Source organism: Peribacillus sp. NPDC076916, from assembly GCF_050269675.1.
GTDB lineage: Bacteria > Bacillota > Bacilli > Bacillales > DSM-1321 > Peribacillus > Peribacillus aracenensis.
Genome location: NZ_JBNNIU010000001.1, coordinates 173,015 through 230,685, shown reverse-complemented (window position 1 = coordinate 230,685; position 57,671 = coordinate 173,015). Strand labels below are relative to the sequence as shown.

Annotated in this window: 57 protein-coding genes (2 of these 57 running past the window's edge); 51 read left to right on the top strand and 6 right to left on the bottom strand. The window is 42.2% G+C overall.

The genetic code is table 11. The features are described from left to right. Positions 1-240 carry the 5' portion of a hypothetical protein gene (locus tag ACQKFG_RS01130; RefSeq protein WP_192203946.1) on the bottom strand. It extends 81 nt beyond the left edge of the window, so only the first 240 of its 321 coding nucleotides appear in the window; the start codon lies at positions 238-240; its stop codon lies beyond the left edge, outside the window. 136 nt (positions 241-376) lie between these two features. Here ACQKFG_RS01130 and ACQKFG_RS01125 point away from each other — a divergent pair, with 136 nt between their 5' ends. Next, on the top strand, positions 377-652 hold the full coding sequence (locus ACQKFG_RS01125) for a YlbG family protein (protein WP_048684554.1): 276 nt from the start codon (positions 377-379) through the stop codon (positions 650-652). A 55-nt stretch (positions 653-707) separates the two neighbouring features. On the opposite strand, the gene ACQKFG_RS01120 is transcribed toward ACQKFG_RS01125, so the two are convergent. Beyond that, positions 708-1,097: a DUF7147 family protein gene (locus ACQKFG_RS01120; RefSeq protein ID WP_192203947.1), complete on the bottom strand. Its 390-nt coding sequence runs from the start codon at positions 1,095-1,097 to the stop codon at positions 708-710. Positions 1,098-1,570: 473 nt separating this feature from the next. Here ACQKFG_RS01120 and rsmD point away from each other — a divergent pair, with 473 nt between their 5' ends. Together rsmD and coaD are read left to right on the top strand one after the other, a co-directional pair. Further along, positions 1,571-2,146, top strand: a complete 576-nt coding sequence (gene rsmD / locus ACQKFG_RS01115; RefSeq protein WP_192203948.1) for a 16S rRNA (guanine(966)-N(2))-methyltransferase RsmD — start codon at positions 1,571-1,573, stop codon at positions 2,144-2,146. Further along, the gene (gene coaD / locus ACQKFG_RS01110) at positions 2,147-2,638 is read left to right on the top strand and encodes a pantetheine-phosphate adenylyltransferase (RefSeq protein ID WP_192203949.1); all 492 of its coding nucleotides are present in this window, start codon (positions 2,147-2,149) and stop codon (positions 2,636-2,638) included. It abuts the gene before it with no gap. A gap of 40 nt (positions 2,639-2,678) precedes the next feature. On the opposite strand, the gene ylbJ is transcribed toward coaD, so the two are convergent. Beyond that, positions 2,679-3,896 (bottom strand): sporulation integral membrane protein YlbJ, encoded by a 1,218-nt coding sequence (gene ylbJ, locus ACQKFG_RS01105; protein ID WP_427555573.1) that lies wholly within the window; start codon positions 3,894-3,896, stop codon positions 2,679-2,681. Positions 3,897-4,203: 307 nt separating this feature from the next. Between ylbJ and ACQKFG_RS01100 the strand changes: the two genes are divergently transcribed. Together ACQKFG_RS01100 and ACQKFG_RS01095 are read left to right on the top strand one after the other, a co-directional pair. Next, positions 4,204-5,001 carry a patatin-like phospholipase family protein gene (locus ACQKFG_RS01100; protein WP_192203951.1) on the top strand — a complete coding sequence of 266 codons (798 nt, stop codon included), beginning with the start codon at positions 4,204-4,206 and terminating at the stop codon, positions 4,999-5,001. After that, positions 4,991-6,016 carry a SepM family pheromone-processing serine protease gene (locus ACQKFG_RS01095; RefSeq protein ID WP_192203952.1) on the top strand — a complete coding sequence of 342 codons (1,026 nt, stop codon included), beginning with the start codon at positions 4,991-4,993 and terminating at the stop codon, positions 6,014-6,016. Before ACQKFG_RS01100 ends, ACQKFG_RS01095 begins: the two co-directional genes overlap by 11 nt. Positions 6,017-6,106: 90 nt before the next feature. Here ACQKFG_RS01095 and ACQKFG_RS01090 read toward each other — a convergent pair whose 3' ends face one another. Further along, entirely contained in the window at positions 6,107-7,312 is a 1,206-nt protein-coding gene (locus ACQKFG_RS01090) for a nucleotidyltransferase (RefSeq protein WP_427555570.1), read from the bottom strand. A 218-nt stretch (positions 7,313-7,530) separates the two neighbouring features. Here ACQKFG_RS01090 and ACQKFG_RS01085 point away from each other — a divergent pair, with 218 nt between their 5' ends. The 4 genes from ACQKFG_RS01085 (at position 7,531) to ACQKFG_RS01070 (ending at position 9,903) form a co-directional block, all read left to right on the top strand. Beyond that, positions 7,531-8,052 carry a YceD family protein gene (locus ACQKFG_RS01085; protein WP_141992222.1) on the top strand — a complete coding sequence of 174 codons (522 nt, stop codon included), beginning with the start codon at positions 7,531-7,533 and terminating at the stop codon, positions 8,050-8,052. A 65-nt stretch (positions 8,053-8,117) separates the two neighbouring features. Then, the gene (gene rpmF, locus ACQKFG_RS01080; RefSeq protein WP_034313929.1) at positions 8,118-8,291 is read left to right on the top strand and encodes a 50S ribosomal protein L32; all 174 of its coding nucleotides are present in this window, start codon (positions 8,118-8,120) and stop codon (positions 8,289-8,291) included. Positions 8,292-8,439: 148 nt separating this feature from the next. After that, positions 8,440-9,204 carry an enoyl-CoA hydratase/isomerase family protein gene (locus ACQKFG_RS01075; RefSeq protein WP_192203954.1) on the top strand — a complete coding sequence of 255 codons (765 nt, stop codon included), beginning with the start codon at positions 8,440-8,442 and terminating at the stop codon, positions 9,202-9,204. Positions 9,205-9,282: 78 nt separating this feature from the next. After that, positions 9,283-9,903, top strand: coding sequence for an RsfA family transcriptional regulator (locus ACQKFG_RS01070; protein WP_192203955.1), 621 nt, complete (start codon positions 9,283-9,285; stop codon positions 9,901-9,903). A 44-nt stretch (positions 9,904-9,947) separates the two neighbouring features. Here ACQKFG_RS01070 and ACQKFG_RS01065 read toward each other — a convergent pair whose 3' ends face one another. Next, positions 9,948-10,436 (bottom strand): N-acetyltransferase, encoded by a 489-nt coding sequence (locus ACQKFG_RS01065; protein ID WP_192203956.1) that lies wholly within the window; start codon positions 10,434-10,436, stop codon positions 9,948-9,950. 465 nt (positions 10,437-10,901) lie between these two features. Between ACQKFG_RS01065 and ACQKFG_RS01060 the strand changes: the two genes are divergently transcribed. The 42 genes from ACQKFG_RS01060 (at position 10,902) to pyrE (ending at position 56,420) form a co-directional block, all read left to right on the top strand. Continuing rightward, complete coding sequence (locus ACQKFG_RS01060) at positions 10,902-11,786, top strand: 2-dehydropantoate 2-reductase (protein ID WP_192203957.1); 885 nt, start codon at positions 10,902-10,904, stop codon at positions 11,784-11,786. Between the two features lie 4 nt (positions 11,787-11,790). Continuing rightward, positions 11,791-12,183, top strand: a complete 393-nt coding sequence (locus ACQKFG_RS01055) for a DUF3397 domain-containing protein (RefSeq protein WP_192203958.1) — start codon at positions 11,791-11,793, stop codon at positions 12,181-12,183. 109 nt (positions 12,184-12,292) lie between these two features. Then, complete coding sequence (gene bshC, locus ACQKFG_RS01050; protein WP_427555564.1) at positions 12,293-13,921, top strand: bacillithiol biosynthesis cysteine-adding enzyme BshC; 1,629 nt, start codon at positions 12,293-12,295, stop codon at positions 13,919-13,921. Between the two features lie 343 nt (positions 13,922-14,264). Beyond that, positions 14,265-14,696, top strand: coding sequence for a division/cell wall cluster transcriptional repressor MraZ (gene mraZ, locus ACQKFG_RS01045; protein ID WP_034313914.1), 432 nt, complete (start codon positions 14,265-14,267; stop codon positions 14,694-14,696). Positions 14,697-14,749: 53 nt separating this feature from the next. Next, positions 14,750-15,682: a 16S rRNA (cytosine(1402)-N(4))-methyltransferase RsmH gene (rsmH, locus tag ACQKFG_RS01040; protein WP_034313911.1), complete on the top strand. Its 933-nt coding sequence runs from the start codon at positions 14,750-14,752 to the stop codon at positions 15,680-15,682. Between the two features lie 33 nt (positions 15,683-15,715). Beyond that, positions 15,716-16,072, top strand: coding sequence for a cell division protein FtsL (gene ftsL / locus ACQKFG_RS01035; RefSeq protein ID WP_427555561.1), 357 nt, complete (start codon positions 15,716-15,718; stop codon positions 16,070-16,072). 2 nt (positions 16,073-16,074) lie between these two features. Beyond that, positions 16,075-18,231, top strand: coding sequence for a penicillin-binding transpeptidase domain-containing protein (locus tag ACQKFG_RS01030; RefSeq protein WP_427555558.1), 2,157 nt, complete (start codon positions 16,075-16,077; stop codon positions 18,229-18,231). A gap of 116 nt (positions 18,232-18,347) precedes the next feature. Further along, positions 18,348-20,270: a stage V sporulation protein D gene (locus ACQKFG_RS01025; RefSeq protein ID WP_427555555.1), complete on the top strand. Its 1,923-nt coding sequence runs from the start codon at positions 18,348-18,350 to the stop codon at positions 20,268-20,270. A 158-nt stretch (positions 20,271-20,428) separates the two neighbouring features. Continuing rightward, positions 20,429-21,901: a UDP-N-acetylmuramoyl-L-alanyl-D-glutamate--2,6-diaminopimelate ligase gene (locus ACQKFG_RS01020; protein ID WP_192203962.1), complete on the top strand. Its 1,473-nt coding sequence runs from the start codon at positions 20,429-20,431 to the stop codon at positions 21,899-21,901. Between the two features lie 90 nt (positions 21,902-21,991). Beyond that, complete coding sequence (gene mraY, locus ACQKFG_RS01015; protein ID WP_192203963.1) at positions 21,992-22,969, top strand: phospho-N-acetylmuramoyl-pentapeptide-transferase; 978 nt, start codon at positions 21,992-21,994, stop codon at positions 22,967-22,969. Beyond that, the gene (gene murD, locus ACQKFG_RS01010) at positions 22,970-24,322 is read left to right on the top strand and encodes a UDP-N-acetylmuramoyl-L-alanine--D-glutamate ligase (RefSeq protein WP_192203964.1); all 1,353 of its coding nucleotides are present in this window, start codon (positions 22,970-22,972) and stop codon (positions 24,320-24,322) included. 160 nt (positions 24,323-24,482) lie between these two features. Further along, positions 24,483-25,583: a stage V sporulation protein E gene (spoVE, locus tag ACQKFG_RS01005; RefSeq protein WP_192203965.1), complete on the top strand. Its 1,101-nt coding sequence runs from the start codon at positions 24,483-24,485 to the stop codon at positions 25,581-25,583. 353 nt (positions 25,584-25,936) lie between these two features. After that, the gene (gene murB, locus ACQKFG_RS01000) at positions 25,937-26,845 is read left to right on the top strand and encodes a UDP-N-acetylmuramate dehydrogenase (protein ID WP_192203966.1); all 909 of its coding nucleotides are present in this window, start codon (positions 25,937-25,939) and stop codon (positions 26,843-26,845) included. A gap of 130 nt (positions 26,846-26,975) precedes the next feature. After that, positions 26,976-27,758: a cell division protein FtsQ/DivIB gene (locus tag ACQKFG_RS00995; RefSeq protein ID WP_349729619.1), complete on the top strand. Its 783-nt coding sequence runs from the start codon at positions 26,976-26,978 to the stop codon at positions 27,756-27,758. Then, positions 27,745-28,437, top strand: coding sequence for a DUF881 domain-containing protein (locus tag ACQKFG_RS00990; RefSeq protein ID WP_427555548.1), 693 nt, complete (start codon positions 27,745-27,747; stop codon positions 28,435-28,437). Before ACQKFG_RS00995 ends, ACQKFG_RS00990 begins: the two co-directional genes overlap by 14 nt. 42 nt (positions 28,438-28,479) lie before the next feature. Next, complete coding sequence (locus ACQKFG_RS00985; RefSeq protein WP_342615346.1) at positions 28,480-29,190, top strand: DUF881 domain-containing protein; 711 nt, start codon at positions 28,480-28,482, stop codon at positions 29,188-29,190. Further along, a complete protein-coding gene (locus ACQKFG_RS00980; protein ID WP_098371078.1) occupies positions 29,190-29,555 on the top strand; it encodes a small basic family protein in 366 nt (121 codons plus the stop codon). Before ACQKFG_RS00985 ends, ACQKFG_RS00980 begins: the two co-directional genes overlap by 1 nt. A 263-nt stretch (positions 29,556-29,818) precedes the next feature. Next, positions 29,819-31,117: a cell division protein FtsA gene (ftsA, locus tag ACQKFG_RS00975; protein ID WP_192203970.1), complete on the top strand. Its 1,299-nt coding sequence runs from the start codon at positions 29,819-29,821 to the stop codon at positions 31,115-31,117. Positions 31,118-31,161: 44 nt separating this feature from the next. After that, complete coding sequence (gene ftsZ / locus ACQKFG_RS00970; RefSeq protein ID WP_034313879.1) at positions 31,162-32,319, top strand: cell division protein FtsZ; 1,158 nt, start codon at positions 31,162-31,164, stop codon at positions 32,317-32,319. A gap of 492 nt (positions 32,320-32,811) precedes the next feature. Next, a complete protein-coding gene (gene spoIIGA / locus ACQKFG_RS00965) occupies positions 32,812-33,738 on the top strand; it encodes a sigma-E processing peptidase SpoIIGA (RefSeq protein WP_427555543.1) in 927 nt (308 codons plus the stop codon). Positions 33,739-33,796: 58 nt separating this feature from the next. Next, a complete protein-coding gene (gene sigE / locus ACQKFG_RS00960; protein ID WP_034313874.1) occupies positions 33,797-34,516 on the top strand; it encodes an RNA polymerase sporulation sigma factor SigE in 720 nt (239 codons plus the stop codon). Between the two features lie 150 nt (positions 34,517-34,666). After that, positions 34,667-35,446: an RNA polymerase sporulation sigma factor SigG gene (gene sigG, locus ACQKFG_RS00955; RefSeq protein ID WP_034313871.1), complete on the top strand. Its 780-nt coding sequence runs from the start codon at positions 34,667-34,669 to the stop codon at positions 35,444-35,446. A gap of 227 nt (positions 35,447-35,673) precedes the next feature. Further along, positions 35,674-35,943: a YlmC/YmxH family sporulation protein gene (locus tag ACQKFG_RS00950; protein ID WP_076366653.1), complete on the top strand. Its 270-nt coding sequence runs from the start codon at positions 35,674-35,676 to the stop codon at positions 35,941-35,943. 55 nt (positions 35,944-35,998) lie between these two features. After that, the gene (pgeF, locus tag ACQKFG_RS00945; protein ID WP_349729621.1) at positions 35,999-36,826 is read left to right on the top strand and encodes a peptidoglycan editing factor PgeF; all 828 of its coding nucleotides are present in this window, start codon (positions 35,999-36,001) and stop codon (positions 36,824-36,826) included. A gap of 2 nt (positions 36,827-36,828) precedes the next feature. Then, complete coding sequence (locus ACQKFG_RS00940; RefSeq protein WP_427555539.1) at positions 36,829-37,500, top strand: YggS family pyridoxal phosphate-dependent enzyme; 672 nt, start codon at positions 36,829-36,831, stop codon at positions 37,498-37,500. 21 nt (positions 37,501-37,521) lie between these two features. After that, on the top strand, positions 37,522-37,986 hold the full coding sequence (locus ACQKFG_RS00935) for a cell division protein SepF (protein ID WP_076366647.1): 465 nt from the start codon (positions 37,522-37,524) through the stop codon (positions 37,984-37,986). A 6-nt stretch (positions 37,987-37,992) separates the two neighbouring features. Then, the gene (locus ACQKFG_RS00930) at positions 37,993-38,259 is read left to right on the top strand and encodes a YggT family protein (protein WP_053345253.1); all 267 of its coding nucleotides are present in this window, start codon (positions 37,993-37,995) and stop codon (positions 38,257-38,259) included. Between the two features lie 132 nt (positions 38,260-38,391). Further along, a complete protein-coding gene (locus tag ACQKFG_RS00925; protein WP_192203973.1) occupies positions 38,392-39,165 on the top strand; it encodes an RNA-binding protein in 774 nt (257 codons plus the stop codon). Between the two features lie 85 nt (positions 39,166-39,250). Next, positions 39,251-39,766 carry a DivIVA domain-containing protein gene (locus ACQKFG_RS00920; RefSeq protein ID WP_034313857.1) on the top strand — a complete coding sequence of 172 codons (516 nt, stop codon included), beginning with the start codon at positions 39,251-39,253 and terminating at the stop codon, positions 39,764-39,766. Positions 39,767-40,159: 393 nt separating this feature from the next. After that, complete coding sequence (gene ileS, locus ACQKFG_RS00915; RefSeq protein ID WP_342615808.1) at positions 40,160-42,928, top strand: isoleucine--tRNA ligase; 2,769 nt, start codon at positions 40,160-40,162, stop codon at positions 42,926-42,928. A 207-nt stretch (positions 42,929-43,135) separates the two neighbouring features. Continuing rightward, a complete protein-coding gene (lspA, locus tag ACQKFG_RS00910; RefSeq protein WP_192203974.1) occupies positions 43,136-43,606 on the top strand; it encodes a signal peptidase II in 471 nt (156 codons plus the stop codon). Continuing rightward, positions 43,599-44,516: an RluA family pseudouridine synthase gene (locus ACQKFG_RS00905; protein ID WP_076366639.1), complete on the top strand. Its 918-nt coding sequence runs from the start codon at positions 43,599-43,601 to the stop codon at positions 44,514-44,516. Before lspA ends, ACQKFG_RS00905 begins: the two co-directional genes overlap by 8 nt. Positions 44,517-44,711: 195 nt before the next feature. Next, positions 44,712-45,254, top strand: a complete 543-nt coding sequence (gene pyrR / locus ACQKFG_RS00900) for a bifunctional pyr operon transcriptional regulator/uracil phosphoribosyltransferase PyrR (RefSeq protein WP_192203975.1) — start codon at positions 44,712-44,714, stop codon at positions 45,252-45,254. Positions 45,255-45,430: 176 nt separating this feature from the next. Then, positions 45,431-46,720: a solute carrier family 23 protein gene (locus ACQKFG_RS00895; RefSeq protein ID WP_192203976.1), complete on the top strand. Its 1,290-nt coding sequence runs from the start codon at positions 45,431-45,433 to the stop codon at positions 46,718-46,720. A 196-nt stretch (positions 46,721-46,916) separates the two neighbouring features. After that, the gene (locus ACQKFG_RS00890) at positions 46,917-47,852 is read left to right on the top strand and encodes an aspartate carbamoyltransferase catalytic subunit (protein ID WP_427555530.1); all 936 of its coding nucleotides are present in this window, start codon (positions 46,917-46,919) and stop codon (positions 47,850-47,852) included. Continuing rightward, the gene (locus ACQKFG_RS00885; protein ID WP_192203978.1) at positions 47,815-49,101 is read left to right on the top strand and encodes a dihydroorotase; all 1,287 of its coding nucleotides are present in this window, start codon (positions 47,815-47,817) and stop codon (positions 49,099-49,101) included. The genes ACQKFG_RS00890 and ACQKFG_RS00885 overlap by 38 nt, the downstream gene beginning before the upstream one ends. Next, entirely contained in the window at positions 49,098-50,204 is a 1,107-nt protein-coding gene (locus tag ACQKFG_RS00880; protein ID WP_192203979.1) for a carbamoyl phosphate synthase small subunit, read from the top strand. The genes ACQKFG_RS00885 and ACQKFG_RS00880 overlap by 4 nt, the downstream gene beginning before the upstream one ends. Then, positions 50,183-53,389, top strand: coding sequence for a carbamoyl-phosphate synthase large subunit (gene carB / locus ACQKFG_RS00875; RefSeq protein ID WP_192203980.1), 3,207 nt, complete (start codon positions 50,183-50,185; stop codon positions 53,387-53,389). Before ACQKFG_RS00880 ends, carB begins: the two co-directional genes overlap by 22 nt. Further along, on the top strand, positions 53,386-54,165 hold the full coding sequence (locus tag ACQKFG_RS00870; RefSeq protein WP_427555525.1) for a dihydroorotate dehydrogenase electron transfer subunit: 780 nt from the start codon (positions 53,386-53,388) through the stop codon (positions 54,163-54,165). Before carB ends, ACQKFG_RS00870 begins: the two co-directional genes overlap by 4 nt. Continuing rightward, positions 54,162-55,103, top strand: coding sequence for a dihydroorotate dehydrogenase (locus tag ACQKFG_RS00865; RefSeq protein ID WP_427555522.1), 942 nt, complete (start codon positions 54,162-54,164; stop codon positions 55,101-55,103). The genes ACQKFG_RS00870 and ACQKFG_RS00865 overlap by 4 nt, the downstream gene beginning before the upstream one ends. Beyond that, entirely contained in the window at positions 55,075-55,791 is a 717-nt protein-coding gene (gene pyrF / locus ACQKFG_RS00860) for an orotidine-5'-phosphate decarboxylase (protein ID WP_192203983.1), read from the top strand. Before ACQKFG_RS00865 ends, pyrF begins: the two co-directional genes overlap by 29 nt. Then, positions 55,785-56,420 (top strand): orotate phosphoribosyltransferase, encoded by a 636-nt coding sequence (pyrE, locus tag ACQKFG_RS00855; RefSeq protein WP_427555518.1) that lies wholly within the window; start codon positions 55,785-55,787, stop codon positions 56,418-56,420. Before pyrF ends, pyrE begins: the two co-directional genes overlap by 7 nt. Before the next feature lie 53 nt (positions 56,421-56,473). Here the strand turns inward: pyrE and ACQKFG_RS00850 are convergent, their stop codons facing one another. Then, positions 56,474-57,671, bottom strand: partial view of an Rqc2 family fibronectin-binding protein gene (locus ACQKFG_RS00850; RefSeq protein ID WP_427555515.1) — the 3' portion only. Its footprint extends 524 nt past the window's final position; 1,198 of the gene's 1,722 nt are visible here — the last part of the coding sequence; the start codon falls outside the window, past its right edge; its stop codon occupies positions 56,474-56,476.

Below are 57,671 nucleotides of genomic sequence, written 5' to 3'. Positions count from 1 at the left end.
GAAGACATATATACGTTCTTCCTGCCGCACGAAAATGGTTTCACAATGAAGCTGCTTGCCACGCATTGAAAGGCTTGCGGCTTTTTTTATTAAGAAAGAAAGCTTATTACCATTTTGTATCGGATGATAATGGATATATATAAATGGTATACCTGTGAACTTTTTTACCGAAGCTTGGGTAATTTCATCATTATCTAATAGATGGTCAATAAATTGACTCCAAATTTGGTTTAAATCCATCGTTGTTTGGCTCCTTTCACTGTGTTTATATTCATAATAGTGAGAGAATTTTGTTTATAATCTTTTTTCTTGGTTGAAAGTAAAGATTCTGCTATGCTACACTTAGTTAAAACCTTTATAAAAGGGAGTTATTGATATGCTTGGAGCGAGACAGGGAATCATCGTCTATTTACATACATTGAAACAAGCCAAAATGCTTAGGAAATTTGGAAATATCCATTATGTTTCAAAAAAACTGAAATATGTAGTGCTTTATACGAATATGGATGAAGTGGAACCACTAGTGGAAAAGCTGAATAATTATTCGTTCGTTAAAAAAGTGGACCTTTCTTACAAGCCTTTTTTGAAGGTTGAGTTCGAAAACTCCAAACCGGATAAAGCGAAAGAATATGATTATAAAATGGGGATTTGAAAAAAGCTGACTCATGCGGAGTCAGCCTTTTTCAATTTCTGGCATCAGTTATCTTTCAACCTAATGGGGGCAGATATCTATTCATTCGCAAAATGCCGATTAAGTGTTGGTAGTACAATTCGATTTCTGCGAAGAGCACCGAAGGTTTCACGTCAATTTCAATAATTGGTCTATCCAGTTCCTCGGCTAAGTTCTCAAAAAGCTCATAGCGTTTGTTTTTGGTGGCATGAGGGTTCGGTATACCTTCACGGCAAATGTAAAGTGGCTGGAATTTCCCAGGATCTGTGGGCTGCATGACGATAACCAATGACGTTACCTTTTTATCATCAATAGTTGTATGCATGGCCAAAAGCCTTGCTACTCGATGTTTCTGATTGCGGCCCACTTCCAGCAACTCATATATATCGGAATATCCTTGTCCAATTTCAATAAAACGTTGAATCAATTAAACCTCTCCTAACTAACTTATTATTCATTACTTTATCATTATCCCTCATAAAAGAGAAGGACAACTTCATTGACGAATCATGACAATGAAAATTAGATATCAGAGGTTTATCAAAAAAAAAAAAAGCCCTGCAAAAATATGCAGGGTCCTTCTAAGCCTAACTATGGACCAGAAGGCAAAGGGAGAGGAGAAACCGGAGGAAGAACTTATGGGGAAACGTAAGCCTTCTCCGCGGTTGGCAACAACACCTAAAAAGGAATGTTGTTATTCACATTATTGCCAAAAACCACTTTATTATTCAAAATGTAAAAGATTTATAAAAAGAATGGATATCTTCCTTTCATGGTCCGAAATGATAAGTCGATTTTCATCTTGGAAATGAAGTCAAATCTGATTAAATATTGGCTAGCTTTTTCTAATATGTTAGGATAGGAAAGTAACAGAAATTTGTCATAAAATGTGGTGAGATTATGAGGGTCGTTTCCGGAATTTGCAAAGGAAGACCACTTAAGGCTGTACCGGGTACAGGAACCCGGCCGACTACTGATAAAGTCAAGGAATCCATTTTCAATATGATTGGTCCTTATTTCGAAGGAGGGCTGGTCCTCGACTTGTTTGCCGGAAGCGGTGGACTGGGAATTGAAGCGTTAAGCAGAGGCATGGATAAAGCCATATTTGTCGACCGTGATTTTAAAGCGAATCAAACGGTTAAGGCCAATTTGGAACTATGCAAGTTTTCAGACCGTGCAGAAGTTTATAAAAATGATTCAGAGCGTGCACTGAAGGCTTTGGTGAAAAGGGAAATGACTTTTGAATTGATTTTTCTTGATCCACCTTATAAGAAACAAAAGCTTGTCGAAATTCTTGAAGAAATACATAAATACCGATTGCTGAACGATATGGGACACATTGTTTGTGAGCATGGCCATGATGTTACATTGCCAGAAAAAGTTGGTGACTTTACCGTTAAGAGAAAAGAAGTTTATGGCGTCATTGCCGTTACGATTTATCAATGGGGAAACGTACACGAACAGGGGGAACTATGAATGTCCAAAATAGCGATTTGTCCGGGGAGTTTTGATCCAATAACATTTGGTCATCTTGATATCATTCAAAGGGGAGCGAATGTTTTTGATGAGGTATATGTGGTCATCGTGAACAATTCAGCGAAAAATTCACTTTTTACTGTGGAGGAGAGACTGGATTTGATTACTGAAGCGACGGCCCATATGCCGAATGTTAAAGTGGATTTCTATCAGGGATTGACGGTCGACTATGCTGAAAGCGTTTCCGCGAATGCCATCATCAGGGGATTGAGGGCGACTTCCGACTTTGAATATGAAATGCAGGGAACTTCGATGAACCGATTCCTAAACAATAAAATAGAGTCATTCTTTATCATGACGAAAAATCAATATTCTTTCTTGAGTTCAAGTATCGTGAAAGAGGTTGCGAAGTATGGCGGGGATATCTCCGAACTAGTGCCGAGCGTCGTCGAGAAGGCTCTGGCCAAAAAATACGAGGGACTGAAAGGATAGAAAAAAGAGCATTGCCAACGAGCAATGCTCTTTTTTCGGTTTACGAAAGGCCTTTGAATAGCCTTTTGGTAAATATGATGATGTATAGGATCAAAAATACGAGTGTTAGAATGGGTCCGAAATCAAGCATGTTCTGATATAGCGAATTCGCGTGTTCACCTGAACCGCTGACTGGAAATGCGTTTATCGGGCTGCCGCTGTACATATTGCCTTTATAGAATGGTTCCCAAAGTAAGATGGTAATAATGGATGCCAGAAGGCCATGTGCTATCCTTGCCAGAAAATAGGGAGTGAAACGAATGTCTGTTACGGCAATGATGCTGGCAACTTGCGCTTGAATGCTGAAACCGTTGAAAGCTAAGATGAAACTTGTCATCGCAGTTTGTTGAAAGAGTGTCGCATCTTCGACCGTACTGGTTAATTTTGAACCAAGAGTCATTTCAAACATGCCTGATATGAAGGGAAGGCTTAAGGAATCGGGGAAACTGAAAATACGTAAAATTCCTCCGACCACGTTAGCTAGCAATCCGGTAATATTCATATGAAATAAAAGCTTGTTCACCACCGAAAAGAGAATGATGAACCCCCCGATCATTAATAGGGTTTGAATGGAGGAGAGTACCGCATCTCCAAGTAAACTGCCAAATGGTCTTGTTTCTTTTATCCTGGTTCGATGCATTTGGCTAAAGGCTTGTCTTATGGAGGGGAGCTTGGCCATTGCATTTGTATGGGATTTTTCTTCTTTCCAACGGTAAAAACGCATGATAATGCCTACACAAAAATTTCCTAGGTAGTGGGAAAGTGCAAGGATGATACCTAAATGAGGATTATGAAAAAACCCAACGGCAACGGCAACGAACAGGAACAATGGATTGGATGAATTAGTAAAACAAACGAGTCTTTCAGCTTCGATGCGGGTCAATTGTTCTTCCTGACGAAGCCTTACAGTGAATTTCGCTCCAGCGGGAAACCCTGATGCAAGTCCCATCGCCCAAACGAAACCGCCCACTCCTGGTACACGGAATAAGGGACGCATAAATGGTTCGAGCATGACGCCAATGAACCTGACAACGCCGAAACTGATTAATAACTCCGAGAGAATCAAGAAAGGTAGAAGCGAAGGGAAAACAATTGTCCACCAAATATTCAGTCCGCCTTTGGAAGCCTCAAAGGATTCTTGGGGGAAGATGATCAAGCCAACTGCCATCATCGTGACGGAGGTAGCTAACAGTACTGTTTTGGATTTTGATTTTAGCAAAATTCAGCCTCCTCTTGAAGGTTTCTAAATAAGGGCAGTTCGTTTTGTATATAATAAAATATGAACTTCCTTTTCTCGAAAAGTAAGCGCATGATGGAATTTGGATTGTACCGACATGTATAAATGAGGATAATCCGCACAATGGGATTTCAATAAGGACCTCACTTTATTGGCTACATGGGTTATATCCGCCATGCTTGTTTCACTGTCAATATAAATAATATGCTTCTATAAATCCGTTTAAGACCATAACTTTGAATGAGTGTAATTTCAATATTTTGAACTAGTTACAGCGGGAGGGATATCTTTGGCGAAACCAAAGGTCGGGCTTGCACTTGGGTCAGGAGGAGCTAGGGGGTTTGCACATATTGGCGTGATAAAGGTATTGCAGCAAGAAGGCATTCCGATAGATATGATTGCCGGAAGCAGCATGGGGGCCATGGTTGCTGCCTTTTATGGAGCGGGTTCGGATATCGAGAGGCTGTATAAGTTGTCCCGTGCATTTAAGCGAAAGTATTATTTAGACTTCACCATACCTAAAATGGGCTTCATTTCGGGAAAACGGACAAAGGATTTAATCAGGGTATTTACATATGGCAAAAAATTTGAAGAACTTGATATTCCTGTGGCAGTGGTCGCCACTGATATAAAAACTGGGGAAAAAGTCATTTTTCAGGAAGGTCCCATCGCACCGGCTGTAAGGGCAAGCATCTCCATTCCTGGCATTTTCATTCCCGAAAAAATCGGAAACAGACTGCTTGTTGATGGAGGAGTGGTTGACAGGGTTCCTGTTTCAGTCGTGAAGGATATGGGAGCAGACATCATAATTGGTGTGGATGTAGCCCACGTAAAACAGGATATGGAGATAAACTCCATTTATGACGTCATCATGCAAAGCCTCGATATTCTGCAAATGGAGCTGGTTAAAAGCAGGGAGTTTGCCTCAGACGTCATGATACGTCCCAGGGTGGAGAAATACAGCTCGAAATCATTTACAAACGTACAGGAAATAATTAGTATTGGAGAAGAAGCTGCAAGAGGAAAGATAGATCAAATTAAGCAGAGTATTGTTACTTGGAAGGAGTCCTTTGAAGATGAGCCGTAAAATGTATGTACGCACTTTCCTGGTGGTGGCTATACTTCTCATAGCATCAGCCCTTTATTCCCTACCTTTTTATGTATCAAAACCAGGAATGGCCAAAGAATTGGAGCCAATCATTGAGGTATCCGGAGGAGATGAAGCAAAAGGAAGCTTTATGTTAACCACGGTAAGGATGGGCCGGGCGAATGTATATTCCTACATGATGGCGAAGTGGAGCAAATATCAGGAACTTTATCCGGAAACCTCCATTCGAAGCGAAGATGAAACAGATGAAGAATATAATATCAGGCAGCTGCACTTAATGGATGGTTCTAAAAACAATGCCATTCAGATCGCATATGAAAAAGCAGGGAAAGAGGTCGAATACGAGTACCTGGGTGTATATGTTTTGGACGTGCTAAAAGGAATGCCGGCAGCTAAAGAGCTGAAAGCGGGCGATCAAATCATTCAGGTCGATGATGTTAAATTCAAGTCTGCGCAGGAATTCATGAACTATATTAACGGAAAGAAGGCTGGAGACAAAGTTAAAATAGTGTATAAGCGGGAAGAGACGGAGAAAACGTCCATTCTTTCTTTGCAGCCTTTTAAAAATGACCCAAATAGGGTAGGGATAGGCATTTCGCTGGATGATAATCGAAAAGTGAACACAAAACCGGCGATTTCCATAGATTCAGAACAAATAGGCGGTCCTTCTGCTGGTTTAATGTTTTCATTGGAAATTTATAATCAATTAACAAAGGGCGATCTTACAAAAGGATATGACATAGCGGGTACAGGAACGATGTCCGACGATGGGACAGTCGGTCCAATTGGCGGAATTCAACAGAAAATAGTTGCAGCCGATAAGTCTGGAGCCGAAATATTCTTTGCCCCGAATGAAAACGGAGCAGCAGGTTCGAATTATGAAGATGCACTTATTGCAGCAAAGGATATCGACACGGACATGAAGATCGTGCCGGTGGACAACTTTGATGATGCAATAGCCTATTTAACGAAGCTAAAAGGAAAAGAAAAATGAAAAAAAGCGCAGGCAGTCATCTACTGTTTGCGCTTTTTTTGATGATTGTTTTTACTTTTAAGGATGGACGGGCCAAGCTTAAACCAATCTTCATTTAAAAATGATGGGAGATTCATATTCCCGTCTCATCAATGCAGCCTGATATGGTTCCGGCAAGCCCAGTGCATACACCTGTGCCGCTCGCAAGTCCGTATCGATGTCCTGTTTCTGATAGGACGAAAGTTTAGAGATGAGCGGGAGGGATAAGCCTTTTTTTACAGTGCGAAGATATTCTTGCCCCCGGCCATTCATGCCAAGAAGTCTGATATAGGCTGGCTGGTCATTGTGAATCATGAGTTCCTTTATTGTATGAGTCAATATATGGACACACATTCGTTGCAGCCGTGTCCATGTGTAGCGTTTTGTCTTCAGGGCTGCCATGAATCCCGAAAAGCTCGAAGATCGTTTGGCCATCTCCTTTATCCTGTGTTCAATCCCTTCCTCAATTTCGTAAATCCCTGCCAATTCGGTTAAAGAGGAAGAAAGGATTCGGTATTTCAACATGGGCCAATACATTTCCCAGTCATGCAAAGCATTGTAGTGCGTTAAATATTGCTCAAGACCATTCAGCGTCGGTTGAGGAATATAACTGGAAACGGAATTTAACTCCTGATGTTCATGGATGGCTTTACGTATCCCCGTTGCACTGGCAATAGGTTCTTTGGACAACTTTGTTTCATGGTATCCGGCAGCGACCCTTTGAATCGTATAAGGGCGAATGGAGTAGCCGTTTGAAAGTGCAGTACTTACATATTCCTTGCCAAGAATATTATTTGGCTTCGTCAAATCCAATCCGGCATCATCATTGATGATCGATCGATAAGCCTGGGCAGCGCTGGCCGGATAACTATTACCGGCATCCATAGCCGATTTAATTGCAGCATCAAATGCAGCGGAATTATCCGATAGGATTCTGTGGGCGGTTATGAATGGTTCAATTCTGCCATCCTCGCTACCAAAGCAAAAGGAGTCACAGCCAAGGGATTCCAAAAGAGAAATAGATCCTTTTGCAAATATTTCCGCCTTCTGTGTCGCGAAAGCATAGGGCAGCTCAATGACAAGATCTATGCCGCCGTTCAAGGCCATTTCGGCACGTGTCCATTTGCTGACGATAGCGGGCTCGCCACGCTGTAAGAAGGGTCCGCTCATAACAGCGACCACAACATCTGCCCCTGTTTTTTCTCTACTTTCTCTTGCATGTAAAACATGTCCATTGTGAAAAGGGTTATATTCGACTACTAAACCGCAAGCTTTCATTCGTTCACCTCAGAGAAAAACTTTGTATTTTATCAACTTAGTGCTAAAATAGTATTTCAAGTAAAATTACTATAAGTAATCGTCCGGATTCTTTGTTTGAAATGATTCTTAAACTTAGACAATCAGTTAGGATGACTACATTATAGTGTAAAGAAAAAATATTGACAAACTTATAATTGAAAGCTATAATTATTTTTGTTGCCTTGAGGTGATTTCATTTGAAATGGACGATTAGTCAACTTCAAAAAATTCGGGACAAAGATTTACGGTTTGATGAACTGGTGGATGTCTTGGACATTAGAGAAAGAGACCCGCAAATTCGCGATGTTTCTCCGATCAGAGTAGCAGGAAGAGCTGATATCAGCTCGACCGAGATTACTTTTCACTTGCATCTTTCAGGTGAATTAACATTACCTTGCTCCCGTACACTGGTAGACGTTAAATATCCGATTGATATTGATACAAAGGAAACCTTTCTTTTAAAGGCAGATGGCGCTGATTTCTACGGAGATGATGTCACTGTTGTGGAAGGTGAAGTTGTAGACCTAATACCGGTAATTAAAGAAAATTTATTGCTAGAAATTCCGATGCAGGTTTTTTGTGAGGATGTCGATTCGAACGAAGCTGCTCCTCAATCCGGGAAAGACTGGGCCGTTATTTCTGAAGAGGAAAATGAGCACAAGGTTGATCCGAGATTTGCAAAGCTTGCCGACTTTTTTGACAACAATAAAGAATCTTGATTGGAACGAAAAATCGTTAATCCGATTTTTCCAGCTTTTTTATATTTTTTAAGGAGGTGGGAATAATGGCTGTACCTTTTAGAAGAACGTCGAAAACTGTAAAAAGAAAACGTCGTACGCACTTCAAGCTTCAAGTACCTGGTATGGTAGAATGCCCGAGCTGTGGTGGAATGACTCTTTCACATCACGTTTGTAAAGAATGTGGAACATATAAAGGAAAAGAAGTTGTCGCAAAATAATTTCTTGACCTACTTGAGAGCTTTGCTTTCTTGATGCAACACGCTAATCAAAGCGCAGGGATTTTTCTCTGTGCTTTTTTTACAAATATATTTGGCAGAATATTTTGAATCATTTGTGTTTGCCGATGATTTTGGAGAAGGTGTTTACATGGATCAGGTGATTGAAGTTGAAAAGGATAAACGCGGTTTCATGAAGCTCTTATTTAATAGACCGGAGAAAAGGAATGCCGTGAATTATCAATTGATGGACGAACTTGAGTCGATATTGTCAGAAGCTGCATTCGATGATGAAGTTAAGTTGCTAGTCCTGACAGGGGCGGGATCTGAGGCATTCTGTTCAGGCGGGGATCTAAGGGAATTTCAGGATTTGCACACAGAAGAAGAGGCCTTTGCTATGTTATCGAAAATGGGTGAAATTCTGTATAAACTAGCAGTTTTCCCAAAACCAACAATAGCGCTCATCAATGGAAGTGCTTTCGGCGGTGGATGCGAAATAGCGACAGCTTGTGATTTCAGATTAGCAAAGAGCGAAGTCAAGCTAGGGTTTGTGCAAGGTACCCTGGGAATAACGACAGGCTGGGGCGGTGCTTCACTTTTACTTGAAAAAATACCAGAGCAAACAGCGCTAAAGCTATTATTGGATGCAAAAATACATAAAGCTGAGGAAGCAAAGGAATTTGGTTTCGTAGATGAGATAGTCGGAGAAGGTACGGAAGGATGGGAAAGGTTCGCAGAAGATTTTCTCAGCCATGAGATAGGGGTATTGATGGCCTATAAACGATTGCTGGTCCGTAAATGGCAGGGTAGCGGGCTTAAAGGAAGAATGGACGCGGAAATCCGGGAATGTGCTAAACTGTGGGCAAGTGATGAGCATCATGCTGCGGTCGATCGCTTTTTAAAAAAGAAAAAATAAATATTACACGCTCTATATATCTTCTATCTTTCCTAGCAGGTGCATATTATGAATTAAAACTTGCTGGGAGGTAGAGAGATGACGATTGCGAGACAAGATGCATGGACTCATGATGAGGATCTGTTGTTGGCTGAAGTGGTACTGAGGCATATACGAGAAGGCAGTACACAATTAAAGGCGTTTGAAGAAGTGGGGAAACAGTTATCGAGGACATCTGCCGCTTGTGGGTTCCGTTGGAATTCATTTGTAAGGAAGCAATATAAGTCAGGGATAGAGCTGGCGAAAAAACAAAGGAAAGAACAGGTAGTCGATAATCCTGAAATGGAAAGGGATTCGGTTGCAGCGGTGGAGAATGTCACGGTTGGAGAAAAAGCGCCCGAGCATGAAGATAAAGAATCTATTACCCTTCAGGAAGTTATATTATATTTAACTAAAATGGATGAATTCTTTCAGCTTGATAATAAGGAAAAAGAACGGATTTCTGAGCGGTCCCTATTTCTTGAACGGGAAAATGTCCGGTTGTTGGAAGAAAATGAATTGCTTAAAGAAAACCTGAGAGCTGTTGAGGAAGATTACCGTGCGTTAATGCAGATTATGGAGCGCGCAAGAAAACTTAGTGTACAAGAGGACGAAAAGACTAATCCGAAGGTGAGTTTTCAAATGGATAAGAATGGTAATCTGGAAAGGGTCAATAAATAAAAAATGCGGGTGGGAAAATCCGCCCGCATTTTCTTGGTGCTTCCTTATTCTTGTGTATCTATTTCTTTATTATCTTGTATGTCAAATGGGCTCCAAATCAGCGGGTTTTCTCCAAGGTCCCTGTCCAAATCATAGGAAACAGCAGAAAAACCCATCTTTTTCCAAAAGTCTTGTGAATGAACTCTTGGATTGGTTTTGATAGGCATGTTCAGGCTTTTGGCGAATTCGACCAAAGCTCTTCCATAACCTTTTTTCTGATAGTTAGGCAGGACTTCAAGTTTCCAAAGAACAAGGAAGTCCCTAGACTTGTCAAAATATTCGTCGAATTTAGCGCTTCTTTTATACAGGCTCATGCGTGCTACAAGTTTGTCGCCATAAAAGATTCCGTAAAAAGGTGATTGGCTGTCATTTTCGATGATGTTACCTTCTAAATCATCTAGCATTGACAGTTCCTGTATCCCGTATTCTTTGAATTTTTTGAATTCCTCAAGCGTTTTAAAATTTACAAGTAATCGTTCCACCTTGTATTCCATAAAAAAGCTCCCCCTTAATTCTGATAAACCTCTTCCGATAGTACCCTTTGAAAGTCATCCCACTGATCCTTACCATGTGGAATTCCAGCTTAGGTCAAATCTAGTATGACAACATCGACTAATCCTAGCTGTCTAAATGCTTATAGCCTTTTATCCCCGTCCTTTTCCCTTAAATTTCCCGTGGGTTGAGTTTGGAGTTATCTTTTGTACCCTAAAAGTATTCAAAATGGCTAAGCTTTTCGTATCTAATATACCATTAAATTAACGCTTAAAGAAGAAAATATATCTTCAATGGCGTATTAATCGTTCTTTCCATTGGTATTTTATGACGAGCCATTGTTAATGGCAGTTCAATTTCAATCAAATAGGTGTGCTGTGTTTTCCGGCGATGGGAAAATTGATGCAGGATAAAAAAGATAATGTGATAAAATAGGGAATATATTTCAAAAAGTAAGGAAGGGTACTATGAGAATTGGAATCATTGGGGGAGGGGCCATAGGGCTGCTTTTTGCGTCTCATTTAAGTGAAAAACATGGTGTGACACTTTATACTCATACTGCGGATCAGGCGTCCATCATCCAACGTGAAGGAATCCGTCTTATTACGGATGGTGAAAGCAGGCTGCTGACAGGCATCATTTCCAAGGGCCTGGATGATGGGATATCGGATGTGGAGCTTCTAATATTGGCCGTCAAGCAATATCACCTGCCGCAAATATTGCCTAGGATCAAAGGTATTCAGGTTCCAATGCTATTCTTGCAGAATGGCTATGGGCATATTTCTTATTTAAAGCAGCTTCAATCCCCGACCATATATGTGGGGGTAGTGGAGCATGGGGCAATGAAACATGACGGGAATACCGTGGAGCATACTGGGCACGGCATTACAAGGGTCGCTTCCTTTAAAGGGGAACTTGAGCAACTATCGTTAGTGAATGAAAGGATCGACCATTTTCCTTTTGCGAAGAGTGAGAATTTTCACTCGATGCTGATCGATAAGCTTGTCGTTAATGCAGTGATAAACCCGTTAACGGCGATACTTGGTGTGGAAAATGGCGGTTTAATCACTAACCCCTACTATTACCAATTATTTCGAGAACTTTTTGGGGAAATCTCCAGTATTTTGGAGGTTCATAATAAGGATGAGTCATTTGAACATGTGAAATCCGTTTGTATGTCAACTGCAGAAAATCGATCTTCAATGCTAAAAGATATAGAAAATGGCCGCAAAACGGAAATTGATGCTATTTTGGGTCATATCCTCTCGGAGGCAAAGAGTAAAGGGAAAAGTGATTGCCTGACATCTTCTCTATATAAGATGGTCAAAGGAAAAGAGTCTCAGGGGGGATGAGAATGTGCCGTACGTAGTTTCGAGCCTTGCCGCGATATTTATTACCTTGCCATTCGTAGGGTATTTACTTTTTTTTATCAGTGCCAAACAATTTACTGGAAACCATAGGCGCTCCGTTCAATTTGCTATGGACATGAGTACGCTGCTGTTCGTATTATCCGTCCATTATTTGATCATTACGATTTGGGATAAGCAAATTCTTTGGGTGATCATGCTGATCATGATCATCAACGCATTCGTGGTGGTCCTTGTCCATTACAAGGTAAAAGAAGAAATCATTTTTCATAAGGTATTAAAGGGTTTTTGGAGAGTGAACTTCGCCTTCTTTTTTGTAGCTTACCTTCTATTATTTTCCATTGGAATAATAACAAGTATTACGAAGATATTTACTACATAACATAGAACATCGCATCAATTTTCTGCTGCTGGGCAACTTCTTTTGTTTTCTTAAACCGGAATGTTATACTCTAAAAAGAATTGTAGTTGCAGAGAAAGGGAGAACAGAAATGGAGATGAAAGATCTCGCGTTACCATCTTTAAACCGTTTTGCATCGGACTATTTACAAAACCGTCTTGAAACGGAGGATTATTTTCACTATGACTTGTCTAAGCCTGACATTTATCTCAATAGATATAATGAATTGATGAACCGCTCTTTTTTACGTGATGAATTGTCGGATTACATACAACAATACATGTCTCGTTTTGCAATCAGTGAGGCAGTTAAGGCGAATATTGAAAGGTTGCGCAAGGATGATTCCGTTGTGGTGATTGGAGGACAGCAGGCTGGGTTATTATCAGGGCCGCTGTATACCATTCATAAAGTGATTTCGATCATTAAGCTTGCGGAAGAACAGGAAAAAGAACTGGGGCAGCCAGTCATTCCAGTTTTTTGGATAGCTGGAGAAGATCATGATTTGGCTGAAGTCAATCATGTTTATGTTATGAAAAACGGTAAACCCGATAAGAAAACCTATCCTTCCTATCAGCCTTATAAAACAATGGTTTCTGATGTAGAGCTGGAAACGGATAAGGCTGAGAAGTGGTTTGAGGAAATCATTGAAACTTATGGAGAAACGGCCTTTACGAATAAACTCCTGATTGATATGAAGGAAACCATTAAGCAATCGAATACTTTCGTCGATTTCTTTGCCAGACTGATTCATGAATGGTTCAAAGAATATGGCCTTTTACTAGTTGATGCCGGAGATCCGGAGTTAAGGCGAATGGAGAAGGCATACTTTGAATCGATGATCAATGAAAGTGGACGGATTGCTGAAGTGGTCGAGGAACAGCAATCATTCATGCATGCGAAAGGGTATGCAAAAATGATTGAAATGGATAATCGGGCAGCTAATTTATTTTATTATGATCCAGAAAAAAAAGATCGATGTTTACTCGAACGTGTAGAAGGCGGTTTCAGCGGTAAAAACGGTGAGGTATCATTTACCGGGGAGGAACTCTTGCAGATTGCCAAAAATCATCCGGAACGATTAAGCAACAATGTCATTACACGCCCGCTCATGCAGGAAATGCTTTTCCCTGTATTGGCTTTCGTTTCTGGACCAGGGGAAATAGCTTATTGGGCAGAATTAAAAAAGGCATTTGAGTTGTTTTCCATGAAGATGCCCCCAATCATTCCTAGGTTAAACATCACGCTGGTAGAGCGCAGTATCCATAGCGACCTTGAAGAAATGGAACTCAGTTTGGAAACTGTTCTGACTGAAGGAACCGCTAATGCTGTGAAAAGTTACCTTGATTCGGTGAAAGATGAGACGATTGACACCCTGTTCGGGACACTGAAATCACAGCTTGAAGAGAACCATGAAAAGCTATTTGCCCACGCTGTCTCTTTAGATAGAGCACTTGAGCCGATGTTGAATAAAAACATTGAATTCATACAAAAGCAATTGAATTTCATGTATGGCAAAATCGGTGACCGTACAAAGGAACGGCATTCGGTCACATTGAAAAAATATGAACGGATCACAAATTCACTGTACCCTCTTGGATCACCCCAGGAGAGGATTTGGAATGTGTTTTATTACTTGAATCAATACGGGCCAGAGTTCGTACGGGATATGATGAAACTGGAATACCGGTTCAATAATCATCATAAATTGATTTTCATTTAGAAAAACCATCCGTTTTGGGTAAAAGTGGCGGACATATCATTTTGAATAAGGTTGCCACAAACCAATCCCGCCGGATGGATTAAAAATGTAAAAAAGACAGGTGCTAAAGCCTGTCTTTTTTTCTGTTTCCTGGGCACTTGTCAGGTAGTATCTTCGACAGGAATTGTGGGGCTGCGTCTTAGTCTGAGTCCATTCGAGGGAAGTGCATGTTTATGTAAATAATTTGGCTAAATAAACTTAAGTAGAAAAGAAGGGAATTTTTACTTGGAAGGAGAAAGTAAAAACAAGTGGAGAAAGGTGGGGGAATGTGGTACATTGAGATTAGAATGTGGGGGTATTGGGTATGTTCATGGGAGAGTACCATCATAACATCGATATAAAGGGCCGTTTGATAGTCCCAGTGAAATTCAGGGAAAATCTCGGGGAGCAATTTGTCCTTACCCGCGGACTCGATCAATGTTTATTTGGTTACCCTATGGAAGAGTGGAAGCTGCTTGAAGAAAAGCTGAAAGCCCTGCCCTTAACAAAAAAAGATGCCCGAGCCTTTACCCGTTTTTTCTTTTCTGCAGCTACAGAATGCGAAATTGATAAACAAGGGCGAATTAATATCCCCACGCCGCTTACTTCATATGGCCAATTGGAAAAAGAATGTGTAATTCTTGGTGTTACCAATCGTATTGAGATTTGGAGCAAATCCCTTTGGGAAAACTATTTTTCAGCTTCTGAGGATTCTTTCGCTGAGATAGCAGAAAATATGATTGGCTTTGATATTTAAGGCTGCCCCCAGAAAATAGGGTCACTCAATAACCGATTGGAAGGATGTCTAACATGTTTCAACATACAACAGTGTTATTAAAAGAGACGGTTGATGGATTGAACATCAAACCTGATGGAATTTATGTGGATTGTACTTTAGGAGGAGCCGGTCACAGCGAATACTTACTTTCACAGCTCTCTGACAAGGGTAGGCTTTATGCTTTTGATCAGGACGAAACGGCGATTCGGAATGCTAAGGAAAAATTGGAAAGCTATGGCGAACGTATTGTTCTTGTTCCTAATAATTTTAAATACTTAAAAGAAGAGTTGAATGCCCGCGGAATCGAGAAAGTGGACGGGATCCTATATGATTTGGGTGTTTCATCCCCACAATTGGATACACCAGAACGTGGTTTCAGCTATAACCATGATGCACCTTTGGATATGAGGATGGACCAAAGTGCTGCCATTTCTGCCTATGATGTCGTGAATACTTGGTCATTCCATGATTTGCTTAGAATTTTCTTCCAATATGGCGAAGAAAAGTTTTCGAAACAAATTGCCAGGAAAATTGAAGCGGCACGTGAAATAAAACCGATTGAAACGACCTTCGAGCTTGTGGAGTTAATTAAGGATGGAATACCAGCTCCGGCAAGACGTAAAGGCGGACATCCTGCGAAACGAGTGTTCCAAGCAATAAGAATCGCTGTGAATGACGAACTTGGTGTCTTTGAAGATTCCTTGGAGCAAGCCATATCGCTTTTGGATAAAGAAGGAAGAATATCTGTCATTACATTCCATTCACTAGAAGATAGAATTTGTAAAACGGTATTTAAAAAAGCCAGCAGCATGCCGGACCTTCCGCCTGGACTTCCAGTTATCCCGGATGAATTCAAACCAACTATGAAAATAATTACGAGAAAACCGATTTTGCCATCAGAAGAAGAATTGGAAGGGAATAATCGTTCCCGGTCGGCTAAGCTAAGAATCGCCGAAAAGCAATAATCACAGAAAAAAATCAGTAGAGGGGGAACATGAATGAGTTCCATAGCCAAAAAAATACAAGAACAGCAATATGAAGACCAACAGCAGCAACAGACGCACCAAACAGTGGTCATCCGTAAAGCGAAGATATCCATTGGTGAAGTTTTCTTACTATGTGCCCTTGCTGTCATGGTTACCTTTATGGGAGTGAAAATAGTCTCTAATCAAGCGGCCATCTATGAAACGAATAAAGAAATCCAGCTAGTGGAAACGTCGATTGAAGAACAGGGTAAAGTGAATGATGATTTGAAAGTGCAGGTTGCTGAACTTAGTACATACGAAAGAATTTGGAAAAAAGCTGCAGCGCTAGGGTTCAAGTTAAATGAGAATAATGTGAAGGGTGTGCAGTGATAATGCAGAAACAAAAAAATATGAAGCATGGGGCAGCCGGATTATTCTTCTTATTCGGCCTGCTCTTTTTTGTGTTAATCTGCCGCTTTTTGTATATACAGGTGACAGGTACAGCAGGCGGGGAGGTACTGGCTTCAAAAATCGACAAGAAATATGAAAAAAAACAGGTCATAGAAGCAAAAAGGGGAAGCATACTCGATACTAAAGGTGAAGTCATCGCCGAGGATACTTCCTCCTATATCTTAAGGGCGGTACTCAGTGAAAAGGAGCCGGAGCATGTCAAGGATCCGGAAATGACTGCGAATAAGCTTGCTAAATATATCGATATGGATGAACAGGACATCTATGAAAGACTTACGAAAAAAAAGGCATACCAGGTGGAGTTTGGCAGTGCCGGCAAGGATTTGACTCAGGTCACAAAGCAGAAAATAGAAAAATTGGAACTGCCGGGAATTACATTCGGAAGGACCAATAAACGTTTTTATCCTAATGGGATTTTCGCTTCCCATCTGATTGGCTATGTAGAAAAGGATGAAAAAACGGGAGAAATGGCTGGTAAATTCGGCATCGAAAGGTACCTCAATAAAGAATTGCAGGAAACGGATGGGAAGCTGACATATGACAGTGACTCATGGGGCTTCCTCTTACCTGATAAGGAAGAAAAGGTTGTTGCTCCGGATAATGGCAATGATGTCATGCTTACCATCGACAAGAAAATACAAACATTCCTGGAAGACTCGATGAGCAAAGTGCAGGAAAAATACGATCCTGAACAAATCATAGCGATTGTCTCTAATCCGAAAACGGGGGAAATCGTGGCGATGGGGCAAAGGCCTACCTTCCATCCGACAACGAAAGTCGGTCTTACGGATACTTGGCGGAACCTGGCTATTGAAGAAACCTTCGAACCGGGATCAACCATGAAAACATTCACCCTTGCCGCGGCTGTTGAGGAAGGGGTCTTTAATCCGAATGAAACCTTTGTCGCTGGAACCTACAAAGCCGGATCAGGGAAAATCGGAGATCATAGCGGAATCGAAAGAGGGAAGAGCATGACCTTTCTTGAAGGGGTTCAACGTTCCTCCAACGTCGCTTTTGCTACTCTTGCAATGGATAAGATAGGAGCGGATACTTTCCGTGAGTATTTGACTAAGTTCGGATTTGATAAAAAAACGGGAATTGACCTGCCAAACGAGATAACTGGAAAAATTCAATACAAGTATAAGCTTGAAAAAGTTACCACTGCATTTGGACAGGGTTCGACCGTTACACCGATTCAACAAATCCAAGCTGCATCCGCAATAGCCAATGACGGGAAAATGATGCGGCCGTATGTGATAAAAAGCATTTCCGATCAGGATACGGGGAAAATTCTGAAAACAACTAAGCCGAAAGTTACAGGGCAACCGATTTCGGCAGAAACTGCAAAACAAGTACGTGATTATTTGGAAACGGTAATTTCCGCGAAAAAAGGAACAGGGAAAAAATATGCCATTGAAGGATATGAAGTAGCGGGGAAAACCGGTACAGCACAAATTGCGGGTCCGACAGGTAGATATTTAGAAGGGAAAAATAACTATGTGTTCTCCTTTCTAGGCATGGCTCCAAAAGATGATCCGCAGTTGGTCATGTATGTGGCGGTCAAGCAGCCGAAGTTAGGTGTATCTTATGTTGGGGCTGATCCATTGTCAGAGATATTTAATCCTGTCATGCAAAATAGCCTGCAATATCTAAACATAAAACCTTCTGAGGTGAAAAAACAAAAAGCAAATAAAATCGTGGACTATGCGAATCAAACCGAGAGTTCAGCTGTCAAAGAACTGAAGGAACTTGGCTATGATGTAAGTACGATAGGTAGTGGACGTAAAGTGCTCGATCAATCCCCAAAAGCGGGGAGCGTACTCTTACAGGGTGAAAAGGTAATCCTCAGGACGGAAGGCGAAATGAAAGTTCCTGATATGAAGGGATGGTCCCTGCGCGATGTTATGAAATTGGCTAAGGTCGCAAAACTGGATCTAAAAACTGAAGGTACTGGATATGTGAGTAAACAAAGTCTTGAGCCTGGGAAAGAAGTAAAGGAAGGAGAGACATTCAATATTGAATTATCCCAGCCTGAGGGGGCTGGTGAAGATATACCGACAAAAGGGAAAACAGAGTGAAGATAAAGAGGGGATCCAAATGGATCCCCTCTTTAATTCTTTCAAACAAAGTTTGTAGTCTAGCATCGAGTAGACAAGCATATATTGAAGCATGTATGAAATGGAGGTGCCTGTTTTTGCGTGTTTCGAATGTTACTGTCCGAAAACGGCTGGCAATCGCATTGGCGATCGGGATCGTTGTTTTTTTTATCATTGATATCCGATTGGGAATTGTACAGTTTTATCTAGGGGATAAGTTGACGGGGCTGGCTAAAGATTCCTGGAGCAGGAATATTCCTTTTGAAGCCAAACGAGGAGAAATTCTGGATCGGAACGGTGTTGAGCTGGCAACGAATATATCTGCACCAACAGTCTATGTCATCCCAAGACAGATTGAGAATCCTGGGGAGACGGCGGAACAGCTTGCTTCAATATTGGATATGACAAAGGAAAAGGCTTATCAATGGTTAACGAAACAGGCGATGAGCGTCAGAATTCCGGAAGGCAGAAAGATATCTCATGAAAAAGCGAAGGAAATTAAAGCATTAGGGATAAAGGGCGTTTACATCGCTGAGGATTCAAAGCGCCATTATCCATTTGGTGAATACCTTTCGCATGTTCTTGGCTTTACTGGCTCTGACAATCAAGGGTTGATGGGTATTGAATTGTCATATGATAAGGAGCTAAGCGGGGAAAAGGGATTCGTAAAATTTTACTCCGATGCTAAAGGGAAAAGACTTGAAAATATGGCCGATGACTATAAGCCCCCTGTTGATGGTGATAACTTGAAGCTAACCATCGATAGTAAAATCCAGACAATTGTGGAGAGGGAGCTCGATAATGCGGAGGCGACATATGATCCCGATGGTATAATTGCCATTGCGATGGACCCGAATACAGGGGAAATATTGGCAATGTCAAGCAGGCCAACCTTCGATCCGGCCAACTTCCAAAATGTACCTTCAGAAGTATATAACCGTAATTTACCCGTTTGGAGTGTATATGAACCAGGTTCGACTTTTAAGATCATCACGCTTGCTGCGGCGCTTGAGGAAGGGAAGGTCGACTTACAAAAGGAACATTTTTACGATTCCGGACATGTGGAAGTGTCAGGGTCTACACTGCATTGCTGGAAAAGAGGAGGTCATGGGGACCAGACTTTTCTTGAAGTCGTCGAGAACTCATGTAACCCTGGTTTTGTAGAATTAGGAAACCGGCTTGGTAAAGACAAGCTGTTTAAATATATAAATGATTTCGGGTTTGGGCAAAAGACAGGGATTGATTTAACCGGAGAAGGAAAAGGAATCATGTTCAACATGAATCAAGTGGGTCCGGTTGAGCAGGCAACGACAGCGTTTGGACAAGGTGTAGCCGTAACGCCCATTCAGCAGGTGACAGCGGTATCGGCGGCTGTGAATGGCGGAACTTTGTATACACCTTATATCGCGAAGGAACTTGTTAATCCAAAAAATGGGGAAGTACTGATGCGAAAGACCCCACAGGCGAAGAAAAAAGTGATTTCAGAAGCGACCTCTAAGAAAGTCCGTGAAGCACTTGAATCCGTTGTCGCCCAAGGTAGCGGTAAAGGAGCATTCGTGGAGTCGTACCGAGTCGGCGGGAAAACGGGTACAGCCCAAAAAGCTGAAAATGGCAGATACCTTGAAAATAATTATATTCTCTCATTCATTGGGGTCGCTCCAGCGGATGATCCGCAAATCGTCGTTTATATAGCTGTGGACAATCCTAAAGGAACGGTACAGTTCGGCGGGGTCGTTGCCGCACCGATCGTTGGGAATATCATGGAGGATTCACTTAGGGCCATGGGCGTCAAGCCAAGGAAAAACCAGATTGAGAAGGAAACGGTCTGGACAGATCCGGTCATGGTCGAGGTACCTGACGTTGTGGGTATCAGCAAAAAAGAGTTGCAAACCCAGCTCATCGATCTTAAGCTGGATATTGCCGGAAATGGGGATAAAGTCATAAATCAAGCCCCCGATCCAGGTGTTAAAGTAAAACAAGGCTCCACAATAAGAATTTATCTTGGCGAAAATACAGAATAAGTATAATATAATATATGAATAGTTAAAGCGGCTGAAGAATCATCAGCCGCTTTGTTTACGGAGTCGGGATAACCCCGTATAATTGAAATTGGTTTCTCGACAAGCCAAGGCTAATCACATATAATGAATCCTCAAATTAAGTTGAGAGGGATGGAAAAATGAAGCTTCACAAATTACTATCTTATTTACACTCCTTATTTACGTATGAAGGAGAAAATCCTGAAATCACCTCCATTGAAAATGATAACCGTAAAGTCATAGACGGAAGTTTATTTGTTTGTATAAAAGGTTATACAGTCGATGGTCATGATTTTGCCCGACTTGCTGTAGAACATGGAGCTGCAGCAGTCATTGCCGAAAGGCCGCTTGACCTCGATGTTCCCGTGATCGTAGTCAGGGATTCGAGCAGGGCGATGGCGGTGCTTGCCGATGCATTCTATGGCCATCCAACTCAAAAGATGCGCTTGATCGGAATTACAGGTACGAATGGAAAGACGACGACCAGTCACTTATTGGAAAAGATTTTCGAGGATCGGCAAGAAAAAACAGGCTTGATTGGCACGATGTATACAAAAATTGCCGATACGGTATATGAAACTAAGAATACGACGCCAGATAGCGTTACGCTGCAGAAGGCTTTTCATGAAATGGCCGAAGCATCCGTTACCACTGCGATTATGGAAGTCTCATCGCATGCACTTGAGCTTGGACGCGTCCATGGCTGTGATTATGATATTGCCGTCTTTACGAATCTCACACAGGATCATTTGGATTTTCATAAAACCATGGACAGATACAGGCAGGCAAAATCCTTATTTTTCTCACAGCTAGGCAATGCTTACATAGAAAATCGTCCTAAATATGCTGTGCTTAATGCCGATGATGAGGCAACAGCTGATTTCATTAAAGCGACTGCTGCTACAGTCGTAACATACGGCATAGACAAAGAAGCAGATATCAGGGCCAAGGATATACAAATTGATGCAAATGGCACATCGTTCACCTTGACAGCAGGTAAAGAAGAGCGTTACATTCAGCTGAAGCTAATTGGTAAATTCAGTGTTTATAATGTGCTCTCAGCAATCTCAGCTGCTTTGTGCGCCGGTAACGATCTAGATGAGACAATTAGATCCATCGAGGATATAAAAGGTGTTGCAGGCCGTTTTGAGCTCATTACAGCGAATCAGGACTTCGCTGTCATTGTTGACTATGCCCATACTCCGGACAGTTTAGAAAATGTTCTAAAGACTGTTGGCGAGTTTGCCAGAAAGAAAATTTTCGTGATAGTGGGCTGCGGCGGGGACCGCGACAAGACAAAGCGTCCCATCATGGCCGAAATTGCATGCAGCTTGGCGACTGACCCGATCTTCACTTCGGATAATCCGCGCAGTGAAGATGCTGCCCAGATCCTCCGGGATATGGAAGCTGGTGTAGCAGGCAAAGAATATACCGTTATTGAAGATCGCAGGCAGGCGATAGCTTACGCTGTTACCAAGGCGGAAGAGGGCGACGTTATATTAATAGCCGGAAAAGGTCATGAAACCTATCAATTGGTCGGTGACGAAGTGCTTCACTTCGATGACCGTGAAGAAGCGGAAAAGGCGATTCAAAGTCGTCTGGGTTCAGTTTGAACCAAAGCTGAAATTGCCTTTGCGAAAAATAAGAAAAGACATCAAGCAGATTTTTATATTTGAATTGTGTTAGGAATGAGGGAGTAAGGAATGTTGGAACAAGTGATTTTTTATACGATTTTGGTGGCGTTTTTAGTAACCGTTCTTCTTTCGCCGATTTTCATCCCGTTTTTAAGAAGATTGAAATTCGGGCAAAGTATTAGGGAAGAAGGCCCACAATCGCATCTGAAGAAAACTGGCACACCCACCATGGGCGGTTTGGTCATATTATTATCTGTAACCATCGCTACACTAGTCATGACTTTGAAATTTTCGTCACCTTCAACTGAAACGTATTTATTATTATTCGTTACTTTAGGTTTTGGTTTATTAGGTTTCCTGGATGATTTCATCAAAGTGGTCATGAAGCGAAACCTGGGATTGACTTCCAAGCAAAAACTGCTTGGACAAATTGTGATTTCTGTCATCTTTTACTTTGTCTTTAAGCAGACAGACCGTTTTAATCCAGAATTGACTATTCCAGGTACTGACTTTGCTTTTGATTTTGGCTGGTTTTATCTGTTTATCGTTATTTTCTGGCTCGTAGGTTTTTCGAATGCCGTCAATTTGACGGATGGGCTTGATGGACTTGTCTCAGGAACATCTGCCATTGCCTTTGGTGCTTTTGCCATTTTGGCCTGGAGTCAGTCACAATATGATGTCGCTATTTTTTCAGTGGCGGTTGTTGGTGCAGTACTCGGGTTCTTGGTATTCAATGCACATCCAGCAAAGGTTTTCATGGGGGATACGGGTTCCTTGGCCCTTGGGGGGGCGATCGCAACCATCGCCTTGTTAACGAAGCTTGAAATCCTCCTGGTGATCATCGGCGGAGTCTTCGTGATTGAGACGCTCTCGGTCATCTTGCAGGTAGGATCTTTTAAGACGACTGGTAAACGTATTTTTAAAATGAGTCCGCTTCATCACCATTATGAGCTTTCCGGCTGGTCGGAATGGCGCGTCGTCGTTACTTTCTGGACAGTGGGGCTGCTGTGTGCGGTACTCGGAATCTATTTAGAGGTGTGGATATAATTGAAAGAGACTGCAAAGTATTCAGAGAAAAAGATATTAGTATTGGGTTTGGCAAAAAGCGGAGTGATTGCAGCTTCGCTTCTACATAAATTAGGTGCTTTCGTGACGGTTAATGACATGAAGCCATTATCGGAAAATCCTGAGGCTCAAGGACTTCTTGAACAGGGAATCAAAGTCATCTGCGGCAGTCATCCGATCGAGCTTCTTGATGAGGGTTTCGAGCTGATCGTGAAAAACCCGGGAATCCCCTATCGGAACCCTATCGTAAAAGGGGCATTGGAAAAAGGGATCCCTGTTATCACGGAAGTTGAACTGGCCTATCAGATAAGTGAGGCGCCTTTCATAGGAATCACTGGTACAAATGGGAAAACGACCACTACAACATTGATATACGAAATGTTGAAGACCGGTGAAAAATCCCCGCTGGTTGCAGGTAATATCGGGACAGTGGCTTCTGGTGTTGCTGAAAATGCAAAACCCGATGATTCGATCGTCATTGAATTATCATCGTTTCAGTTAATGGGAATAGACGAATTCCGTCCTGAAATTTCAATCGTGACAAATTTGTATGATGCACATTTGGATTATCACAGTTCCAAACAGGAATATGTCGAAGCAAAAGCTGCGATTACGAAAAATCAAATAGCCTCAGATTTCATGATTTTTAATGCAGATCAAGATCTTGTTTTGTCCATGGCGAAAAAGACCAAGGCTGAACTTGTTCCTTTTTCAGCTGAAGTGAAACATGAGAATGGAGCCTATGTGGAAGATGGTGCCGTCAGTTTCCGAGGAGAAAAAATCATTGAAGTTTCAGAAATAGCCCTTCCTGGTAAGCACAATTTGGAAAATGTGCTTGCGGCCATCTCAGCGGCCAAACTGAAGGGTGTAGCTAACGAAGCCATTCAGACTGTACTGAAAACATTTTATGGTGTGGAGCACCGTCTGCAGTTTGTGGCAACGATCGATCACCGTAAATTTTATAATGATTCGAAAGCGACGAACATTCTAGCAGCATCCAAAGCGCTAACTTCCTTTACTGAACCTGTCATCTTATTGGCGGGCGGTTTGGATCGCGGAAATGAATTTGATGAGTTGAAACCGGCGATGGAAAATGTCAAAGCCGTGATAACTTTTGGTGAAACGGCAGAAAAAATTGAACGGGTAGCAAAAGAATTAGGAATAGCGAATATAAAACGTGTCGATAATGTAGAAAAGGCCGTGCCGGCTGCATTTGAATTATCAAATGAAGGCGACTGCATTCTTCTCTCCCCGGCTTGTGCAAGCTGGGATCAATATAAAACTTTTGAGCAAAGAGGAGACATGTTTATGGAGGCCGTGCATAAACTTAAGTAAGAGCTTTCGCAGAGAGAAGTTAACTTGCTTCTACGTTGACACCATGGAAAAAAGCGATAATGAGCCGTTATCGCTTTTTTTTTGACTAAAGTGCTGACAAGCAATCAGCATTGATGTTTTATATTCGCAGGCTCGAAAAACTTCCTAGAGGTGGATGTCCGTGCCATTAAAAAAATCGAATCCTGATCTCATTCTCATTATCGTCACCTTAAGTCTTTTGACTGTTGGATTAATCATGGTTTACAGCGCGAGTGCCATTTGGGCAACATATAAATTTGATGATTCGTTTTATTTTGCTAAAAGGCAGTTGCTATTTGCCTGCGTTGGTGTCATAGCCATGTTTTTCATCATGAATGTGGATTACTGGACGTGGCGGACATGGGCCAAAATCCTTATCATCATTTGTTTCATTATGTTACTGGCTGTGCTTGTACCAGGTATAGGAATGGCGAGAAATGGTTCGAGAAGCTGGATTGGTGTAGGTGCCTTTTCGGTGCAGCCCTCTGAGTTCATGAAGCTGGCGATGATCGCTTTTTTAGCTAAGTTTTTATCAGAACGGCAAAAGTTGATCACCTCCTTTAAAAAAGGGATGCTTCCATCCTTGGGTTTAGTGTTTTTGGCATTTGGATTGATCATGTTACAGCCGGACCTTGGAACGGGAACGGTGATGGTTGGAACGTGCATCGTTATGATTTTTATATCCGGGGCAAAAATCAGTCATTTTGTCGGCTTGGGGCTAATCGGGGTAGCAGGTTTTGTTGGTCTGATTTTATCAGCGCCCTACCGGATAAAAAGGATCACGTCTTTTCTGGATCCTTGGGAAGACCCTTTGGGCAGTGGATTTCAAATGATTCAATCGTTTTATGCAATCGGACCCGGGGGATTGTTCGGATTGGGACTCGGGCAAAGCCGCCAAAAGTTTTTCTATTTACCAGAACCGCAGACTGATTTCATCTTTGCCATACTTTCCGAGGAACTTGGCTTCATCGGGGGTTCTCTGGTCATTTTATTATTTGCGCTCATGCTTTGGCGGGGCATTCGGATCGCACTTGGCGCCCCTGATTTATATGGGAGCCTTGTAGCGGTGGGGATCATTGCAATGGTCGCCATTCAAGTTATGATCAATATAGGTGTGGTAACGGGTTTGATGCCAGTTACGGGTATCACCTTGCCCCTCTTAAGTTATGGCGGTTCATCATTGACGCTCATGTTGATGGCGATTGGGGTGCTCCTGAATATTAGCCGTTATTCAAGGTTCTGAAAATAAGTGAAATATAGGGTTTGGCTAAAGGGAAGTTCTGTTAAACGCAGGGCTTCCTTTTTTACGTTGAAAACCTTTGCAGGAAAACGATTTTGGATTGTGCTTTGCCGAAATTTAGAAATAAATGAAATGCCGCTTAAATATTACCATGTATGAATGTTGAGGAATCCACAATAAATATTGGCAATACGTCTTTGTTTAGACTATAGTATAAGAGGGTTAGGCCGTACTGGGGCTTGCTTCTGCTCATTTTCTGCTAAAAAGGCGTAATTAATCTTGTCATTTAAGTGACCTCATGGAAGAGGAAATGAAAATTATAACTTGGAATTTTTGGAACAACAAGGAGGTTTATCATGGATAATGTGATAAAGCAATTAACTGAAATGAAAATCGGCAAAGTTCTTGAACAGGAACCGCTTGCAAATCATACAACTATGAAAATTGGGGGGCCGGCTGATTTATTCATCGTGCCGTCATCCATTGAAAATATAGAAAAAACAATGAAGGTCATCAAAGAAAATGAGATTCCATGGACGGTGATCGGCAGGGGCTCGAACCTACTTGTCAGTGATGGCGGAATTGAAGGTGCCGTGCTTAAATTGGGTAAAGGACTTGATCATCTCGAGATAAATGGGCCGGAGATCAAAGCAGGAGCTGGGGTATCGCTTGTCAGCCTGTCCGTACAAATCAGTAAAAAAGGATATGCAGGATTGGAATTTGCCAGTGGGATTCCCGGTTCCGTCGGCGGAGCAGTCTATATGAACGCTGGTGCACACGGTTCCGATATGAGTGAAATTCTCAAGGAGGCACATGTTCTATTTGAAGATGGAACCTTAGCTTGGCTTTCGAAAGAAGAAATGGAGTTTTCTTATCGAACTTCTCTGCTTCAGAAGAAAAGACCTGGTATTGTACTGGAAGCGATTTTTCAATTGACAGAGGGTGATAGAACCGAAATCGTTGAAAGAATGCAGAATAACAAGAATTATCGTAAAGATACCCAGCCGTATAATCTTCCGTGTGCCGGGAGCATATTTAGAAACCCACTTCCACACCATGCTGGTAAATTGGTCGAAAATGCAGGCCTGAAGGGACATTCTATTGGCGGAGCTCAGATTTCACCAATGCATGGGAACTTTATCGTTAACACAGGTAATGGAAGCGCAGCGGATGTTCAAGCGTTGATACAGCATGTGAAGGATACTGTGTTTGATAAATTTGAAGTCGAAATGGAAACAGAAGTGGAAATTATCGGCAGAAAATAATAGATTCATTATATCCAAATATTGTGATATAATGTGTTACCTTTTAAAGTTTGTTAATGACCAAATATAGAATTTGTCTTGATTTCGCACTGTCAAGAACCATCCATTTTTTCAGGAAGAGGTGAAGGGGATGGAAAAGGGGAAAATCGTTTCCATTGAGGACCGCATCCCGAAATTAAAACAATTAAGAAAAAGCAAAGCAAACAGGCGGCTTGTTCTTTTGCTTTCCCTTTTCTTCATTCTGGTTGCTTGTGTGCTATATTTCTTATCTCCGTTAAGCTATGTGAAATCCGTGCAGGTAGAGGGAAATCGTTATATTACTTCCAAACAGATCATTAAACTGAGTAAGGTGAAGAAAGATCGAAGCATCTGGAAGGTTGATACAGGGGAAGCTGCAGCCAATATCAAAAAAAATCAAGAAATAAAAAGCGTTAAGGTGACTCCGATATTTCCTAATTCCATAAAAATTACGGTGTCGGAACATAATAGGATGGCATATCTGTCCAATAATGGGAAGTTTGCTCCCATTTTGGAGAACGGGTCCGTTTTAGAGGAGTTGGCAACAGGCGAAATTCCAGTATTTGCCCCTGTTTTAATTGGTTTCAAAGAGGGTAAAGCATTAAAGTTGCTTTTAGAAGAGCTGGACAAGCTTCCTGTCGAGATTCAGAATGCCATTTCAGAAATTCATTACGCTCCAACCAAAACTGATGTCTACCATATCGTCATGTATATGAACGATGGGTTTGAAGTAAGTGCGACAAGCCGGACTTTATACGAGAAAATGATTCACTATCCATCAATTGTCAGCCAGTTGGATCCGAATGTAAAGGGAGTCATCGATCTGGAAGTGGGTTCTTATTTTAAGGCATATGAAGACGCTGAACAAAAGGAAGACACTAATGAGGAAAATTAATGGCAAACGGGTGGTTTTACCCCTGGTTTGCGTAGTTCTCGGATTCATGATTGCCTTCTCTTACAATCTGACCAAAGAAGGTGAGGGTGCAGGGGAGGACAAGGCCTGGGATCAGGAATATGAACTCAGGCAGCAGCTGATTGAACAAGAGAAGCAGAACCGGGAACTTCAGAAGGAACTCCTTCAGAAGCAAGAAAATGTATCCCAAATAGAAAAAGACCTAGCGCAGGAAAAGCAGCTTTTTTTCAATTTGGCAAAGGATACGGAAAAATACCGTATGTTTCTCGGGAAAGTGAAAGTAAAAGGCTCAGGCCTGCAGGTGACTCTTGAAGATGGTACGGATATGGATTCAAAAGCCAATGTTAATAATTACCTCGTCCATGAACAGCATGTCTTCAAGGTCGTCAATGAACTATACATATCAGGTGCAGAGGCTGTTGCGATTAACGGTCAAAGGTTAAATCATGATTCATACATAATCTGTAATGGGCCTGTGATTACAATCGATGGTCATCAACATCCTGCTCCCTTCATCATATCTGCGATTGGGGACCCGGATGTCCTGGGTGCTTCACTGGACTTACCCGGTGGCATCAAGGAACAGCTGGTTAATGAGAATATTATCTTTACAGTGGAAAAGCAAAAGAATATCATTTTTGATCCAATTATTGGAGGGTGATCAGACCGCCGGATTCGATGAAAGATTGGTGAGAAACTGGAAATGAAAAAAAAGCTTTCTTTTAGTTTGGTTACGTTGATTGCTGGCTTCATGCTCGCTATTCAATTCAATTTGGTGAATCAGCCTGTCGTTTCCGATACAAGGGATATGTGGGAGCTGAAAAATGATTTATTGAAAGAACAGCAGACCCAGGCGGATTTAATAGAGGGTATCAGAAAGCTTGAGGGAAAAATAGCATCCTATGAAACAAAGAAAAATGAGAGTAAGGAAGAAGTATTGCGTGACACCCTGACCGAATTAAAGACAGACGCAGGTTTGACCGAAATTAAAGGTAATGGGGTAATCGTATCTATACAGCCCATCAAAGCAGATATCCTACTTGGTGAGAAGGTCGAGTATATTTCACCTGTTTTGATCATTCGGCTCATTAATGAAATGTATAGATATGGCGCTGACGAAATTTCCATTTCAGGACAAAGGTATATATCAACATCGGTTATTCGTGATATTAATGGGCAGCCGAAAATGGACGGTTATCCTCTTGTTCATTACCCGGTCGAAATAAAGGCGATAACCGTTAATCCAAAGAAACTGAAGCAACGCATTGAAGGTTCCGAACTTATGGATGATTTCTTTATAGATAATTTTGAAGTGCAGATCGATGTACCTTCCGGTGAGTTGACTTTGCCGGCCTACCAAAATGCTATTAATGTGGAACATATGGAACCCATTATGGATGGGGGGGAATCGTAATGTGGCTTCCGGTTTTTGGGTTATTAATTGGAATCACCCTTGGCTTTTTGGTGGATTTTGATATTCCCCATGAATATTCAAATTATCTTTCCATTGCCGTGCTTGCTGCTTTTGATACCTTATTTGGGGGCATACGGGCTCATTTGCAAAATCTTTATGATGAAGTTGTATTTGTAACAGGATTCTTCTTTAATATTGTTTTAGCCGCAGGTTTGGCTTTTCTAGGTGTACATCTTGGTGTAGACTTATATTTAGCCGCAATCTTTGTGTTCGGTGTTAGGCTCTTTCAAAATATAGCCCTGATTAGAAGGATCCTAATTGAAAAATGGTCCATTTCCCGGAAAAAGCAGAAAAAAAATCTATAATTTTAAAGGGAATTAAGTTATAAATGACGAATAGTTTATGGCAGTATCTAGTTTATTAAGTGTATCAGTCTCGTTGAGAAGCGAACAATAAGCACCATAAAGTGGGAAATCTACGAGTTTCGTTCGGGAAATACAAAATGAACCGAATATCCATGAAATTCGCGAGTTGTTGTAATCAGTTCTGTTATTCTATAATGTATAAGACTTCGATATAAAAATGTTAATCTACAATACATGTATAAAACTGAAGGAGGTGCCATGGAATGAACAGCAACGAAATATACGTAAGTCTTGACATCGGTACATCCAGTGTAAAAGTTATCATTGGGGAAATGGTCAATGACACATTAAATATAATCGGCGTAGGAAATGTTAAATCAGAAGGGCTCAAAAAGGGTTCGATCGTCGGTATAGATGAAACCGTCCAATCCATTCAAAAGGCTATAGAGCAAGCAGAACGGATGATAGGGATGGAGATTAAGAAGGTAATCGTCGGCATAAGCGGAAATCACGTGACGCTTCAGCCGTGTCATGGGGTAGTAGCGGTATCCAGTGACAATAAAGAGATTACCGAGCATGACGTTTTCCGTGTTAGGGAAGCAGCGGAGTTAATAACGATACCATCCGACAGGGAAATCATCGACGTGGTGCCGATTCACTACAAAGTTGATGAACTTGATGAAATCAGTGATCCAAGGGGCATGATAGGTGTCCGGTTGGAAATGAGGGGGATTTTAATCACAGGTCTTCGGACAATTTTACATAACACACTGCGCTGTGTGGAAAGGGCAGGGTTGGAAATAACCGATATTGCCCTTCAGCCGTTAGCCGCAGGTTCCCTTGTTTTATCCAAGGATGAAAAAGAACTTGGTGTGGCACTTGTCGATATTGGCGGTGGTTCCACGACTCTGGCAATTTTCGAACAAGGCTATTTACAATATACGTCTGTGATACCTATAGGCGGGGAAACACTTACGAAGGACCTTTCCATCGTTCTAAGGACAACGATGGATGAAGCTGAGAAAATAAAAGTAAAGCATGGACATGCCTTTTATGATGATGCGTCTGAAGATGAAGTATTCCAAATACCGATCATCGGCAGCGATCAGCAGCAGACCTGCAACCAGTTAATGCTTTCGGATATCATTGAAGCGCGGGTGACCGAAATATTCGAGTTGATTCAAGATGATTTGAAGAGACTTGGATTCCAGGATATACCAGGTGGTTTCGTGTTGACCGGGGGCGTCGTCAAGATGCCGGGAGTTCTGGAGCTAGCTCAATATGTGTTCCAAAACCGGGTAAGGACAGCTGAACCGAATTACATTGGTGTCAGGGAACCCCAATACACGACAGCTGTTGGTTTGATTAAACACGCATGCAAGAAAGAGAGAATGCAAAAAAACACCGCTAATAAAACTCCTGTAGCAGCTGGACAAGCTCAAGAAGATAACGACCAGCGCAGCCAGAAGGTTTCTCAGAAAAACAAAGAGAACACGGCTAAAAAACAAGGTGAAAAAGGTGAATCTAAATTCAAAAAAATCCTGGGTTACTTTTTTGAATAACAATCATTAAGAATCGGGAATTTCGTCAAAATAGGAGGATTGTCATGTTGGAGTTTGATTCTAATCTAGAACAATTAGCAACGATAAAAGTAATAGGTGTTGGCGGCGGCGGAAACAATGCAGTAAACAGAATGATCGAGCATGGTGTACAGGGTGTTGAGTTTATTTCTGTCAATACTGACGCACAGGCTCTTAATCTATCTAAAGCAGAAATCAAAATGCAAATCGGTGGGAAACTTACTCGTGGTTTGGGAGCAGGTGCCAATCCCGAAGTAGGAAAAAAAGCTGCCGAAGAAAGCAAAGAGCAGATTGAAGAAGCGCTTAAAGGGGCAGATATGGTTTTCGTAACGGCTGGAATGGGCGGCGGTACGGGAACAGGGGCTGCTCCTGTCATAGCGGGCATCGCTAAAGATCTAGGGGCTCTTACAGTGGGTGTAGTTACACGTCCATTTACTTTCGAAGGCCGAAAACGTGCAACACAGGCACAAGGCGGGATTTCATCCATGAAGGAATCGGTTGACACACTGATCGTCATTCCGAACGACCGCCTCCTTGAAATCGTCGATAAAAGCACGCCGATGCTTGAAGCATTCCGTGAAGCCGATAATGTACTTCGCCAAGGTGTACAAGGGATTTCAGATTTAATTGCTGTTCCAGGTCTTATTAACTTGGACTTTGCCGATGTGAAGACGATCATGTCCAACAAAGGTTCCGCACTTATGGGAATCGGGATTTCCTCAGGGGAAAACCGTGCGGCGGAAGCGGCGAAAAAAGCCATTTCCAGTCCGTTGCTTGAAACATCGATTGATGGTGCCCAAGGCGTACTGATGAATATTACAGGTGGCACGAACCTAAGTCTTTTTGAAGTCCAGGAAGCGGCCGATATCGTGGCTACTGCATCCGATCAAGACGTAAACATGATTTTTGGTTCGGTTATCAATGAAAACCTTAAAGATGAAATCGTCGTTACGGTAATTGCAACAGGTTTTAACGAGGTTGAAGCTTCAATTAGGCCTACTGGACGTCCAACACTCGGACAACAGCAGCAATCAAGACCTCAGACACAACAAACGCCACAGTCAAACGTGAAGCGTGAAGTGAAGAGAGAAGAAGTCAATGAACAGCCTGCACGTAATGCCAATCAAGGTGATGAGGCCTTGGATATTCCAACCTTCCTCCGTAACCGTAATAGACGCCGTTAATACCGACGTCATTTGCCGTTCCCATTTGGGGACGGTTTTTTGTCGTTAATAATGTGAACTCTTAAAAGCAATTGGTGTCAATTGACCTTATAATGGGGCGTTTCACTCGGACCGAAGTGATGAATGAATTCTGCATTATTGGATCCATGATCTTTTCTGGCTATCCTGTGAGCTGGAAGACGGAATTGTACTGGGGGGAATGACTTGGCAGAAGGGAGTCCACATCATTTGTTCACTTTCATTCATAAATGTAAAAAGATGAAAGAGCAATAAATTATTAAACTTTTATAACATAAATCGACAGAAGTAAAAGGGAGCAGGATAGTCTCTAAGACGGTATTGAAAATATCAATGGCTGTTTTTCTACAAAAAGGGTAAAAATGACTGAAAAACTCTTAAGTTTTCAGTACAAAAAGTGACACACTTTCTAACGGCAGGTACGCTATACTTTTTGCTAGTGGAAGGTTTGTTAATAAAAGGAGGGGAGGGTGTTTGACTTTATATTTAGATGTGATCTGGTTGTTGAATTGGTTATTTGACTGCCTCCTTTTATATTGGACCGCAATCATTCTTAAACGAAGGGTAGCTCTTTGGCGGGTATGCATCGGCGGATTGATTGGTTCCTTCATTATCGTATTGGCATTCACTCCTTTTTATGCAATTGCCGACCGAGTGTACATGAAGATTTTAGTATCCCTTGTCATGGTGCTGGCAACCTTTGGGTTTAATAGTTTGAAACTTTTCATGAAATCGGTGGCCACTTTATATTTCGTGACGTTTTTATCGGGAGGTATCCTTCTGGGACTTCACTACTTATTTGAATTCCAAATCGTGTCCAAGGACCCTGGTCAATATGCAGGAATCAACCGTTTTGGCGACCCTGTCAGCTGGATATTCGTAATGATCGGGTTCCCGCTCGCATGGCAATTTTCCAAGCGAACACTAGAAGGGATGGAGATGACCAAGCTTACACATGAACAAATGGTTTCGGTTTCGGTAAAAATCTCTGACTTTGAAGGGAAATTTCATGGATTGGTGGATAGCGGCAATCAACTATATGATCCGATTACACGCTCCCCGGTCATGATCATCTCTCTTTCAGGAAGGGAAGCAGGAATTCCGGACGATATGCTAGAGCTCTTTAAAAATCCTGATAACCTGATAAGTCAGGAAACGCAGCCAGAATATTCATGGACAGGAAGAATGCGTGTCATCCCTTATAAAGTCGTGGGCCATGAACATCAGCTGTTAACCGCAATCAAACCGGATTACATTAAAATCATTCAAGGAGAAAAAGAATTTCATGTCAAGCAGGGTCTCGTTTCGTTTACCTTTCAGCAACTCTCTCCCGACAATAGCTATCAATCTATCGTTCACCCGAAAATGTTAACCGGGATACCGGTGCAAAATGCCTCCTGAACCATCAATTCACTCTTTAATTTGACCCATAATCCGTTTATTAGAAGGGAGAATTATTTTGAAGAAATTCATTCTTCGGCTCACTTATTTTTGGTACAAACTATTGTTCAAGCTCGGATTGAAAACGGACGAAATATTTTATATAGGAGGGAGTGAGGCACTGCCCCCGCCCCTTTCGAAGGAAGAAGAGGCAATACTGATCAATAAATTACCCAATGGCGATGAAGCTGCACGTTCGATCTTGATTGAACGTAATTTAAGGCTGGTGGTTTATATTGCCAGGAAATTCGAAAATACTGGGATCAATATTGAGGATTTAATCAGCATTGGAACCATAGGTTTGATCAAAGCTGTGAATACATTCAATCCTGAGAAGAAAATAAAACTCGCTACATATGCTTCGAGATGCATCGAGAATGAAATATTAATGTATTTACGCAGAAATAACAAAATCCGTTCTGAAGTTTCTTTTGATGAACCCCTGAATATTGATTGGGATGGAAATGAACTTCTGTTATCCGATGTACTTGGAACGGACGATGACATTATCACGAAAGACCTTGAGGCAAATGTTGACCGTAAGCTGCTGACAAAAGCACTTACACAGTTATCCGAACGTGAAAAACAGATAATGGAACTCCGTTTTGGGCTTGCAGGCGGAGAAGAAAAAACCCAAAAGGATGTTGCCGACATGCTGGGGATATCCCAATCTTACATTTCACGTTTGGAAAAAAGGATTATTAAGAGGCTTCGTAAAGAATTTAATAAAATGGTGTAAAAAAATAAAGTGCTTAAATGTCAATCAAATCAATACTTTGATACCTATATTGAAAAATAATGGGGATTTTCTGTTCTAGCCATGTGCATATTTTTTCCTCCCGCGGAAATACTGTTTTTTGTACAGCGCTCCTGTGAGGAGGGAATAATTTTGTCTCGTAATAAGGTTGAAATCTGCGGTGTGGATACATCAAAATTACCGGTTTTAAAGAATGAAGAAATGCGAAAACTCTTTAAAGAACTGCAAGATGGCGATATTTCAGCAAGAGAGAAACTGGTAAACGGGAATCTTCGACTCGTTCTAAGCGTCATTCAACGCTTCAACAATCGGGGAGAGTATGTAGATGATCTATTTCAGGTAGGCTGTATAGGGTTGATGAAGTCGATAGATAACTTTGACCTAGGTCAAAATGTTAAGTTTTCAACGTATGCTGTTCCGATGATTATTGGAGAAATCAGAAGATATCTTCGTGACAATAATCCGATTCGGGTATCCCGTTCTTTAAGAGACATCGCTTACAAAGCTTTGCAGGTAAAAGAAAAGCTCATAAGCCAGACCCTTCGTGAGCCGACAGCTGAAGAAATCGCCAAGGTGTTGGAAGTGCCTCATGAAGAAATTGTTTTTGCACTAGATGCTATACAAGATCCAGTTTCACTTTTTGAACCGATTTATAATGATGGCGGGGATCCGATTTATGTACTCGACCAACTGAGTGATGAAAAAAATAAAGATAGTACCTGGATTGATGAAATAGCTATAAATGAAGGCATGAGACGGTTGAATGACCGGGAAAAAATGATCCTTCGCAAACGGTTTTTCCAAGGAAAGACGCAAATGGAGGTAGCCGAGGAAATCGGCATTTCACAAGCACAGGTCTCCCGATTGGAAAAAGCGGCAATCAAACAAATGAATAAAAATATCCAACAGTAGAAGCTGGGCATGAGAAAAGTTAGCTGAAGCGGGTAGGGCAAAAATGTCAATACCCGCTTAACGCTACTTATCCATAGCGGCTTTTTTATTTTGTTGAAAATCCCTTCCGGAAGGGATCGTGATCGAATGGACGTTTATTTATCGTATTCTTCATCCTTGAGAGCATCATGTCATATACATAGGAATAGGACCTTCATCTATGATGAAATTTTGAGGAGCTGAGTGATGTGACCAGGATTTCCGAATTTCAAATTAAGGATATCGTCAATATAGCGGATGGCAAGAAATTAGGTAATATGTCAGATCTTGAAATCAATACGGCCACGGGGAAAATAGAGGCCATCATCGTTTCTAATGGAACTAGATTAATGGGTTTTTTTGGCAGGGAACAAGATATTGTGATCCCATGGCGTAAAATAAAAAAAATCGGTGCAGATGTCATCCTTGTTGAGCATCAGACTGTTTTTCAAGCAGAAGTGAAAGATGAACGGTTTTAAAGGTGCGTGGCCCAAATATATGATACACTAGACTAAAAATAAAGAGGTTTATAGCATGAAAGAGCCATTTGTTTTAATCAAAGATCAATATATGCTCATTGACAGCTGGAGACAAAAAAATCTCCAGCTCGTAGCGGGCTTCACCACAAAAAATGGGGGAGTCAGTACAGGTGAATTTCAATCATTGAATACCGGTTTTCATGTAGGTGATAAACTTGAAGATGTCCAGGGAAACCGCAGGATTATAGCTGATAAGCTGACGTTCCCGCTTAATGAATGGATAGGCGCCGAGCAGACACATGAAACGAAAATCCATCAAGTTACCAGCCGCGATGGCGGGAGAGGTGCTACGGATTATGATTCAGCCTTTAAAGCGACTGACGGATTCTATACGAAGGACCAAAATGCTCTATTGACCCTTTGCTATGCAGACTGCGTGCCCTTATACTTTCTTGCTCCTGCACATGGTATGATTGGGGTGGCACATGCCGGCTGGAAGGGTACGGTTAATGGAATTGCACGAAAAATGGTTGAGGCATGGCTGAGTGAGGGTATAAAAGCTAGTGAGATATTTGCTGTTATTGGACCGTCGATTTGTTCGAAGTGCTATGTAGTTGATGATTATGTCATGGATTTAGTGCAGAATATGCTGGTAGATATTGACGAAAAGCCCTATAATTTAATCAGTGAAGGACAATATCAGTTAGACCTTAAGCAACTTAATGCATTGATTCTTCAAAAATCAGGAATTCCAAAAAGTCAGATCGACGTTACATCATACTGTACCAGCTGTGATCATGAGTTGTTTTTTTCACATCGCCGTGATAACGGGAAGACAGGCAGGTTGATGAGTTTTATCGGTTGGAAGGAGGATTTAGAGTAACAGTGAAAGTAGTGGACAATTTAAAAAACATCGAAGAAAAGATAAATAGAGCATGTGAGAAAAGCGGAAGGGACCGTGAAGCGATAAAGTTGATCGCGGTGACGAAATATGTTTCGGTCGAGAGAGCGAATGAAGCATTGGAAGCGGGAATACTTGATTTGGGTGAAAACCGTGACGAAGGGCTTTTGACTAAATATGAAGTACTGAAGGACAAGCCAAACTGGCATTATATCGGTTCCATGCAAACACGCAAAGTAAAGAATGTCATCGATAAAATTTCGTATATCCATTCATTGGATCGCATTTCTTTGGCAGAAGAAATTCAAAAACGTGCAAATGAGCCGATAAACTGTTTAGTGCAGGTGAATGTTTCTGGTGAGGAATCAAAACATGGCCTGGGTCCTGAGGAGACGATGGATTTCATCAAAGGATTATCCAAGTTTGATAAGGTGAATGTTGCAGGATTGATGACAATGGCTCCACTGACCGATGATGAACAGGTTTTGCGGGAATGCTTCCGAAAACTGAAAGGCATCCAGGTTGAAATACAAAATTTAGAGTTGAAGCATGCCCCCTGTACTGAATTGTCCATGGGGATGTCCAATGATTTCATGATTGCCATCGAGGAAGGCGCTACAATGATCAGGATTGGTACAGCACTTGTAGGCGAATAATTTTAAGGAGGTACCCTATAGATGTCGTTCGTATCAAAATTTAAATCTTATTTCGCGCTGGATGATGAGTATGAGTACAAGGATGAAGTGATGGAAGAAGAGGAGGCTGAACCAAAAGTGGTGAAGTCAGCTAAACAGCATCAGTCCGCTTCTGCAGGGAATCATGCCAATCAGAATATCGTAAGTTTGCAAAGCGTACAGAAATCTTCTAAAGTAGTATTATTGGAGCCCCGAGCTTATGCAGAAGCCCAGGAGGTAGCCGACCATTTAAAAAACAGGCGTGCTGTAGTCGTTAACCTTCAACGGATCCAGCATGACCAAGGAAAGCGAATCATTGATTTTCTAAGTGGGACTGTTTATGCAATCAGCGGGGATATCCAAAAAATCGGAACAGATATATTCTTATGTACCCCGGACAACGTCGATGTTTCCGGTAATATTACCGGCTTCGCCGCCGAAGAGGAGTACGAAGAAGCGAGGTGGTAATGGTTAATGGGTTTAGTGCTTCAGGGTTTATATTATTTAATTGAAATTTATTCAATGGCATTAATCGGTTACATATTGATGTCATGGTTCCCTAATGCTAGGGAGACATCGATTGGTCAATTTCTGGAAAAGATTTGCGAACCGTATTTAGAACCGTTCAGAAAGTTCATCCCGCCACTTGGCATGATCGATCTTTCACCTCTTGTGGCTTTGCTGGTACTTAATTTTGCCAGCGGTTATGGAATCTATTACTTACAGACTTTAATAGGATGATCAACAACTAACCTGACATGATCTTACTACACAGTCGGAAGATTCTCCGCTGTGTAGTAGCAACGCAGAGCCGTTTAATCAATTCCTTATGATCGTCCATTAATTTGATAACTAAGGAGCATTTATTCAATCATGAGTATTTATCAGCATTTCAGGCCGGAGGAAAAAGATTTTATTGACCAGGCTATGAATTGGATCGATCAGGTTAAAAATTCCTACGCTCCGAAACTATCTGATTTTCTTGATCCGCGTCAGCAGGAAATCCTTACTTCCTTATTGGGGAATGATCCCGATGCGAAACTGCAATTCAATGGCGGGGGCGATTTCGTAGAGCGAAAACGTGCGCTCATTTACCCTGATTATTATTCTCCTGAACCATCGGATTTCAATATCTCCTTATACGATATCTCCTATCCAAAAAAGTTTGTTACGCTTGAACATAGGCAAATACTTGGAACCTTAATGTCACTAGGGGTAAAACGTGAAAAATTTGGTGATATAATAGTGACGGAGGAGCACACTCAGTTTATAGCTGCCGAGGAGATGGATTCGTATCTCACAGGGAATCTGGAGAAAATAGGTAATGCTTCTGTTTCCATCAGACGGCTTCCAATCGAGGATATCGTCCAAATTAAAGAAAAATGGGAAGAGCAAGTAACCACCGTCAGTTCTCTTAGGATTGACAGTGTGCTTTCGTCCGTCCTGAACATGTCCCGTCAAAAAACGCAGGCCTTGATAGCGTCAGGTAAAGTAAAGGTGAATTTCAAGCAAACGGAAAACGTCTCGGAAGAATGCCGTGAAGGTGATACACTTTCCATCAGAGGTTTTGGCAGATGTAAAATAGCTTCAATCGATGGAAAAACCAAGAAGGATAAGTGGAGAATCTCGTTAGGCAGACAAAAATAATTCAATAAAAAGCAGGATTTATAAATTTATTGTCGAATATAGAGTTTTAACATACTAGAGTAGAAACCGTTCTGGAGGTGCCGTAATGCCCTTAACCCCGATAGATATACATAACAAGGAATTTAACAAAGTATTTCGTGGGTATGATGAAGATGAAGTTAATGAATTTCTCGACCAGGTCATTAAAGATTATGAACTGATTTTGAGGGAGAAGAAAGAACTTGAAGATAAACTGAACGAGACTTTTGATCGTTTGGGACATTTTACGACAATTGAGGGTACACTTAACAAGTCGATTATTGTCGCTCAGGAAGCAGCCGAAGAATTAAGGCGCAATGCCCAAAAAGAAGCGAAACTGATCATAAAGGAAGCAGAGAAAAACGCGGACAGGATCGTCAATGAGTCACTCGTGAAAGCAAGGAAAATAGCGATGGATATAGAGGATTTGAAAAAGCAATCCAAAGTATTCCGGACGCGTTTCAAAATGCTTGTCGGTGCACAGCTCGATTTGCTGGACAATGACGATTGGGATCATCTTCTGGATTATGAAGTGGATGCGACTGAAATAGAATTAAATGAGAGAGTGGAAGAGGAAATTTAAACGATTCCTTGACTTTGAACACTTTTTTCGCATATAATTTTTTAACAATACTATTCATTATGAAATTAGACGATGACAGGGAAAGTAAATTCTTCACACACTTATTTTTAGCGAACCGGGGATGGTGAAAGCCCGGAATAAGCGAAGATATTGAAGATCACCCTTGAGTTCTGAGTTGAACCTGCTTTTGCAGTAAGTAAATGAAGCGTTTCATTCACGTTACGAATGCTCGAGAGGTTGGATTCACTTTGTGAATCTTTCTAGCCAGGGTGGTACCGCGGGAAGCTAAGCTTTCTCGTCCCTTTTTTAGGGATGAGAGGGCTTTTTATTTTGGCCGGATATCAAGTCATCGGTTCGAATGAATTTATGTAAAGACGGATGGAGGATTTTATGATGGAATACAAAGATACCTTATTGATGCCTAAAACTGAATTTCCAATGCGGGGGAATTTGCCGAAGCGTGAACCGGAAATCCAAGAAAAATGGAATGAAATGAACATCTATAAAAAAGTGCAAGAACAAACGGAAGGGCGTCCTTTATTCATTTTGCATGATGGACCTCCGTATGCAAACGGCGATATCCATATGGGCCATGCAATGAACAAGGTTTTAAAGGATTTCATTGTTCGATTTAAATCAATGAGCGGTTTTCAAGCTCCGTATGTACCTGGCTGGGATACGCATGGGCTTCCGATTGAAACGGCATTGACAAAAAAAGGCGTGAAACGGAAAGAAATGAGCGTTGCCGAATTCAGAAAGCTTTGTGAAGAGTATGCTTATGGTCAGATTAACAATCAACGTGAGCAGTTTAAGAGAATAGGGGTCCGTGGTGATTGGGATAATCCTTATATCACATTAAAGCCTGAATATGAAGCACAGCAAATCAAGGTATTCGGTGAAATGGCGAAAAAAGGCTATATTTATAAAGGGAAAAAACCTGTTTATTGGTCCCCGTCAAGTGAATCAGCTCTTGCCGAAGCAGAAATTGAATATCAAGACAAACGTTCTGCATCCATCTATGTTGCTTTTGAAGTAACAGATGGCAAAGGTGTAATTGAAGAGGGCGTCAAAATCATCATTTGGACGACAACTCCATGGACGATTCCGGCGAATCTTGGTATTTCATTGCATCCGCAATTAAATTACGTAGTAGTGGCTGTCGAAAATGAAAAATTCTTACTTGCTGAGGCACTGCTTGAGTCGGTTACGGAAACATTAGGCTGGGAAAACCCGTCTATCCTGAAAACAGTAAAAGGAAGCGAGTTGGACCGTGCAGTTGCCAAACATCCTCTTTATGACCGTGAATCTTTAGTGATGTTAGGTGAACACGTAACGACTGAGGCTGGAACGGGTTGTGTTCATACTGCGCCTGGCCATGGTGAAGATGACTTTATCGTTGGGCAAAAATACGGCTTGGACGTACTTTGTCCTGTAGATGAAAAAGGAGTCATGACTGAAGAGGCAGGGGAATTTGCCGGATTATTTTATGATCAAGCAAATAAACCTATTACCGAAAAATTAACTGAAGCAGGCGCGTTATTGAATTTGACGTTCATTACACACTCTTACCCACATGACTGGCGGACGAAGAAGCCAACGATCTTCCGTGCAACAGCACAATGGTTTGCGTCAATCAAAGACTTCCGCAATGAACTACTGGAAGCGATTGAAGAAACCAAATGGGTACCGGCTTGGGGCGAAACGCGCCTATTTAATATGGTCCGTGACCGCGGGGATTGGTGCATTTCCCGCCAGCGCGCTTGGGGAGTGCCAATCCCAGTGTTTTATGCAGAAAATGGCGAGCCGATCATTACGGATGAAACAATCAACCATATTTCAAAGCTATTCCGCGAACACGGTTCAAACATCTGGTTTGAGCGTGATGCGAAAGATCTTCTGCCTGATGGCTATACACATGAAGGCAGCCCGAATGGTATCTTCACGAAAGAAACGGATATCATGGACGTTTGGTTCGATTCCGGTTCTTCTCATCAAGCGGTTCTTGAAGAGAGAGACGACTTGCGACGGCCTGCTGACCTTTATTTAGAAGGGTCCGATCAATATCGCGGCTGGTTTAACTCATCACTTTCAACAAGTGTTGCAGTTACAGGCAAAGCACCATATAAAGGTGTACTTAGCCACGGTTTCGCATTGGATGGCGAAGGCCGTAAAATGAGTAAGTCGATCGGGAACGTTGTACTGCCATCCAAGGTCATGAACCAACTTGGTGCTGATATCTTACGCCTTTGGGTAGCTTCGGTGGATTATCAATCGGATGTCAGGGTTTCCGATCCTATTTTAAAACAAGTTTCGGAAGTTTACCGTAAAATCCGTAATACATTCCGCTTCCTGTTAGGGAACTTGGATGGATTCAATCCAAAAACCGATAAAGTGGCAGTCCAAGAATTGCCTGAAGTCGATCGATACATGCTCGTTAAATTGAATAAACTGATCAAACAGTCGAAGCTAAGTTATGAAAATTATGAGTTTGCTACAATTTATAATATGGTCAATAATTTCTGTACACAGGATTTAAGTTCGTTCTACCTTGATTATGCAAAAGACATTCTTTATTGTGAGGCTCCGGATGGTAAAGAGCGCTTGGCCATTCAAACGGTCCTTTACGAATCATTGGTCAGCTTAACCAAATTGGTGTCACCGATCCTCTCTCATACAGCTGATGAAGTATGGGCGTTCATTCCGGGTGTAACGGAAGAAAGTGTACAGTTGACATTGATGCCTGAAGAAATTAACGTTGACGATGCTGAAGTTATTGAAGAAAAATGGACGGCGTTCATGGATGTCCGTGATAATGTTCTGAAAGCATTAGAAGAAGCCCGTAACAAGAAGGTCATCGGAAAATCACTGAACGCTAAAGTGATGGTATATGTTAATGAAGAAACGAAGAATCTGCTTGATGGCATCAAGGAAAGCTTTGAACAGCTATTCATCGTATCCGAATTCGAAGTCGCTGGCGATGTGGCAAATGCCCCAGCAGAGGCGGTTAAACTTGAGGATATAGCGATCCTTGTTACAAAAGCAGAAGGTGAAACGTGTGAACGTTGCTGGAATGTTTCGAAGGAAGTAGGTCAAGTGGAAGAACATCCAACACTTTGCCCGCGTTGTGCTACAGTCGTGAAAGAGCATTACGTGAATCAATAATACCCGCAAAAAAACCGGTCCTTTTATAAAGGGCCGGCTTTTTTTGTGGGAATGAAGCTAAAACCACAATAGGGAATTTTACCTTTATCCAATCTTCCCGATATTCTTCAGGTACAGTTAGCAGACTAATGCTTTTCGGATTAGTCATTATTTCTAGTTTATGCTACAATTCAAAAGTGAAGATTTGATTAGTTTGGGGGAAAAAATGTGTTTTATTATTTGATTGCCCTTTTGGTCATAGCTCTCGATCAGCTGACAAAATGGATGATTGTGAAAAAAATGGAGTACGGAGAAAGCATTGAAATTATTGAAAACCTTCTATATATCACCTCGCATCGTAATCGTGGGGCAGCATGGGGAATTCTACAAGGTCAAATGTGGTTTTTCTACATCATCACCATCGCTGTCATTATTGGACTTGTCTATTATATTCAGAAAATGGCGAAGGGAAGCATTTTGCTTGGAGTTGCACTTGCTCTCATGCTAGGCGGTGCGATTGGTAATTTCATCGATCGTGTTGCTCGTCAGGAAGTAGTGGATTTCGTTCATGCCTATATTTTCAGCTACAGTTTCCCGGTATTTAATGTTGCTGATGCTGCGCTTTCAATTGGTGTCGGACTGCTCGTGATTCATATGTTTTTAGAAGAAAAAAACGCTAAGGAGAAAGATAATGGATAAAAGGTTATACAGCATCGATGAAACACTAAAAGGAGTTAGGATTGATAAGGCTCTTTCCACTTTGAATGAGGAATGGTCACGTACTCAGGTCCAGCAATGGATTAAGGATGATCATGTTTTGGTAAATGGCACGGCGATAAAGACGAATTACAAAGCTATTCCTGGCGATACAATCGAAGTGACGATTCCTGATCTTGAGGAATTGGATGCGGTAGCAGAGGAAATGGATTTGGATATCTATTATGAAGATAAAGATGTACTCGTTGTTAATAAACCTAGCGGCATGGTCGTCCATCCGGCACCGGGACATGTATCTGGCACGCTTGTAAATGGATTGATGGCTCACTGCAAGGACCTTTCTGGAATTAACGGAGTCATGCGGCCTGGAATCGTCCATCGGATCGACAAAGATACATCAGGTTTATTGATGGTTGCCAAAAATGATATGGCACATGAGAAACTGGTACAGCAGCTTGTTGACAAAACGGTTACCCGTAAGTATCAAGCTGTAGTTCATGGTGTGATCCCTCATGACTTCGGGACGATCGATGCACCGATTGGCCGCGATAAAAAAGATCGCCAAAGCATGACTGTCACAGATTCTAATTCCAAAAATGCTGTCACGCATTTCCGTGTCATCGAACGCTTCAAAGCTTTCACTTTGGTGGAATGCCAGCTTGAAACAGGAAGAACACATCAAATCCGTGTTCACATGAAATACATTGGCTTCCCGCTGGCGGGAGATCCGAAATATGGTCCGAAAAAGACACTGAAATTAGATGGACAAGCGTTGCACGCGGGTCTTCTAGGTTTCATCCATCCTCGTACAAATGAGTATATGGAATTCGAAGCTCCGATTCCGGAAGAGTTTGAAAATCTAATTAATCAATTACGTAGAAGTAAGGATTGACAAATTCTTTTTTTTGATATATTATAATAACAACTTAATAAGAACCTTTAACACAGTTCAGAGAGACTGAGAAGGAAACGGATACGCAAAGTGGGATAACCATGCCCATGGCGAGTAAATCCTCATGCCTTCTTGGCATGAGGATTTTTTGTTGAAATTGACTATCAGAAAAAAGGAATCGGGGTGGCCGACGTGTTGAATGAGAAAGCCATAGTACTTGATGAGCAGGCCATTAGCAGAGCCTTGACGAGAATTGCCCATGAAATTATTGAGAAAAATAAGGGTATTGAGGATTGCGTCTTAATCGGGATACGCACTCGCGGGATTTTCCTCGCTGACCGTCTTGCAAAGCGCATCAATCAAATAGAAGGCAAGGAAATAGAACTTGGTGAACTGGATATTACACTTTATCGTGATGATCTTTCGAAAAAGACCAATGATGGGGAACCCATCGTAAAAGGCTCAGACATTCCGGTCAACATCACTGACAAGAAAGTGATTTTAGTGGATGATGTTCTTTTCACAGGCAGAACCGTAAGAGCGGCAATGGATGCTCTGGTGGATTTGGGAAGACCTTCGCAAATCCAGCTCGCCGTATTAGTAGACAGGGGACATAGGGAATTGCCGATTCGCGCGGATTTTGTCGGTAAAAACGTTCCGACTTCCCAATCTGAAAAAATCACGGTTACTTTAACAGAAGTAGATGAAGTAGACCAAGTTACTATATTAGAAAACTAAACAACATGAAAATTTCATATTACCCTTTTAAAGACAGTCCAGAGAGGCTGGCAAAGGGGAGTCAATCGGGAGAGTTGTGTCTACGCATGGACATTTGCCTTCCGAGAAACCCTCTTTGTATATTGCAAAGAGGGTTTTTGCAGTTTTGATGGGATTTTCATGAGGGGGATACAGAAATGGAAGAAACTAAAAGGGACATCGTACTGGATGTCGAGGACGTGCCAAAGGCTGGCCAGTGGATAACGTTAAGCATCCAGCATTTGTTCGCCATGTTCGGTGCAACGGTGCTGGTGCCATTCTTGGTAGGATTAAGCCCGGCGGTAGCACTGGTTTCAAGCGGATTGGGCACACTTTCATACTTATTGATAACCAAAGGTAAGATACCAGCTTATCTCGGTTCATCTTTCGCTTTCATTACGCCAATCATAGCAGCTAAGGCTCTAGGAGGTCCGGAAGCGGCCATGATCGGCTGTTTTGCAGCAGGGTTCATATATGGGATAGTAGCTTTGATTATTCAAAAAGTCGGATTGCGCTGGTTAATGAATATACTTCCTCCGGTTGTGGTGGGTCCGGTGATTATCGTAATCGGATTAAGCCTTGCAGGAACGGCCGTGGACATGGCAATGTATGATCCACAAGATAAATACAGCGTCACATATATAGTGATAGCGCTGATCACCTTAGCGGTAACCATCATCTGTAACGTGTTCTTTAAGGGATTCATTAACTTGATCCCCATATTAATGGGAATCATAGTCGGCTACGGCTGTTCGGCTGTTGCAGGAATAATAGATTATGAACCGATCAAGTCAGCACAATGGTGGGAAATGCCTGAATTCATGTTTCCATATGTAACCTATACTCCGTCCTTCTCATGGGAAGTCATTGCCATCATGGTACCGGTTGCCATCGTAACTTTATCAGAACATATCGGGCACCAGATGGTACTGAGCAAAGTAGTCGGCAGGAATTTTTTAGAAAATCCTGGTTTGCATCGCTCGATTTTAGGAGATGGAGCAGGAATCATGATCGGTTCCTTTATCGGTGGGCCGCCGCTGACTTCATATGGCGAGAATATTGGGGTCCTGACTATGACAAAGGCGTACAGTGTGTATATCATCGGTGGGGCAGCATTGACTGCAATCATCTTTGGCTTTAACGGTAAGATTTCAGCAGTCATCAGCTCGATACCTACAGCTGTGATGGGGGGTATTTCCATCTTGCTCTTCGGAATCATCGCATCAAGTGGATTGAGGATGCTGATTGATAATAAGGTCGATTTTGACAAGAAAAGGAACCTGATGATAGCTTCAGTCATCCTGGTGTTAGGAATAGGAGGGGCGTTCGTACAACTATCGGAAACGGTATCGCTTTCCGGAATGGCACTTTCAGCCATCGTCGGAATCCTTCTTAACTTGATTCTTCCGGACCGTGAAAAAATATCCGGAGATATATTTGAAAAATAAGATATTGCATCAAAACAATAAATCACCTTTTAAAAGAAGTCCAGAGAGGCTTAAAAGGGTGTTGCTGTAAAGAGAATGAGAACGGGATAAAGTGTAAACCATTCCGTGTCCTCACACTCTTTATGACCTACACCCTGTCCTTAATGGCGGGGTATTTTTTATGCCCCGCATCACAAATGTGAAAGGAGCAGGATCGATGAAAAAATTATTGACCATGAATGAATTAGCTTTAACTGATATTGAAAGAATTTTACATGAGGCAGAGGGTTTTGCCAACGGATCTAGCTGGAATCCAAAGCAGCAGACCACAGTTGCCAATCTCTTCTTTGAACCAAGTACACGTACAAAATCAAGCTTTGAAATGGCTGAAAGAAAATTGGGGCTTGAGGTCATTCCTTTTGATGTAGGTACATCATCCGTGTTAAAAGGTGAAACCTTATATGACACTGTTAAAACGTTAGAAGCAATAGGTGTGAATGCCTTGATCATCCGTCATGAACAGGATAATTATTTTGATGAATTGAATGAGAAGATCGGGATTCCAATAATCAACGCAGGGGATGGCTGCGGAAATCATCCAACCCAATCATTACTGGACTTATTGACGATAAAACAAGAGTTTAAAAGTTTCAAAGGTCTGAAGATTGCCATAATAGGTGATGTGAGGCATAGTCGGGTTGCGAAATCGAATGCAGAAGCATTAACCCGTTTAGGAGCGAATGTCGTATTTTCGGGTCCGCCTGAATGGTTTGACAGAACAAACAGTTTGGGAAGGTATGAAGACATCGACCATGCGGTAGCTACCTCTGATGTGGTCATGCTGCTCAGAATACAGCATGAAAGGCATATTGAAAAATACGATCAGGCAAATGGAAATTATCTGGAAAGTTTCGGCCTGACCAAACAACGTGAAAAAAATATGAAACCGGGTGCGATCATCATGCATCCTGCACCAATAAACCGCGGTGTTGAAATAGACAGTGATTTAGTCGAATGCAGCCGCTCAAGAATTTTCAAACAAATGGAAAATGGCGTGTTCATTAGAATGGCCGTATTAAAAAATGTGCTTGAACAATCCGAAGGGGGAAACATTCATGAAAACAATAATCAAAAATGGAGTATTGCTAGATAATCAAAACTCATTCAAAAAAGCGGACATTGAAATGGAAGGCAAGGTCATCACAAAAATCGGCGAGAACTTGGCAACGGAAAATTGTAAAGTAGTTGATGCTGAAGGGTTACTTATTACATCAGGATTCGTTGATCTGCATGTCCATTTACGCGAACCGGGCGGTGAACATAAAGAAACAATCGCAAGTGGAACGCTTGCAGCGGCAAGAGGCGGTTTCACTACGGTAGCGGCAATGCCCAATACAAGGCCAGTTCCCGATACAGTGGAAAACCTTGAAGCGCTAAACAGGAAAATTGAAGAAACGGCTCATGTAAGGGTACTCCCATATGCATCCATTACAATCAGGGAAGCTGGCAAGGAGTTGACCGACTTTTCTTCATTAAAACAAACGGGTGCTTTCGCCTTTACGGACGATGGCGTGGGAATTCAAGAAGCTGGGATGATGCTAGAAGCGATGAAACGGGCAGCCGCTCAAGATATGGCCATAGTTGCTCATTGTGAAGACAATAGCTTAATCAACAAAGGCTCCGTCCATGAAGGAAGATTCTCAAAAGAACAGGGAATCAATGGAATTCCGTCCGTATGTGAGGCTGTACATATTGCCCGGGATATCCTCCTTGCTGAAGCTGCGGATTGCCATTATCACGTTTGCCATATATCCACGAAGGAATCGGTAAGGACTGTAAGGGATGCCAAACGCGCCGGTATCCGCGTCACAGCCGAAGTTACACCGCATCACTTATTATTGTGTGAGGATGATATACCTGGACTTGATACGAATTATAAAATGAACCCGCCATTAAGGGGCCGTGAAGATCGGGATGCATTGATAGAAGGACTGCTTGACGGAACCATCGATTTTATAGCAACAGACCATGCCCCGCATGCGGCAGAGGAAAAAGCGCAGGGAATGCAGCTGGCTCCTTTCGGAATAGTGGGATTGGAAACGGCCTTCCCGCTGCTTTACACCGAATTGGTTAAAAAGGGCGTCATTACATTAAAGCAATTGATTGATTTCATGACAATTAAACCCTCTGAAAGTTTCTCCCTTCCTTATGGAGAGCTAAAGGAAGGTGCTATTGCGGATATCGCGCTCATCGATTTGGAAACAGAAAAAGAAATTAATGCTGAAGAGTTTGCTTCAAAAGGAAAAAATACACCTTTTAATGAAAAGAAATGTTATGGCTGGCCAGTCATGACGATTGCGGAAGGAAAAATAGCTTGGGAAAAAGGACGTGTTCAAGGATGAAAAGACAGCTAATTTTAGAAGACGGGACAGTATTCCTTGGGGAAGCATTCGGAGGGGAAGTAGAAAAAATTGGTGAAGTCGTTTTTAACACAGGAATGACAGGGTACCAGGAGATTCTATCCGATCCATCCTATTGCGGTCAGATCGTTACACTTACGTATCCATTAATCGGGAACTACGGAATAAACCGGGATGACTTTGAATCCATCAATCCAGCTATATCGGGATTCGTCGTTAAGGAAACAGCAGAACTTCCTTCCAACTGGAGAAACCAATTATCACTTGATGAATATCTGAAAATGAAGAACATACCTGGAATAAGCGGAATCGATACGAGAAAGCTGACAAGGATCATCAGGAAATCAGGTGCACTTAAAGGGGCGCTCTGCAATATCAATAAAGATGCAAAAGAAGTGGTTTCCCAGTTGAAAGCAACGGTGATTCCTTCTAATCAAGTGAAACAGGTTTCAACAAAAGCACCATATTCCAGCCCGGGCAGAGGCCCGCGGGTAGTTCTTGTAGACTATGGCATGAAGCACGGGATTTTACGTGAGTTGACGAAGCGCGGCTGTGATGTCGTGGTTGTGCCTTATAACGTCACGGCCGAAGAAGTGATGCAATATCATCCGGATGGCGTGATGCTATCAAACGGTCCTGGAGATCCGAAAAGTGTTCATGAGACGCTTGAAATGATCCGTACAATCCAAACGCAAGTGCCATTATTCGGAATCTGTTTAGGACATCAATTATTCGCACTTGCAAACGGGGCGGATACGGAAAAATTAAAATTCGGCCATCGAGGATCTAATCATCCGGTTAGGGACCTTCGTACCGGAAAGGTATCCATCACATCTCAAAATCATGGGTATACAGTAGAAGAGCTTTCCATTGAAAATACAGATCTTATTGTGACACATACAGCATTGAATGATGATACGATTGAAGGCCTGCGCCATAAAAAGTATCCGGCTTTCACCGTACAATATCATCCGGAAGCATCACCAGGGCCGGAAGATGCCAACTACTTATTCAATGAATTCTTACAAATGATTGAAGCTGCAACCAACAAGGGGGAAAAAACATGCCAAAACGCACTGATATAAAAAGCATCCTAGTAATTGGTTCCGGTCCGATCGTCATCGGACAGGCCGCCGAGTTCGATTATGCAGGAACTCAAGCGTGTATAGCCTTAAAAGAAGAAGGTTATCGAGTGATCCTGATTAACTCTAACCCTGCTACAATCATGACAGACAGTGAAATGGCTGATGCGGTTTATATCGAACCGATCACATTGGAATTTGTCAGCAAAATCATTCGTAAAGAGCGCCCGGATGCACTGTTACCTACCTTGGGCGGACAGACCGGCTTGAACATGGCAGTCGAGCTTGCTGAAGCAGGAATCCTGGAAGAATGCAATGTACAGATTCTTGGGACCAAACTTTCAGCTATCCAACAAGCGGAAGACCGTGACCTTTTCCGTACGCTGATGAACGATCTAGGGGAACCGGTACCTGATAGCGACATTATTCATAACTTGAAAGAGGCATATACATTCGTTGAACGGGTCGGCTACCCAGTCATTGTTCGTCCTGCCTTCACGCTTGGTGGAACAGGCGGTGGGATTTGTGATAACGAAGAGCAGCTGATCGAGATTGTTGAGGGTGGCCTGAAAAGCAGCCCGGTACACCAATGTCTGCTTGAGAAGAGCATTGCCGGTTTCAAAGAAGTGGAATATGAAGTGATGCGCGATTCGAATGATAATGCGATAGTCGTTTGTAATATGGAAAACTTCGATCCTGTCGGTGTCCATACAGGCGATTCAATTGTTGCCGCACCAAGCCAAACATTAAGTGACAGAGAGTACCAAATGCTTCGAAATACGTCTTTGAAGATTATCCGTGCCTTGAAGATTGAAGGTGGATGTAATGTTCAGCTGGCGCTAGATCCAAACAGCTATCAATATTATGTCATCGAAGTAAACCCAAGGGTCAGCCGTTCGTCGGCACTTGCCTCAAAAGCAACAGGATATCCAATTGCAAAGCTTGCAGCAAAGATAGCCGTTGGTTTGACGCTTGATGAAATGATGAACCCTGTCACTGGCAAAACCTATGCCAGCTTCGAACCGGCACTGGACTATGTCGTTACGAAAATTCCGCGCTGGCCTTTCGATAAGTTCGAAAGCGCCAACCGTAGACTCGGGACCCAAATGAAGGCGACCGGAGAAGTCATGGCAATCGGCCGTACATTCGAGGAATCAATCTTAAAAGCTGTCCGTTCCCTTGAAGCGGGTATATACCATCTTAATTTGAATGACGAGTTTGAAGATGGAAAAATAGAGAAACGGATCAGGAAAGCGGGAGATGAACGGTTATTCTATATCGGTGAAGCGTTAAGAAGGGGAGTAACGATCGAAACAATACACGAATGGAGCCAGATCGATTTATTCTTCTTGCATAAGTTGAAAAAAATAATCGACTTTGAAAAGCAGCTTAAAGAACATTCTTTCGATTGTGAAGTATTGCAAAAGGCTAAAGAACTAGGGTTTTCTGACAAAACGATTGCAGAAATATGGGGAGTTCCCGAAATTGACGTCTATGAGTACCGGAAACAGCAAGGAATCATCCCTGTTTACAAAATGGTTGATACATGTGCTGCGGAATTCGAATCGGAAACACCGTATTTTTATGGGACATACGAAGATGAGAATGAATCCATCGTTACTGACAAGAAAAGTGTCATTGTTCTGGGATCAGGCCCAATTAGGATCGGGCAAGGAGTAGAGTTTGATTATGCGACCGTACATTCGGTATGGGCCATTAAAGAAGCGGGATATGAAGCGATCATCATCAACAACAATCCAGAAACAGTTTCGACGGATTTCAGTATCTCCGACAAACTTTATTTCGAACCATTGACTATTGAAGATGTCATGCATGTCATCGATTTGGAAAAACCAGAAGGGGTCATCGTCCAGTTTGGTGGACAGACAGCAATCAACCTTGCAGATGGTCTTGTTGAAAGAGGAGTGAAGATCCTTGGTACTTCACTTGAAGACCTGGATAGGGCGGAAAATCGCAATAAATTCGAAAGAGCACTTAAGGATTTAGGCATTCCGCAGCCAAAGGGTAAAACTGCAACATCGGTTGATGAAGCAATCGTCATCGCTGAAGATATTGGTTATCCGGTTTTAGTAAGGCCATCGTATGTTCTCGGAGGAAGAGCGATGGAAATCGTCTATAAACAAGATGAATTGCTGCATTACATGAAAAATGCCGTGAAAATAAATCCGGATCATCCTGTCCTGATCGACCGCTACTTAACGGGTAAGGAAATTGAAGTTGATGGAATTTCCGATGGCAAAACCGTCGTTATCCCTGGAATCATGGAGCATATCGAACGTGCCGGCGTCCATTCAGGTGATTCGATTGCAGTCTATCCGCCTCAAAATTTAACGGAAAAACAAAAAGAAGTAATCATCGATTATACGACCCGGTTGGCAAAAGGTTTGAATATAATTGGTCTCTTGAACATTCAATATGTCATCAGCAATGAAGAAGTGTATGTGATTGAAGTAAATCCACGTTCAAGCCGGACCGTTCCATTCTTAAGTAAAATTACGAACGTGCCGATGGCCAACTTAGCCACGAAGGTCATCTTGGGCCACACACTTGAAAGCCAAGGTTACAAATCGGGGTTAGTGCCAGAACAAACTGGAGTCTATGTGAAAGTGCCGGTCTTCTCTTTTGCAAAATTAAGAGGTGTGGACATCTCACTCGGACCTGAAATGAAATCGACTGGTGAAGTAATGGGGAAAGATAGCACCCTTGAAAAGGCTTTATACAAAGGGCTGGTCGCTTCCGGTTTCAAAATTAAGGGGCATGGTTCGGTGTTATTGACGATATCTGATAAAGATAAGCAAGAAGCGCTACTTTTAGCAAAACGTTTCCATAATATCGGTTTCAAGCTGATAGCCACCAGCGGAACTGCTGCCTTATTGAAGCAATCCGGCATCCCGACTGCGATTGTCGGTAAAATTGGCGAAGAAGGTACAAACCTGCTGGATGTTATCCGGAACGGGGAAGCACAATTTGTCATAAATACTTTGACAAAAGGTAAGCAGCCTGCCCGAGATGGTTTCAGAATCCGACGTGAATCGGTTGAAAATGGGGTGACATGCCTAACATCACTTGATACGGCAGAAGCTATTTTAAGAGTGATAGAATCGATGACTTTCTCGGCAGAAGCAATGGGAAAAACGGAAAAAAGTCGTGAGGTGAGCTATATATGATCAAGAAGGAAAGAATGAAGGTGTTAAATCATAAGGAACTGGCCCCATCCATTTTTGAACTTACTCTGCAAGGTGAATTGGTTTCAGAGATGAATCAGCCAGGCCAGTTTGTCCAAGTCAAGACAACAGATGGCACCGAGCCATTGCTAAGACGCCCGATTTCAATTTCTTCTTACGACAACAGTGAAAAACAGTTCACGATGATATACCGGGCTGAGGGTAAAGGAACGGCGCTGTTATCACAGCGTAAAGAGGCGGAATCGGTCGATATCCTTGGACCCCTTGGCAACGGATTTCCCGTTCATGAGGCTAAAAAGGGCGAAACGGCATTATTGGTTGGTGGCGGGATTGGGGTCCCGCCCCTGTATCAATTATCACGGATGTTGGTTGCAAAAGGTGTTAAGGTAATCCATGTATTGGGCTTCCAGACAAAGTCAGCCATCTTTTACGAAAAGGAATTCAGTGAATTAGGTGATACCTATATTGCTACGGTTGATGGTTCATATGGGACAAAAGGATTTGTTACGACTGTAATAGATAACCTCGATCAAGAGTTTGCAACGATCTTTTCATGCGGGCCTACACCAATGTTAAGAGCGTTGGAAGCGGGCTATCGTGAGAAAAAGCTTTACCTGTCCCTTGAGGAAAGGATGGGATGCGGCATCGGTGCATGCTTTGCCTGCGTGTGTCATACAGGGGATGATCCAACTGGTTTCAGTTATAAAAAGGTATGCAGTGATGGACCCGTATTCCGGGCAGGAGAGGTGGTATTATGAGCAGGCTTTCAGTGGAATTACCAGGATTAAACTTGAAAAACCCAGTCATGCCAGCATCTGGATGCTTTGGATTCGGCCGTGAATACAGTCAATTTTTCGACTTGGATATTCTTGGGGCGATCATGATCAAAGCGACCACTCCTGAGCCGAGGTTCGGTAACCCGACTCCGCGTGTTGCGGAAACCTCTTCGGGAATGCTGAACGCCATCGGTCTGCAGAATCCAGGTTTAGAAAAGGTCATCAGTGAAGAATTGGCCTGGCTAGGCGGGTATGATGTACCCATCATCGCCAATGTTGCCGGTTCGCAAATAGGTGACTATGTAAAGGTTGCCAGTGATATAAGTAAGGTGGGGAATGTAAAAGCACTTGAATTGAATATCTCTTGTCCGAATGTAAAAGAAGGTGGCATTGCTTTCGGTACGGTGCCGGAAGTTGCCAAAGAGGTGACCAAGGCGGTCAAGGAAGTGTCTTCCGTCCCTGTGTATGTGAAGCTTTCACCGAATGTCAGTAATATTGTGGAAATGGCCAAAGCCGTAGAAGAGGGCGGTGCCGACGGTTTGACAATGATTAATACATTAGTCGGCATGCGATTGGATTTAAAAACTGGCAGACCGATCCTTTCTAACAGGACGGGTGGGTTATCTGGTCCTGCAATAAAACCTGTTGCGCTCCGGATGATTTATGAGGTAAGCCAGCAAGTGTCTATTCCGATCATCGGAATGGGCGGCATCGCTACAGCGGAAGACGTCATTGAATTTTTCTATGCGGGTGCAAGTGCTGTTGCGGTGGGAACCGCTAACTTCGTGGATCCCTTTGTATGCCCGACCATCATCGAAGAATTGCCGAAATTGTTGGATGAGCTCGGATTTGACCATATTTCACAGTGTACCGGAAGGAGCTGGAAGCAGAATGAAGCAGTCACTAATTATCGCTCTTGATTTTCCTGACCTCATTCAAACAGAAGAATTCCTAAAACAGTTCCATTCGGAAAAATTAGCTGTAAAAGTGGGGATGGAATTATTTTATCAGAATGGACCATCAATAATTTCTTTCGTAAAAGAGCAAGGCCACGATGTGTTTTTGGACTTGAAGCTTCATGATATTCCGAATACGGTCAAAATGGCCATGACAGGATTGGCAACTTTAGGGGCTGACATGGTCAATGTCCATGCGGCGGGTGGACAAAAGATGATGGAAGCAGCCATTGAAGGTTTGGATAAGGGAACGTCCGCTGGTAAAAAACGTCCATTATGCATAGGGGTTACCCAACTGACGAGCACATCACAGGAACAAATGAATGTTGAACAAAACATTGCCGGATCTCTGGAGGATTCGGTCCTCCATTATGCAAAACTTACTAGACAGGCAGGATTGGATGGCGTCGTCTGTTCCACCCATGAAGTAAAGAACATACATGAACGCATCAGTCATGAATTTTTAACGGTCACACCTGGAATCAGAAGTGCAGGTGGACAGGCGCATGATCAAAAGAGAATTGCAACGCCTGAACAGGCTAGGGATTTTGGAGCGGATGCCATCGTTGTAGGGAGAGCCATAACGGGGGCGGCAGATCCATTAAAGGCGTATTTGGATATGAAAGCAGCTTGGGAGGGAATATCATGTTAAATAATAAGATAGCTGAACATCTATTGGAAATAAAAGCAGTGTACCTACAACCGAATGACCCCTTTACTTGGGCATCTGGAATTCAATCACCCATTTATTGTGACAACCGCTTAACCCTTTCATACCCAGAGGTTCGCAATGAAATAGCGGAAGGATTGCAAGGATTGATTGAACAGAATTTCCCTGAGGCTGAACTGATTGCAGGCACAGCAACTGCCGGCATTCCGCATGCAGCTTGGGTGAGTGAAAAATTAAATGCACCGATGTGCTATGTTCGATCCAAAGCCAAGGAGCACGGAAAGGGCAATCAAATTGAAGGCCGTGCTGTTCCAGGACAAAAAGTGGTTGTTGTGGAAGACTTGATTTCAACCGGCGGAAGTGTGATTACTGCTGTTAACGCGCTGAAAGAAGCTGGCTGTGATGTTCTAGGAGTCGTTTCAATCTTCACTTACGAATTGGAAAAAGGAAAAGAAAAATTCGATGCTGAGGGCATTATTAACCATTCATTGAGTGACTACTCGACTTTGATAAAAGTCGCTAATGAAAAAGGCTACATCACAGCAGAAGAATTGGAAAAGCTAAAAAAATGGCGTGAGAATCCGGCTGATACGGCTTGGATTTCTGCATGAAAATAGAGGTGACCCAATCACAAAGGATTGGGTCACCTCTATTTTTTTACCTTTCAATCCTTTACCGCTTCCTTTAAGCGTATGACAGTATCGGCATCAGGTGTAATATATACGGTCTGCTGCTGGTCGTAGATCACGAACCCGGGTTTGGAACCATTCGGTTTCTTAACATGGCGAACTTGTGTGAAATCAACGGGCACTGAGCTCGATTGCTGTGCTTTACTGAAGAAAGCTGCTAATACGGCTGCCTCTTTTATCGTTTTTTCACTTGGCGATTCATTTCGAATCACAACATGTGAGCCAGGTATATCTTTGGTATGAAGCCATATTTCATCACGGCGTGCAAACTTATTCGTTAGATAATCATTTTGTTTATTATTTTTCCCGACAAAAATGAGATCTCCATCTGTAGCATAATATGTTTCAAGCTGCGGTTTTGCATTTGCAGGCTTTTTCATGCCTTTTTTCTTTTTTTGCCTAATGTATCCTTCTTCCTGAAGTTCTTCGCGAATCTCCTCTATATCTCTGGGTGAAGCTGATTGGAGCTGCTGATGCAAGGCTTCAAAGTAGGCCAATTCCAATTTTGTTTTTTCGATTTGTTCTTGGACGACTCCGACTGCATTTTTGGACTTTTGGTATCTGGAGAAGTACTTCTGTGCATTATCTGATGGATTTTTTAACGGGTCAAGCGGGATGGTGACCATACTTTGTTCTTCATCATAATAATTGACGACTTCGATTTCCTTCATGCCTTTTTTCATTTGATATAGATTAGCTGTAAGCAGCTCACCGAATAACTGATACTGTTCTCCGCGTTCCGTATCTTTTAATGTACGTTCGAGCTTCCCGATTTTTTTGGAGTTCTTTTCTATTTCATTAGTAATGAAACGTTCTACATCCTGGCTCTTTTGCTTAACCCGATCTCTTTCTGCCTTTCCGAAGTAATAGCGGTCGAGCATCTTGCTCAATGAAGGAAACGTACGTTGATTCCCAGTCAGATGATCGAGTGAAAGCATATAAAAAACTTCTTTATTTCCATCTTGCCTGATCATCGCGGTATAGTTTTGCTCCGAGATTTCTTGGATGATTTTTAAAAAAGCTGCTGGAAGGGTCGTGCTGTTGGCAAGTCCAGCCCGGTAAACGGCTTCCTTTGCAACTAATGGTGAAACCCCAGAAAAATGGGAAACAAGCTGTCGATCCAGCTTTCCTGCATTGAAGTCAATATTCTTCCTTATATCATCCTCGGTAGCC

Coding starts and splice junctions, on each gene's coding strand:
- ACQKFG_RS01125 (WP_048684554.1), top strand. CDS start 377: ATGCTTGGAGCGAGACAGGGAATCATCGTCTATTTACATACATTGAAA.
- rsmD (WP_192203948.1), top strand. CDS start 1,571: ATGAGGGTCGTTTCCGGAATTTGCAAAGGAAGACCACTTAAGGCTGTA.
- coaD (WP_192203949.1), top strand. CDS start 2,147: ATGTCCAAAATAGCGATTTGTCCGGGGAGTTTTGATCCAATAACATTT.
- ACQKFG_RS01095 (WP_192203952.1), top strand. CDS start 4,991: ATGAGCCGTAAAATGTATGTACGCACTTTCCTGGTGGTGGCTATACTT.
- ACQKFG_RS01090 (WP_427555570.1), bottom strand. CDS start 7,312: ATGAAAGCTTGCGGTTTAGTAGTCGAATATAACCCTTTTCACAATGGA.
- rpmF (WP_034313929.1), top strand. CDS start 8,118: ATGGCTGTACCTTTTAGAAGAACGTCGAAAACTGTAAAAAGAAAACGT.
- ACQKFG_RS01075 (WP_192203954.1), top strand. CDS start 8,440: ATGGATCAGGTGATTGAAGTTGAAAAGGATAAACGCGGTTTCATGAAG.
- ACQKFG_RS01070 (WP_192203955.1), top strand. CDS start 9,283: ATGACGATTGCGAGACAAGATGCATGGACTCATGATGAGGATCTGTTG.
- ACQKFG_RS01065 (WP_192203956.1), bottom strand. CDS start 10,436: ATGGAATACAAGGTGGAACGATTACTTGTAAATTTTAAAACGCTTGAG.
- ACQKFG_RS01060 (WP_192203957.1), top strand. CDS start 10,902: ATGAGAATTGGAATCATTGGGGGAGGGGCCATAGGGCTGCTTTTTGCG.
- bshC (WP_427555564.1), top strand. CDS start 12,293: ATGGAGATGAAAGATCTCGCGTTACCATCTTTAAACCGTTTTGCATCG.
- mraZ (WP_034313914.1), top strand. CDS start 14,265: ATGTTCATGGGAGAGTACCATCATAACATCGATATAAAGGGCCGTTTG.
- rsmH (WP_034313911.1), top strand. CDS start 14,750: ATGTTTCAACATACAACAGTGTTATTAAAAGAGACGGTTGATGGATTG.
- ftsL (WP_427555561.1), top strand. CDS start 15,716: ATGAGTTCCATAGCCAAAAAAATACAAGAACAGCAATATGAAGACCAA.
- ACQKFG_RS01030 (WP_427555558.1), top strand. CDS start 16,075: ATGCAGAAACAAAAAAATATGAAGCATGGGGCAGCCGGATTATTCTTC.
- ACQKFG_RS01020 (WP_192203962.1), top strand. CDS start 20,429: ATGAAGCTTCACAAATTACTATCTTATTTACACTCCTTATTTACGTAT.
- mraY (WP_192203963.1), top strand. CDS start 21,992: ATGTTGGAACAAGTGATTTTTTATACGATTTTGGTGGCGTTTTTAGTA.
- murB (WP_192203966.1), top strand. CDS start 25,937: ATGGATAATGTGATAAAGCAATTAACTGAAATGAAAATCGGCAAAGTT.
- ACQKFG_RS00995 (WP_349729619.1), top strand. CDS start 26,976: ATGGAAAAGGGGAAAATCGTTTCCATTGAGGACCGCATCCCGAAATTA.
- ACQKFG_RS00990 (WP_427555548.1), top strand. CDS start 27,745: ATGAGGAAAATTAATGGCAAACGGGTGGTTTTACCCCTGGTTTGCGTA.
- ACQKFG_RS00985 (WP_342615346.1), top strand. CDS start 28,480: ATGAAAAAAAAGCTTTCTTTTAGTTTGGTTACGTTGATTGCTGGCTTC.
- ACQKFG_RS00980 (WP_098371078.1), top strand. CDS start 29,190: ATGTGGCTTCCGGTTTTTGGGTTATTAATTGGAATCACCCTTGGCTTT.
- ftsA (WP_192203970.1), top strand. CDS start 29,819: ATGAACAGCAACGAAATATACGTAAGTCTTGACATCGGTACATCCAGT.
- ftsZ (WP_034313879.1), top strand. CDS start 31,162: ATGTTGGAGTTTGATTCTAATCTAGAACAATTAGCAACGATAAAAGTA.
- pgeF (WP_349729621.1), top strand. CDS start 35,999: ATGAAAGAGCCATTTGTTTTAATCAAAGATCAATATATGCTCATTGAC.
- ACQKFG_RS00935 (WP_076366647.1), top strand. CDS start 37,522: ATGTCGTTCGTATCAAAATTTAAATCTTATTTCGCGCTGGATGATGAG.
- ACQKFG_RS00930 (WP_053345253.1), top strand. CDS start 37,993: ATGGGTTTAGTGCTTCAGGGTTTATATTATTTAATTGAAATTTATTCA.
- ACQKFG_RS00925 (WP_192203973.1), top strand. CDS start 38,392: ATGAGTATTTATCAGCATTTCAGGCCGGAGGAAAAAGATTTTATTGAC.
- ACQKFG_RS00920 (WP_034313857.1), top strand. CDS start 39,251: ATGCCCTTAACCCCGATAGATATACATAACAAGGAATTTAACAAAGTA.
- ileS (WP_342615808.1), top strand. CDS start 40,160: ATGGAATACAAAGATACCTTATTGATGCCTAAAACTGAATTTCCAATG.
- ACQKFG_RS00905 (WP_076366639.1), top strand. CDS start 43,599: ATGGATAAAAGGTTATACAGCATCGATGAAACACTAAAAGGAGTTAGG.
- ACQKFG_RS00895 (WP_192203976.1), top strand. CDS start 45,431: ATGGAAGAAACTAAAAGGGACATCGTACTGGATGTCGAGGACGTGCCA.
- ACQKFG_RS00890 (WP_427555530.1), top strand. CDS start 46,917: ATGAAAAAATTATTGACCATGAATGAATTAGCTTTAACTGATATTGAA.
- ACQKFG_RS00885 (WP_192203978.1), top strand. CDS start 47,815: ATGAAAACAATAATCAAAAATGGAGTATTGCTAGATAATCAAAACTCA.
- ACQKFG_RS00880 (WP_192203979.1), top strand. CDS start 49,098: ATGAAAAGACAGCTAATTTTAGAAGACGGGACAGTATTCCTTGGGGAA.
- carB (WP_192203980.1), top strand. CDS start 50,183: ATGCCAAAACGCACTGATATAAAAAGCATCCTAGTAATTGGTTCCGGT.
- ACQKFG_RS00870 (WP_427555525.1), top strand. CDS start 53,386: ATGATCAAGAAGGAAAGAATGAAGGTGTTAAATCATAAGGAACTGGCC.
- ACQKFG_RS00865 (WP_427555522.1), top strand. CDS start 54,162: ATGAGCAGGCTTTCAGTGGAATTACCAGGATTAAACTTGAAAAACCCA.
- pyrF (WP_192203983.1), top strand. CDS start 55,075: ATGAAGCAGTCACTAATTATCGCTCTTGATTTTCCTGACCTCATTCAA.
- pyrE (WP_427555518.1), top strand. CDS start 55,785: ATGTTAAATAATAAGATAGCTGAACATCTATTGGAAATAAAAGCAGTG.